Raw genomic sequence first — 57,671 nt, 5'->3', positions numbered from 1 at the left:
GTGCAACCACCGGCAACGATGTTAAGCACATCGTTGAGCCCGCGACATAAATTTATACCAGTTTCAATTTAAATCAAGCTGGTCAATAAGAATTGGCTGAAATCAGGTTTTTTCTTATATTCCCAATATGACCACCATGACAGATGACACTCAACGAGCGCGGTCTGTCATGGTTACTTCAGTTCTTTTAAATCTGATGGGCATTCGGTATACCCCTCATCCGCGAGAGTACGACCAAGTAATGGAGGATGATGATCGGCGCTGGAAAGAGATAATGGAAAAAGGGTGCTAATGTTCATTGCCCTGTTTCTGTGCTCTGCTACCATGTAATGAGTTGTTACTTGTCTATGGGAAGGGATGAAATGAAAAAGATTTTTGCCGCTGTACTGCTAGCATCGCTACTGACTGGTTGCGTGTCTTCAGCTGGTAACGAAAACCTACATAAAGAAACCCAAACGAGCATAAAAAGTAAGATTAAAGAGGGTGTAACAACGAAGACCGAAATCAAAGGAATGCTGGGTACTCCGGATAACGTTAGTTTTACCGATAGCAAGAATGAAATCTGGATATATGAATATGTTGAGGCTACGGTCACTGGGGAGTCGTACATTCCATTCTATGGTTTATTCCATAACGGGATGAAAGGCACCCAAAAAGATCTTACTATTACTTTTAATGGTGACGTGGTTGAGAAGTATACCATCGTTGAGTCACCTCTCGAAACCAAGACAGGATGGGCTGATTAAAGGTTATAGATCCTGCCATCTCAATCACTGTATCCAAGCCCAGTTATTGTGGGCTTTTTGTTGTCTGTGTAGCATTGATTCTCTATTAGTTGACAGTGTGCATTTTTTATTTTATCTAGGAGGGAATGAGGTAATTAATACTTTAAACTGATTACCGGATTATTTCCAAAGTTAGATCACAATAATTCCAGCTCCGCTTCAATCTCTACTGGGACATTCCATGGGAGACCTGCGACACCAATAGCAATTCGAGAATGAGAACCTATCTCCGTTCCAAAAACATCTTCAATGAGTTGAGATGCAGGGTTGATTACTTTCGAAAAATCTACAAAGTTTTGTGAGGAATTCACCATGCCAGAGACCCTGACCCAAGCGGCAATACGATCCAAGTAAGGTAAGAGTACGCTAACGTGTTGCCTTAAACTGGCGTCTAGCAGAGCTAAATTATGTAGCATGAAATGGAAATCCGAATCAATATTGCTGAGCTTGACTATTAATAGTGAAGTTATCGTAATCAGCAGGGAATGCTACAGATAAACGCCTTCACTTACTCAATTCCCTGCAAACAGCTCTGTTCAAGTATCCACTGACGAAAAGCGACAATGCGCCAATCCTCGTGGTTTTTTTCCGGGTAAACCAGGTAATAGGCAAACTCTTGCCCAATGTTGATGCCAATATCAAACAAGCGTACCAAACGCCCTTGCGCAATTTCGCTGTTGACCATGGCCAGTTCAATAAGCCCGATGGCTCCGCTTTCAATCACCGCTTGCGCCACATGGCTGGATTCGGAAAATGCCAGGCATCGGCTGTCGTCGAAGTCTTCAATACCTGCTGCCGCCATCCATATCCGCCAGTTTGGCCAGACCACGTTCTCAACTTTGCAATCGACATAGCAGAGCGTTTGCGAGAGCAAGTCGCGAGGCTCTTTCAGCCTGATACCGGTTGCTAATAGCTCAGGACTGCACACCGGCACCACCATCGTATCAAAAAGACGTTCTGCGCAGGCATGCTTGTAATTCCCTGAGCCAAACCGAATGGCAATATCGACATCGTCAGCATCAAAGTCTCGTATTCGATCGGTGATATCGAACGTGAGCTCTAAATTCGGATTTGCGGCTCTGAATTCAGGCAGTCTCGGCAACAGCCAGTTAGTGGCGAATCTTGCTCCCAGAGAGATATGCAGATGCGAAGTTCCTCGAGCCGCTCTTTTGGCGCTGCTGGTTGCTCGCTGTAATGCATCCAATGCTGTGGCCGCAGCCTCAAACAGTATTGCCCCTGCGGGCGTGAGTTGGATACTGCGACTGGTGCGGAAGAACAACTTGATATCCAGTTGCACTTCGATTTCTTTGATTTGATAACTGACCGCCGCCGGGGTAAGCCCCAATTCATCCGCTGCACGGGTGAAATTCAAGTGGCGCGCTGCGGCGGAAAATGTTCTCAGTGCGCGGGTTCCAGGGAATGTCCGATTCATTAATCATCAAGCCAATTTTGATAATAAGAGGGAAATTACTCGTTTTTAAGTGGGCTTGCTATAGCAGATGATAGAAAAACTTAATCATCTAGCTTTGGGGGTAATGATGTCTACGGGTTCCACATCTTTTGTTGTTCAGCGCAATGGTCAGAAAGTAACAGCGGGTGAACTGACTCCGCTGGCTTTTGCGGGTTTTGCACATTTCACTGCTATGCAAGTGCGGGGAGGCAAACTCCGCGGTCTCGATCTGCACCTTGCGCGGTTACGGCAGGCTTCGGAAATTATGTTCGGCGTGGTTTTACCCGATGAGCAAGTGTGCGGTTATCTGCGTGCGGCACTGGATCACGGCCCACAGGACCTTTCACTGACGGTGACACAGTACTTATCCGCCGGGGAGTTTACCGTTGCGGCATCGGATGCAAAACCGGAAGTGCTGATCCGTACTGGGCCAGCAGCTTGTGGCCCGACAGGGCCGTTGGCATTAGGAATAATGGAATACGAGCGAATCCTTCCAGAGATAAAGCACGTAGGTGAGGTAGGCAAAACCTATTTTCTTCGTCAGGCGGTGGTAAATGGAGATGATGACGCGGTTTTTGTCGATCGTTTTGGGCGCTTGAGTGAGGGAACGATCTGGAACCTGGCTTTCTGGGATGGTCACTCGGTGATCTGGCCTGATGCACAAATGTTGGAGGGGACCACGATGAGCATTGTTCGGCGGCAGTTGGTTCACCTTAACGTTCCTCAGCAGGTGCGGGAAATTACATTTGCCGATCTGCCCAACATGGCCGGATGCGTTGTGATGAACTCATGGTCACCAGGAGTTGCCGTCAATCGTATTGGTCCAGTAATAATGCCTGAAGCCCCTTTATTCTTAGCGTTACTTCACCGTGCCTATCAAGCTGAGGCACTTACCCGGCCATAAGAAGAAGGTGTGCGCCGGTGAAATTCTGCGCACACCCATTCAATGCATCAACCCTGTCGATAGATCTCCAATGCCTGCTTGCCGCTGGCACCTTGATGGACGATCGCCATCAGCGCGCTGACTACCAGTGACGGATTGCTGTGCTGATAAACATTGCGGCCATATACCATCCCGCTGGCACCTTGGGCCATCAGTGCGGCGGATTTTTCCAGCACCGCGCTCAATTCCCCTTTGCCGCCACCGCGTACCAGCGTTGGGCAGCGCGCCGCCTCTACAATGCGGTGGAAATCTTGCACTCGCTCGGTGGGATCGGCTTTGATGATATCCGCCCCCAACTCTCGCGCCAACCGGACCAGCGGCACCATTTTCTCGACATCTCCCAGTGAACTGTAGGCGGCACCCAGCCCCGCGGGGGCCATCACCAGCGGTTCGATCATCAGCGGCATGGCGTAGTGCTCGCAGGCGTGGCGCAGGCGACCGATATTCTCTACGCACTGGCGGAAAATGCCGGGCTCATCGGGGATCATGTACAAGTTCACCACCACGGCGGCGGCGTCCATCTGCAATGCGGCCAGAATGGGTGCTTCCAGGTTGTGTAACACCGCCCACATTTCACGGTGGCGTGCGGCGTTATAGGCGTTGCCAACGTCGGTGCGCATTACTAGCGCCGGTTTGTTACGCAAAGGGATATTCTGCAACAGATCGGCCTGACCATAGTTGACCTGAATGGCGTCCGGTTGGGCCGCAATCAAGTTGTGCATCACCTGTTCAATATCTTCCAGCCCAATCAAGAAATCAGGCTCGTTAGCAATGCCGTGGTCGATCGCCACATCCAGACATTTTCCCTGATTAAACAGGCGGTTCATCCGTACTTTACTGCTCAATTGCATGCCAATACCTCCTGATGCTGTGGTTATTTCAGTATTGCCGAGCGGTGGCGATTACGACAACTGGGATGCGTTAATTGCGCTCAGGTTCGCATATTTAACGCAAAAAACAGGCGGCACCTATCAAGCGAGCGCAGGGAATAGGATGCGTTTGTCGTCATTTGTTAGATCCGTGTCATGTTTTTGTTACCCGCCGATACCAAAATGCATGTTTCGCTTGTTTGGGTTAAAAAATTTCAATAATCTAAATTATGAAATAAATATTTGATTTTCGTGTTGAGCACTAACACCAGATCGGGGAGTAAACTTCAATATATTGTTTTTAATCTATTTTAATCTGTCACTTAAGCGTTCGATTTCCTCCTTTTTACGGTGAGAAATGCAGTGATTTACCGTTTAAAAAAGAGGGGTATGGGTAGATTGTTGTTTGAATGTAAAAAATATTTTTCATTGACTGCTAAATCAGCAGGCCTCTCATTCTAACGATTAAAGGGTACAGAACATGAAGCTGAAGAAATGGATCGTCACCTCGGTGTTGATGTGTATGTTGCCAGTCAGCGTGTTGGCTAAAGACATCAAAATCGGCGTATCGATGGCGCACTTTGATGACAACTTCCTCACCATTTTGCGCCAGGCAATGCAAAGCAAAATGAAAGAAACCGGTAACGTCAGCGGCCAGTTTGAAGATGCCAAAGGGGATATCGCTCAGCAGATCCAGCAGGTGGAGAACTTTGTCAGCCAGGGGGTGGATGCCATCATCCTTAACCCGGTGGATACCCAAGGGGTGAAACCGATGATCAAGCTGGCGGAAAACGCCAAAATCCCGTTGGTGTTTATTAACCGACGCCCCGAAGCCACATTGCCTGCCGGTATGGCCTATGTGGGATCAGATTCCAAGCTGGCCGGAAAGTTGCAGATGGAAGAACTGGCCAAGCTGATGAACGGCAAAGGCAATGTGATGATCCTGCTGGGGGAGCTTTCCAGCGAAGCCACCCGCGATCGGACTCGCGGGGTTGAGGAAGTGGTAGCTCAATATCCAGGCATTCATATCGTCGATAAACAGACGGCCAAGTTCTTCCGTAAAGAAGCGGTGGACGTGACCACGGATTGGATCCTTTCCGGTCAGCAGATTGATGCCATTGCTTCCAACAACGATGAAATGGCGATTGGGGCGATTCTGGCGCTGAAACAGGCGAAAAAAAGCGGCGTACTGGTGGCCGGTATTGATGGCACACCGGATGCGCTGGAGTTTATCAAGAAAGGCGATCTCAGCCTCAGCATCTTCCAGGATGCCAAAGGCCAGGGTGAGGGTGCGGTACAAACCGCCATCCAATTGGTGAACGGCGAAAAGGTCGAAAGCAGCGTGATGATCCCTTATCAACTGATTACCGAAGCTAATTATCAGCAATTTGCTGGTAAAAACAACAAATAAAGGTTAGCTCCTGAATTCTCCCTTCGTACCTGATTTCAACGGTAAATCAGGTACGGATGTGTTGGGTATAAAGGCGGAGGTGAGCGGTATGCATCCCTATGTACTTGAGGCTGAGGGCATCAGTAAACAGTTCCCCGGTGTTAAAGCGTTGGATAACGTTTCCATTAAAATCAAACCGGGCAGCGTACATGCGTTAATGGGCGAAAACGGTGCCGGTAAATCGACGCTGATGAAATGCCTGATTGGTATTTATCGTCCTGACGCTGGCATTATCAAAATCAAAGGCCAGCCGATCACTTTCAGCGATACGCTGGAGGCGCTGCACTCGGGGATTTCGATGATCCACCAGGAACTCAATTTGGTGCCGCATATGACGGTGGCAGAAAATATTTGGCTGGGGCGCGAGCCCGCCCGATGGGGTTTTGTGAATCACGGCGAGCTTAATCAAAAAACCCGCGAACTGCTGCTGCGGCTGAATATTAAGTTAGCGCCGGAAACCATGGTGGGGGATTTGAGCATTGCCAGCCAGCAGATGGTGGAAATTGCTAAAGCGGTTTCTTATAACGCCGACGTATTGATTATGGATGAACCGACATCGGCATTAACCGAAGGTGAAGTGGTACATCTGTTTGCGATTATTCGCGAACTGCGAGAGCAGGGCAAAGGGATTATTTACATCAGTCACAAGATGGATGAAATCTTTGCGATTACCGATGAAGTCAGCATCTTTCGTGACGGCACCTTTATCACCAGCGATAAAACGGAAAACCTGACCAAACAGTCGCTGATCACCATGATGGTCGGCCGCGAATTAACCCAGATGTTCCCCAAATTCAATAACAACATCGGCGAAGAGGTGCTGCGCGTTAAAGGCTTGCGCCGTGCCGGGTGGTTCCAGGATATCTCTTTTAACCTCAAACGCGGGGAGATTCTAGGGGTTGCCGGGCTGGTGGGGGCAGGCCGCAGCGAAGTGATGGAAAGCCTGTTCGGTATGCACCCGACAGAGGCAGGCCAAATCTTGATTGAAGGCCAGCCGGTGACAATAGATTCGCCGTCAAAAGCCATCGAACAGGGGTTGGCTTTTCTCACTGAGGATCGTAAAAAGTCTGGGCTGTTTCTGGTGCTGTCGGTGGTAGAGAACATGAGTATTGTCAACCTCTCCGAATATATTGGAAAAAACGGTTTTGTCAGCCACGTGCAAATGGCGCAAGACTGTATGGACCAGATTAAGAAACTCAATATTAAAACCCCGACCATGGATCAGATTATTAATAATCTCAGCGGCGGCAATCAGCAGAAGGTATTAATTGCCCGCTGGCTGTTGGCACAGCCAAAAATATTGATCCTCGATGAGCCCACGCGCGGTATTGATGTGGGGGCAAAGGCAGAAATATATCGGCTGATCAGTGAACTGGCGAACCGTGGCGTAGCCATTATTTTGGTTTCATCGGAGTTGCCGGAAATTCTTGGCATGAGCGATCGTGTCATGGTGATGCACGCTGGGCGAATCACCGGGATTTTGGATAAAGATGAAGCCGACCAGGAAAAAATCATGGCGCTGGCCTCGGAATAACCTAAAGGTGGACCACTATGAGTAACGCAAATCTGGAAAAAACGTTCACGGCGGCACCGCCGCATAAAGCCACTTTGCTTTCCGGTTTGAGCGGCAAGATGCCGAAAGACACCGGCATTTTCGTCGTGATGATCGGCATTGCGCTGATTTTTGAAATTCTGGGTTGGACCGTGCGCGACCAATCCTTTCTGATGAACCCCAACCGGTTGCTGCTGATTGTGTTGCAGGTGGCGATCATCGGTATTATTGCGGTGGGGGTGACCCAGGTCATTATTACTACCGGTATCGATCTGTCTTCTGGCTCGCTGATTGCCCTGACGGCGGTGGTAGCCGCCAGCCTGGCGCAAACCTCAGACAGTATTTCCCCGATGTATCCCGCTTTGCTCGATCTGCCAGCCGCCATCCCGATGGGTGCCGGGATCGGCGTCGGTATTCTCTGCGGGTTTATCAACGGTTTCCTGATCACTCGCACTGGCATTCCGCCGTTTATCGCCACGTTGGGGATGATGGTGTCGGCACGCGGTCTGGCGCAGTATTACACCAAGGGTAATCCGGTCAGTTTTCTGTCGGATGGTTTCACGGCAATCGGTCAGGGTGCCATGCCGGTGATTATTTTCCTGGTGATCGCGGTGATCTTCCATATTGCGCTGAAGCATACCCGCTACGGTAAATATGTTTATGCCATCGGCGGCAACATGACGTCGGCTAAAGTCTCGGGCATCAACGTCAATAAATACCTGGTGACGGTCTATACCATTGCGGGTGGGTTGGCAGGATTGGCTGGCGTGGTGCTGGCGGCACGCGTCAGCAGCGGGCAGTCTAGCATGGGGGTTTCTTATGAGCTGGATGCCATTGCGGCGGCGGTGATTGGCGGTAGCAGCCTGATGGGCGGCGTGGGGCGTATTACTGGCACCCTGATTGGAGCGGTGATCCTCGGCCTGATCAAAAGCGGCTTCACCTTTATCGGCGTGGATTCCTACATTCAGGACATCATCAAAGGCATCATCATTGTGGCCGCAGTCGCTATTGATATGCGCCGTAACCGCAAGAAAGCGTAACCCCTATCTGGCCGCCGGTTTAACCGGCGGCAGAGTGAACTCAGGCTTCGGCATGGTTGATGCGCCGTGCCTGAACGTATTTTGTCTTCCAGTACTGATTGTCCAATTCTGAAACCGTAACGCCCACTTTGGTGGAGGCATGAAGGAACTTGCCGTCCCCGATGTACACGCCAACATGGCGTTCGCGTGCAGAGGTTTTAAAAAACACTAAATCGCCAGTAGCAAGATCGTCTTTGGCAACGTGTGAACCTAACTTGCTCTGCTCGTGCGAGCTTCTTGGCAAGCTGAGTGAAAATTCATCTGCAAAAATGCGCTGCATATAGGCAGAGCAATCAATCCCTTTGCGTGAGTTGCCGCCGAACTTGTAGCTTACGCCTTCCCATTCATCATAATGAGTCAGGATTTTTTTAAGTCGTTGTGTGTCGTTATACCCTGATTTTGCAGGGTTGTTTTCACGAGCAAGCGATGAATTAAAAAAATCCGACTTGGTGCTGGTACTTGCTGTGGCAGAGAAAGTGAATAACGAAGTCAAAACAAAAAATAACGGAGTAAAAATCTTTAGCATGGTTACATCTGAAGTTAAGTAGTTGTTTGTAGGGCTAACTCCCGTTAGGGAACCTGTGAATGGGGAGACTTTACACAAAAACAGAGCAAAAATAAACCAAAAATTGGTTATTTTTTAATCTTTAAGTTTCAACTAATTGTTATTATTGTATTTTCAGGGTTTTTACCAACATCGTCTTTTAGCATCAACGGTTTTTCAGCTAAGGGGCGCAAAGAATATTCAGGAAAATCGTACTTATATTATTGACCAGGAATATATATTGGGAAAAAGAGCCCACTCGCGTAGTAAAGGAAGTTTCTTGGCTTATGGTGGGAATAATTCTACTGCTAGAGTGAAATAATGTTTTTTGTTTATTTAATACATTAAATATAAGGTTAATCCTAAGTCATTTTCTTAAGTGGTAATGCAATGATAAATTATGGTTTTGGTGTGGCTATTTGGCGTTGAATGGCAGATGTATACAATATAAAAATTAGTTAACAATATAAATTAAAATCGTATATTGACACGGGAAGTTAATGTTTTAATATATTGAAATTAGTCTTTTCTTATTATAAAAATCTGTCATTAATTGTCAGATCGGAGAGTTTTCTCTGTTTTTAATTTAAACTACATGGAGCTGTATGATATGAAGCTAAAATTAGTGTTGACGTTGATTGCTGCTGGTTTTGCTATGAACGCGGAGGCTAAAAAAGCCGTGGCTGGCTATGAATGGGCTGATTACAACCTGAATAGTTGTGTTAATCTGCTGACATCTGCCTCTGTGTCGGAAAAGGAGAGACAAATGTATGTCGTACAGAACCATGGCTGCATTCTTACTGTTAATGCAATAGAAAAAGCACTGGTTATCGATAATGCATCAATTCAATCTAACGAGAAAGAGTTGGCGGTACTGATGAAAAAAGTTCAGCCTTATCTTGATAAAGGATTTGATAACAAAGGGATGGATTTGTGGGTTAGTTACTCCGGGCTTGATCGAGATAATAAAGCGATTATCCAAATCAACCAGGTTCGCAATACTAAGCTTCCTATTCTTAAAACCTACATCAAATAAATTTTTGGTATAATTTAATGGCAAGAGAACGAAGGGTTTAACGAAGCTTCGTTCTCTTTTATTACTCTGCTATTCAATGATAACATTTAGACCGATGGCGAAAAGGTAATTTCGTGCATTCAAAAGGGATTTAGGGTGAAGGCTTTACTTATCACGCTCGTATTCTGTAGTCTTCCGGCATCTGCAACTTCTTCACAAATTATTAATCTGATCTTTGAGTTGGAGCCTCAGGGGAAAACGACTCTCACCACGCTCGAGGGTGATGGCTGTATTGCCAACACCGCGCTGCAAAAAATTACCAGCCTGAAAAACCTGGTTGCCAAGGACCGTAGTTGTACCACATTCACCGAATTGAGTGACGCAGGGTTTAGCATTGATCAATTCAGCCAGTTAAATTTGGTGGTGATCAGAAAAATCCAGGAGGAACATCAGCACAACGAAATTGATCAAGGCATTGATGCTGCATTTATCAACTATGAACTCGACCGGTCACAGGAGCAGAGCAATAATCAGAATCGTATCAGCCAGAATTACCAGCTCGACTCAGGGGCAAACCTAAGTGGCTGGATGTTGCGGCACAGCGGTCACTATAGTCAGCAAAACGGAGAACGGGGTTGGCTTAATGATTCTCTCTCTATGAGCCGCAATCTTTTGTCAGCAAGATCGGTTCTGAAACTGGGTGATGGCAATGGCAGTAGCGATATCTTTAGCAGCAATTCACGTACAGGAGTGGCTATTTATAGCGACGATCGCCTGTTGCCGACAGGTAAGCGCCCGGTGATGGGCAATATTCAGGGCGTGGCGCGTACTTCTGCCGAGGTCACTATTCAGCAAGGCGATCGCATTATACTGCGGAAACGTGTGAAACCTGGCAATTTCAGCTTTAAAGATGTTGAAGTGGCTGACTCTGAAAATGCATTGATGCTGATGGTGCGTGAATCCGATGGTACAGTCACGGTGACGACAATTCCATTATTGGTATTACCTACTACCACGGCAGCGGGTAATATCAAATATGACTTTTTTGTCGGGCAAACACGGCCTGAAGCTTGGGATACTGCTGCAAGCAAACCTTATTCACAATTGACCAGCGTTTATGGGATTAACAAAACAGTCTCTGCTTATGGCGGCTATATCTATGGCAATAACTATTTTGCCAGCGCGTTAGGGGCAGGCTTTAACTTTCGTAAGGCCGGGCTGTTCTCTGTTGATTATAAAGGGGTGCGCTACCGAACCAACAGTGAGGAGATCAAATACGGTGATGCGATTAAAACGCGTTATGCCATAGGGATGCTGGGCGGGCAACTGACTACGAATATTCAGGCTACTTATTACCCAAACAGTAAATATCTTTCGCTCACCGAGTTCGTCGATACGCAAGCGGAAGATCCAGAATATCCTTTTATGTCAAAGATGTATGCTAATCGCAAATATCAGTTGGAAGCCAGTTTGCAGTATAACCTGCAACAAGGTTCGCTATTCAGCTCTCTTTCGAACAGTTGGGATCGCACTGGGCAGAGAACCACGATGCTCAATACTGGCCTCACGGTCTTGCACAAAAGCATCAGCTATTCGGCATTTATGACCTACATGAAGAGCAGTAACTACAGTGAAGATCGGATCATTAATTTCAGCGTAGGTATTCCGCTCAGCATTTTTGAAAATAACAATATCAGGCTACAGCCTGGGCTGAATGCTAACAATGGCAAGATCAGCAAATCGTTGATGGTCTCTGGTTCGGCACTGCGCGATTCAAGCTTCAGTTACAGCGGCAGCGTTGATGAGCAATATCATCAAACCTCGGCTTTCGCCAACTACCAATACAGCGCGGGTGATACAACGTTACGTTACACGCAGGCTCCCGATCGAGAGAGGGTCACTTACAACCAAACAGGCAGCGTGGTTCTGCATTCTCAAGGCGTGACCCTGGGGCAACGAGTGGGGGATACCTTCGGTATTGCCTGCATTGAGCAAACGCCCGGCATTGGCATCATTAATCAGATTGGCTTGACCACCAACAGTCAAGGATGTGCGGTGGTAAGCAATTTAGCTGCCTATAGCGATAACCGAATTGCCGTTGATCAAACGACATTACCAGCGGGGAAAATCGTTGCTAATGATGACAGTATCTATCCGGCTGAAGGGGCCATTGTGCTGAGAAACTATCAGATCAAGGCGATGCCGTAGCTTGAAGTTGCAGCGCTATTGGCCTGCAACTTCAAATACCGGGCTTGTTCTCTGCCCGGTACGACCACGGTGTTTTCTAGGCGCAAGCTAGGCAGTAAAAAAATCGGTCACCTGCTGGTTGAACAGCGCTGGGCAAGCCACGTTGGAGATGTGCGAGGCGGGCAAGGTGGCCAGTTTCGCATTGGGAGCATTAGCCACCAGCCACTCGGCATCTGCCACGGTGGTGACCGGATCGTGCTCCCCGGCAATCACCAGCATTGGGGCGGCCATGCGCGGCGCTTCAGCCCGTAGATCGGCCTGTGCCAGCGCTTGGCAGCAGGCGGCGTAGCCTGCCGCATTTCCCTGTGCCAAGGTTTTTACCAAGCTGGCGACCCGTTGCGGTTGTTCGCGCTGGAAATCCTCGGTAAACCAACGGGCGGGAGAGGCTGCGGCGATAGGTGCCAGCCCATCTTGCTGCACCTGTTGTGCGCGCTGTTGCCAACCTTCCGCGTTGCCGATCCGCGCGGCGGTGTTGGCCACCGCCAGCTTATGGAAACGCTGTGGGTGGTAACGGTTGAGCCACAGGCCGGTCAGCCCGCCCATAGAAATACCGCAGAAATAGGCGCGTTCCACATCCAGCGTATCGAGCAGGGCGATCACGTCCTGGCCCAAAATCTCAAGCGTTAACGGAGCCACTGGCAGCGGCGTAGCACCGTGTCCGCGCTGGTTATAGCGCAGCACGCGGAACTGTTGGGTCAACGCCGCCATTTGCGGTTGCCACAGTTCAAACGTGGTGCCCAGCGAATTAGACAGCACCAACAAGGGTGCTGTGCTTGGGCCATCCAGGCGATAGTCGATATTCATTTCATACCCTCTCGATAATCAGGGCAATGCCTTGGCCGACGCCGATGCACATGGCGCACAAACCATAGCGGCCGCCGGTTTTTTGCAGTTGCCAGGCCGCATTCATCACTAGCCTACCGCCGGAAGCTCCTAACGGATGGCCGAGGGCGATAGCACCGCCGTTCGGGTTCACCTGCGGCGCATCGTCTGCCAGCCCGAGTTCGCGCGTGACCGCCAGCGCCTGTGCGGCAAAAGCTTCGTTGAGTTCGAACACATCCATCTGATCCAGCTTTAACCCAGCGAGGTTCAACACTTTACGCACCGCTTGTACGGGGCCAAAGCCCATAATGCTGGGTTCAATGCCGGTTACGGCACTGGCGACGATGCGTGCCATGGGTTGCAACCCATGTTGCTGCACGCCGCGTTCGCTGGCTAACAGCAGGGCGCAAGCGCCGTCGTTAAGGCCGGAAGCATTGCCCGCGGTGACGGTTCCTTGTGGATTGACCACCGGTTTCAGTTTTTCTAACGCCTGGAGCGTGGTGGCTCTGGGATGCTCGTCCTGAGTAAACAGCAGCGGTTCACCTTTCTTTTGCGGGATGTTGACTTCGGTCAACTGACCGGCGAAGAATCCACTCTCCTGTGCGGCGGCGGTGCGCTGCTGGCTGCGTAAGGCAAAAGCATCCTGATCGCGGCGGTTAATGCCAAACTTCAGCGCGACGTTTTCCGCAGTCTGCGGCATGGATTCCACACCGTACAGCGCTTTCATCTGTGGATTGATAAAGCGCCAGCCCATGGTGGTGTCTTCCAGTTGCATGCTGCGGCTGAAGGCGCTTTCCGCTTTGCCCATTACAAACGGCGCACGCGACATACTCTCTACGCCACCGGCGATCAGCAAATCGCTTTCCCCAGTTTTGATTGCGCGCGCGGCCATCGCCACGGCATCCAGGCTGGAGCCGCACAGGCGATTAACGGTGCAACCGGGCACCGATGTCGGCAGGCCCGCCAGCAGCAGCGCCATACGCGCCACGTTACGGTTGTCCTCACCGGCCTGATTGGCACAGCCCAGCAGCACATCGTCCAGCGCACTCCAGTCCAGCGTCGGGTGGCGCTGTTGCAGTGCCTTCAGCGGCAGGGCGGCCAGATCGTCGGCGCGAATAGTGGCCAAGCTACCGTTAAGCTTGCCGAATGGGGTACGGACGGCATCACACAGATACGCTGGATTCATGCTGTTTCTCTCCATGCTGAAGGGCAAAAGTCAGTTCGACCGGGGTGATTTCCTGTAGTTGCTGCGGCGTCAGGCCACCAAAGATTTCACGCACCACCAAACCTTGCGGCGTAACGTCGATCACCGCCTGATCGCTGTAGATTCGTTCGATACAACCGATCCCGGTCAGGGGGTAAGTGCATTCTTTCACAATCTTGCATTCGCCTTTTTTGGTCAGGTGTTCGGTCATCACAAATACCTGACGTGCGCCGATAGCCAAATCCATCGCGCCGCCCACCGCCGGAATGGCACCCGGTGCGCCGGTGCTCCAGTTGGCCAGATCGCCACGTTCCGAGACCTGATAGGCCCCTAGTACACAAATATCCAGGTGTCCGCCGCGCATCATGGCGAAAGAGTCACCGTGGTGAAAAAAGCAACCGCCGGGCAGCAGGGTAACCGCCTGTTTGCCCGCGTTGATCAGCTCAGGATCTTCTTCACCAGCAGCAGGTGCCGGGCCCATGCCGAGAATACCGTTCTCGCTGTGCAGGAAGATCTCTTTGTCAGCGGGCAGGTAGTTGGCGATCTGAGTCGGAATGCCGATCCCCAAGTTCACGTAGGCCCCTTCCGGGATATCGCGCGCAATCCGCTCGGCCAACTGCGCATGAGTGAGTTTTGACATAACTATTCCTTAAGCTGAAAGCTGCTGGCTGTTAGCGGGAGAGGTAACCAGGCGCTGCACGAAGATCCCTGGGGTAATCACGGTTTCGGGATCCAGTTCACCCAGTGAAACCTGCTGATTAACTTCGGCGATGGTACAGGTGGCGGCCATCGCCATGATCGGGCCGAAGTTGCGCCCGGTTTTGTTGTACACCAGATTGCCCCAGCGATCGGCGCGTTCGGCCTTGATCAGCGCGAAGTCGGCCTTCAGTGGCAGTTCGAATACGTACTGGCGGCCATCGATCTCGCGTGTTTCTTTATTGGCGGCCAGCAGGGTGCCATACCCCGTCGGAGTATAGATCCCACCGAGCCCAGAACCCCCGGCTTGTATGCGTGCGGCCAGGTTGCCCTGTGGGATCAGTTCCAGCTCCAACTCGCCACGGCGGTAGAGATCGTCAAACACCCATGAGTCTGACTGGCGCGGAAACGAGCAAATCACCTTGCGCACGCAACCGGCCTTCAGCAGCGCCGCCAGGCCGAAATCGCCGTTGCCTGCATTGTTGCTGATTAATGTCAGCTCGCGCGGGCGGCGGCGGATCAGCGCATCCAGCAGAGCATAAGGTTGGCCTGCCGGGCCAAAGCCCCCCACCATCAGGGTAGCACCATCATGAATATCGGCCACGGCGGCGTCGGTGGAAGGCATGCTTTTGTTGATCATTTCTTCTCCTGAGTATGCGGTTGATTACGGTGCCAAGATGTTTGGCTTGCTTTAACTTAGGGGATGAAAAATTGACCGGCAAGTGCGATTATCAGCATATTGTGCGATTATCGGTGTGTTTGTTATTTTGATGTTAATTTTGTGACGCAGGTAGATAATTTGGCATTTGCCGCCGTCCATCACGCTGTTTCTGGCGGCTCGGCGTATAGTGTTCTGATTCGTATGGAAAATTGGAGTCAATGATGAATGATAAACCGGAGTTTGCTACCGAAGAGTTGCAGCGGCTACAGGAAATCAGCGAATTGGCCAACGACCAATACAAGGGCGATCCAAACTTTATGGCCTCGTTGGCTAGAGGGCTGGAGGTATTGCAGGCGTTCAAACCGCAATATTCGGAGATGTCGGTGTCTGAAATCAGCCAGATCACCGGCATTCCACGCGCTGCGGTGCGCCGCTGCCTGTATACGCTGAATGCGCTGGGGTTTGTGCATTGCCCGGATGGCCGTCATTATCGCCTGTTACCCCGGGTGTTGACCCTGGGCCATGCCTATCTTTCTTCTTCGGAGCTGGCGAAAGCGGCGCAGAACTCGCTGGATTACCTGAGCAAGCTGCTGAATGAGTCCTGCTCGGTAGCAACGCTGGACGGTGACAATATTCTGTATATCGCCCGCGCGTCGGTAAAACGTATCATGACCATCGATCTGGGGCGCGGCAGCCGGTTGCCAGCCTACGCCACGTCGATGGGAATGGTATTGCTCAGCGCGTTGAATGAGCCACAGCTGGAAGAGTACCTGTCGCGCGTGGCGATCGAACCGCTGACCGGTTTTACCGTCACCAGCGCCGAGGCGCTGCGCGCTGAACTGGAGCAGGTACGCCGCCAGGGTTATGCGATCAACGATCAGCAACTGGAGATCGGTCTGCGCTCTATCGCGGTACCGATGTACTCACGCAAAGGCGGGGTGGTGGCGGCGATGAACGTGGGGGTCAATGCATCGCAGGTTCCCGCCTCAGAACTGCGTGAAAAAGTTTTGCCCCAGTTGCAGCGTGCGGCGATGGAGCTGGCGCTGTTGCTGTAGCTCACCTCAGGGCTTGATATAGCTGATGCCTTCTTCTTCATACAGGCCGTAGATCATTTGCAGCAGTGTCTTGATGTCTTCCGATTCATCCAGCAAGCGGGTGCTCATGATGATCGGCGAAACCAGATACTGCTCATTTAACGCTTTATAGATCACATCCTGGCGCTTGAGGCTGTGCAGGCACTGCGGCACCAGCGTAATGCCTTCGCCTGCCGCCACCAGGCCTAAAGCCACCTGAAGTTCGCGTACCTCCATGATTTTACGCGGTTCAAGTGCGCGATCGCGGAAGGTGGCCAGCACCTGATCGGCAAAGCTTGGCCGCGGAGTTTGCGGATAAACGATCAGGGTTTCGGCTTGCAGGTGGCGCAGCGTCAGCTCGGGTGCGTTCGCCAATGGGTGATCGGCCGCTAACGCCGCCATCAGGGTTTCATCGCGCAGGATAATGCGGCGCACGTTGGCATCTTCGTAGCGGATGCGGCCAAAACCCACATCGATTCTGCCCTCTTTCAGCGCCTGGATCTGCTCCATGGTGGTCATCTCTTGCAGGCTCATCGCCACTTGCGGGTATTGCGTGCGAAAGCGGCGGATCAGCCGTGGCATGATCCCGTACAGCGTTGAGGCGACAAAGCCAATCGACAGCGAACGCTCCAACTGCCCAACGCGCTGGGTCATCGACTTCAGTTCGACGCTCTGGGCGAGAAATTGCCGCGCATGCCCGTAGAAAAAACGACCCGCTTCGGTGAGCTTGAGCGGGCGGGAACCGCGTTCAAACAGCAACACGCCTAAGTCTTCTTCCAGTTGCTGAATTTGCCGGCTGAGCGGTGGTTGGCTGATGTGTAGCCGTTCAGCCGCGCGGCTGAAGTTCTGTTCTTCCGCGACGGCGACAAAATAGCGTAAATGACGCAGTTCCATGTTCATACCTTTTAAGTATGGAGATGATGCTAAATCGGTGTTAGACGGCCAGCATATGTTGGATATAGGGTCATATACAACCTGAACCTGCCAAGTTTGATACCGGAAAAATATGATTAAAGCTATTGAAACTCTGCTGCTGGATGTTCCGGCAATCCGCCCCCACCGCCTGTCGGTGGCCACGGTGAATGTGCAAACCCTGGTGCTGGTGCGCGTGCTGTGTGACGACGGGATCGAAGGCTGGGGCGAAGCGACCACCATCGGTGGCCTGAGCTACGGCGAAGAGAGCCCGGAAAGCGTGAAGGTAAATATTGATACCTATCTGGCACCGCTGCTGATCGGTATGGACGCCAGCCAGGTGGCACCGGCTATGGCCAGGCTGCGTAAGTCGATCCAAGGCAACCGCTTTGCCAAATGCGCGCTGGAGACGGCGCTGCTGGATGCACAGGCGCGGCGGTTGAATATCCCGCTGAGTGAACTGCTGGGTGGCCGCGTGCGTGACGCGCTGCCGGTGGCCTGGACGCTGGCTAGCGGCGATACGCAAAAAGATATTGCGGAAGCAGAAAAAATGCTGGAGCTGCGCCGCCACCGTATTTTCAAGCTCAAGATTGGCCTGCGGGCGGTCGATGCCGATGTGGCACACGTGTTAGCCATCAAGCGGGCGTTGGGGGATGACGTCAGCGTGCGCGTCGACGTCAACCAGGCCTGGAGCGAACTGGATGCGGAACGCGGCATCGCCGCACTGGAAGCGGGCGGGATCGATCTGATCGAACAACCGATCCGCGCAGAAAACCGCGCCGGTCTGGCCCGTCTCGCCAGGCGTTTTACCGTGCCGATTATGGCGGACGAAGTGCTGAAAGGGCCATTGGACGCCTTCGATCTGGCTACCCATGCCGGGGCTGATGTGTTCTCGGTGAAAATCAGCCAGTCCGGCGGCTTGACTCAGGCGCGGCAGGTGGCCGATATCGCCACGCTGGCGGGGATCGGCCTGTATGGCGGCACCATGCTGGAAGGGGCGGTCGGCACGGCGGCTTCTGCCCACGTGTTTTCCACCTTCAGCGATCTCAGCCAGGGCACCGAACTGTTCGGCCCGTTGCTGCTGACCGAAGACATTCTGACCGAACCCTTGGTTTATCGCGATTTTATGTTGCAGGTACCCACCGGGCCGGGGTTGGGGATTGAGATCGACCGCGACAAAGTCGCCACCCTGCGCCGTTGCTGACAGAACATCACGCTTAAGGACTGATCGCTATGTTGTTTCACGTAAGAATGGACGTCAATTTACCCGCCTCAATGCCGGAAGCTGAGGCTGCCGCACTGAAGGCCACCGAAAAAGCCCAGTCGCAGGCGCTACAGGCCAGCGGCCAATGGCGCCATTTGTGGCGCATTGCGGGGCAGTATTCCAACATCAGCCTGTTTGACGTCAGCAGTATTGATGAACTGCATCAACTGCTGTCGCAACTGCCGCTGTTCCCTTACATGAAGATTCAGGTGATGCCATTGTGCCGTCATCCTTCCTCTATCAGGGAGGACGACCGCTGAGTCCGGCCGCTGGTTGTATCATCTGCCAATGTTTATGTCGCTGTTCCCTGCCGGGTGAATACCCACAGGGAGAATAAAAAAAGAAAGCCGTTAAAACCAAAAATAGCCGCAGGACTGTACCCCCTCGGCCCAGTAATTGTTTACTGCCAATATGAATACGGAGCAATGACATGACTCATAACGATATCGACACCCTGGTCAACAGCTTTATTGTTGACACCGCCAAAGGCGAAGTTAACCCACGCGTTCAGCAGGTTACCGTGCGCTTATTAGGCGATCTGTTTAAAGCGATTGAGGATCTGGATCTTCAGCCGAGTGAAATCTGGAAAGGGCTGGAATATCTGGCAGAAACCGGTGCCAGCCATGAAATGGGGCTGCTGGCCGCCGGGCTTGGGCTGGAGCGTTTCATTGATATCCGCGCCGACGAAGCCGAAGCCAGAGCAGGTTTGACCGGCGGTACGCCACGCACTATCGAAGGGCCGCTGTACGTGGCCGGTGCGCCGGTATGTCAAGGGTTTGCCCGCCTGGATGACGGCACAGAAAGTGCCAAAGGCGAAGTGCTGTTTATGCAGGGCACGGTAATGGACGCTAACGGCAAACCGCTGCCGGGTGCCACCGTCGAAGTCTGGCACGCTAACCTGATGGGCAACTATTCGTTCTTCGACAAGAGCCAGCCCGCGTTCCACCTGCGCCGCACCATTGTGACCGACAGCAAGGGTAACTATCAGTTCCGCAGCATCGTGCCGTCTGGCTACGGTTGCCCACCGGAAGGTTCCACCCAGCAGTTGCTGAACCTGTTGGGCCGCCATGGCCGCCGCCCGGCGCATATCCACTTCTTCGTCTATGCCGACGGTTATCGCAAACTGACCACGCAGATCAACATCGACGGTGACGAGTACCTGTGGGATGACTTCGCCTTCGCTAGCCGTGAAGGGCTGGTGCCGCAGGTGAACAAGATTTCTGCACCGGACCAGTTGGACAGCAAGCAACTCAACAAACCTTTCTCTTCGATCGACTTTAACTTCACGCTGCATAAAGAACGCACTGCTGCGCCAGAAGCCGAAGTGGAACGCAAACGCGCTCAAGCGTAGCCCGGCCTATCACTGCCTCTATTCAGGGGCAGTGAGTCTCTCTTGAATACCGTCCGCTGGGGCGAACGCCTGCCTTCATTATTTTAATATATTCAGCCGCTTGGCACTGCATGCTGCATATGCGGAACCGGGGGCCAAGGGTATAACAGGAGCATTAATGTGAGCACGCCACAAGAACTACAAAACTGGCAGCATGTTATTGAAAACAGCCTCGACTTTCGGCCGCAGGAGGGGGTTTATCGCATCGCCCGCTCAATGTTTACCAACCAGGAACTGTTTGACCTGGAAATGGAGCTGATCTTCGAGAAGCAGTGGATTTTCGCCTGCCATGAAAGCCAGATCCCTAATCCGCACGATTTTATCACCGTCCAAGCGGGCCGCCAGCCGATGCTGGTCACCCGTGACGGCAAAGGGGAACTGCACGCGCTGGCCAATACCTGCCAGCACCGCGGCGCTACGCTGACCCGCGTCTGCCAGGGCAACCAGAGCACCTTTACCTGCCCGTTCCACGCCTGGTGCTACAAGTCCGACGGCGTGCTGGCGAAGGTCAAAGCCCCGACGGAATACGGCAGCGACTTCGATAAAAGCCAGCATGGTTTAAAAGCGGCACGCATCGCCAGCTATCGGGGTTTTGTGTTTATCAGCCTGGATACCACATCCGAACAGAGCCTGACCGAATTCCTGGGCGACACCACGCTGTTTTTCGACATGATGCTGGAGCAGTCCGAAAACGCCGAGCTGGAAGTGCTGCCCGGTATCTCGACCTATACCTATCCCGGTAACTGGAAGTTACAGAATGAGAATGGGCTGGACGGTTACCACGTCAGCACCGTTCACTATAACTACGTCTCAACGGCCAACCACCGCCGTGAGCTGAATATCCAACGCAACGGTGCCAGTGACAGCACGCTCGACTACAGCAAGCTGGGTGCCGGGGATAAAGACACCGACGACGGCTGGTTCTCATTCAAACATGGCCACGGTTTGCTGTTCAGCGACATGCCTAACGCCGCCGACGTGCGCCCCGGTTATGGCCGCATCATGCCGCGCCTGTTGGATAAATATCCGCAGGAGCGCGCACAGTGGACCATGCATCGTCTGCGTAACCTGAATATCTATCCCAGCCTGTTCTTTATGGATCAGATCAGCTCCCAACTGCGCATTATCCGCCCGGTCAGTTGGAATAAAACTGAAGTGATCAGCCTGTGCCTGGGGGTGAAAGGGGAGTCAGATCGGGATCGCGAAAGCCGCATCCGTCAGTTTGAAGATTTCTTCAACGTTTCTGGCATGGGAACGCCGGACGATCTGGTGGAGTTTCGCGAACAGCAGCGTGGCTTCGAAGCGCGCACCACGCCGTGGAGCGATATCTCCCGTGGGCATCAGCATTGGCAATATGGTGCAACGCGCAACAGCGACATTTTAAACATAACGCCTGCGATCACCGGTACCGAAATTACCCATGAAGGGCTGTATGTCAACCAGCACCGCGCATGGCAGCAGATGATGCTGGCAGGGCTGGCGAAAAAAATAGCGCAGGTAACGGCCTAGCGCCAGTCAGTTAAGACTAACCCATTCCCTCTCCTTCGGGAGGGTTAGGGTGAGGGGAGTATCACCGAACAACAAGTCCCTCAGCCCGGCCCTCTCCCACAGGGAGAGGGGGCCTCACCGTGAGTATTTGCTGCATGAATATGCAGTATTCGCTTAACTAACCAGCATTACAGGCGGCGGCCCGCTGAAATGACGGAGATAAATCATGCAAAACATTACGCCTGAGCAGCAGCAATATGCCGTTGAACAATTTTTATACCAGGTATCAGAGGCTTGCGATCACCAGGATTGGGATCGCTATCTTGGCTATTTCACCGAAGATGCCGAGTTTCATGTGCCGCAGTGGCGCAGTGAACATGACTACACGCAGGATCCGAAGCGCGAAATGTCGCTGATCTACTATGCCAACCGTTCTGGTCTGGAGGATCGGGTATTCCGTATTCGCACCGGTAAGTCAGCCGCCTGTACGCCGATGCCGCGTACGCTGCACCTGATTGATAACGTGCGCTGCCAGGCGGGTGACAGTAACCCACTGGATGTTAGCGTCAACTGGGTAACGCACTACTACCGCTTTGGCGAAAGCCGCCATTTCTTTGGTCGTGCCAACTATCGTCTGTGCTGGCAAGACGAACAGTTGAAAATTGCGGGGAAACACGTGCTGCTGCTGAATGACAAGATCGATTCAGTGCTCGATTTCTACCATCTCTGATTGGCTTTGGTACGGCGGTTGCGGCCGCCGTTGCTATGAACAGTAATGATACAGGAGTGACCATGACCCATCGCGCCGCCATTATTTTCCGGGACGGACTCACGCAGTTTATTCAGGTCGAGCAACATGAAAAACTGTTGGATGCGGCTTTTCGCCACGGGATCCAGCTGCCGCTGGACTGCCGTGAAGGGGTGTGCGCCACCTGCCGTGGACGCTGCGAGTCGGGAACCATCGAAATGGAGTATGTCGATGATGATGCGCTGAGCGCCAGCGATCTGGCGCAGGGCTATATGCTGGCCTGCCAGACCCGGCTGACGTCGCCAGGTTCTTTCTACTTTGATATCGACTCCAGCATTTGCAACATCAGCCAGCAGAACTATCGCGGGCGGGTGAGCGCGCTGAACCTGCTCTCCGATACCGTTGCCACCTTGGAAATCACGCTGGAAGCGGGGGAACCTGCGCTGCACTATCTGCCAGGGCAGTATGCGCGCATTCAAATCCCCGGCAGTGAGGAAAGCCGCGCCTATTCGTATGCCAGCGCCAGCGCGCAATCTTCGGTAGTGCGCTTTTTGATTCGTTTGTTGCCGAGCGGGTTGATGAGTGACTATTTACGCCAGCGTTGCCAAGTGGGGGACAGCATCAACTTTACCGCCCCGTTCGGTGCATTTTACCTGCGTGAAGTGAAGCGCCCGCTGCTGTTTGTCGCCGGGGGAACCGGGCTATCCGCATTTCTCAGCATGTTGGAAAGCCTGGCTGAGCAGGGGGATGGTGGGCAACCTATCGCACTGTATTACGGGGTAAACCGCGAGAGTGAGATCAGCGAGCTGGAGCGGCTCGACGCACTGACCCAACGGCTTGGTAATTTCAGCTATCAGGTGGTGGTGGTCGATCCCAGCGCTGAATGGCAGGGCAAAAAGGGCTGGGTGACCAATGCATTGGAAAGCCATTTGCTGCAACAACCGTTCGATGCCTACTTGTGCGGGCCACCGCCGATGATCGAGGCGACCTGTAACTGGCTGTCTGCCCAACCGGTAGCCGAACATCAGGTGTATTTTGAGCGCTTTGTTTCCAGCTAATTACCGATCAATAATTTTACGCCAAGGAGAGTTTCTATGGCTCAGATCGAGTTAAACGTCGTTAATATTACGCCAATAATCGACAATGCAAAGTTCCAGAATATCCACCGCCTGACTATTTTCTGGTGTGCTTATATTATTATATTCGACGGTTACGATCTCGCCGTATTGGGGGTTATTCTCCCCAAGTTAATGGCTGACTGGGGATTAACCGCTACTCAGGCTGGCTTATTGGGTAGCTATACGCTGATTGGCATGATGGTGGGCGCACTTTCACTGGGTTCACTCTCAGATAAAATAGGCAAAAAGAAGGTGATTGCCCTCTGCGTGATCACTTTCAGCTTATTTACCTTTCTCTGTGGGTTTACCGTTAATGCCAACCAGTTTGGCTGGTGCCGTTTTATTGCTGGCATAGGCTTAGGCGGCGTGATGCCTAATGTTACCGCGCTGACCAGTGAGTATTCGCCGAAAAACAGACGCAGCTTAATGGTCGGCTTAATGTTCAGCGGCTATTCCATTGGCGGGATGTGGGCCGCAATATTAGGCATCTACTTAATTCCGCTGCTGGGCTGGCAGTCTATATTCTATGTTGCCATTTTCCCCATCCTGTTTTTACCCTGGATGTTAAAACATCTGCCTGAGTCAGCGGCGTTCTTAATTAAAACCAAACAAAATGAACGTTTAAAGAGTGCGCTGGAAAAAATTGATCCGAATTATATTCATCAACCCGGGACCGAATTTGTCAGCCAATCGGCTCTCGGTGCCGGCCCGGTAAAAATGGCCATTGGGGATTTATTCGCCGGGGGGCGACTGTTAAGCACCCTGATGATCTGGCTGGTTTTCTTTATGTCGTTGTATGTGATCTATGGCATGACGTCCTGGTTACCTAAACTGATGCTTCAAGCTGGTTATCCTTTAGGTTCCAGCCTGATGTTCCTGTTTACCTTACACTTTGGCACCATTGCCGGTGCGTTAAGCAGTTGCTGGTTAATGGATAAAGTGAGCGGTAGAACCGTGCTGATCGGTTACTTCCTGTTGGGATCGGTGACGATTGCGCTTTTGGGCGTTCAAAGCTCAATGAGTCTCCTGTATTTGTTACTGCTTATCGCCGGAGCCAGCACGATCGGCACTCAGATCGCCATGACCTCTTATGTCGCCCGTTTTTACCCCAGCACCATGACGTCGACGGGGCTGGGTTGGGGATTGGGGATCGGGCGTATCGGTGCGATTCTCGGCCCTTTCGCGGGTGGATTGCTAATCGATATGGAATTAACGCTACAACAAAACTTTATGGCGTTTGCCTTGCCATCATTATTGGCAGCCGGAGCCATGTTTTTTGTTAATCCACGGCTAGCGGCCTCTTAACCCCCAGGTAGATGAACACCAATACCCGCAGGCTGCGGGTATTGGTTTATTGAGATCACAGGGTGATATTCTGCGGACCGAGCTTTTGGATCAGCGCTGCAATATCCACGTCATCGACTTTATCCGCCTGCAAATAGGCCACGCTGTAATCGCGCCAGACGCCCGATTGCAGAAACAGAATAAACAACTCACGATCCAGATGATTTTCGTTCACCATCGCCGTCATGATCTTCAGCGCTTCTGATAACATTTTTCCTGGCTTATAAGGGCGATCGGCGGCGGTCAGCGCTTCGAATACGTCGGCAATTGCCATCATCCTGACCGGAATGCTCATTTGCTGATAGTTCAACTGATAGGGGTAACCCTTACCGTCCATACGCTCATGATGGCCACCGGCAATGATCGGCACATTCGCCATGGTGCGTGGGAACGGCAACCTGTTCAGCATAATAATCGTCTGCATAATATGCTCGTTGATCTTATAACGCTCTTCGTCATTCAGCGTGCCGCGGCGAATTGAGAGGTTATAAATTTCCCCGTAGTTATAGAGATAAGTGGGTTCCTTGAGCTTGAACTGGTAGCTCTCTGGCAGGTGATTTTTGCTATCCCGATAGACAATATGCTCTTCTTTATCCGCCAGCATGGCTTCCTGCACCGGCAAGTCACGCGCTGGCTGGCGGGCTTTGCGTGCCCATTCGGCCTGAGAAACCCCGGCGCTATCGTCCAGCGTGCGGGTCCATTGATAGCTGGCAATCTGCCGAATACGTGCGAGCGCCTCGTCAGACAGAAACTCACCGCCGACATTACATTGGGCAATAAAATAGAAATCCTCATCCAACTGGCGCAGTTCCTCTGCCAGCTGTTGTTCCGCCGCCGCATCGTCGGTGGTGGGGTGCCGGTTACGCAGAGAGAGGATCTCTTTTTCTCTTTTCAATACTTCAAAGCGCATGCGTATTTCGTGAATGCGATCGTAAATCAGCTCCAGCTTGGTGGCTTTATCCACCACAAATTCCGGCGTGGTGATCTTGCCACAGTCGTGCAGCCAGCAGGCGATATGCAGTTCTTCCCACTCGTTCTCTGACAGGGTGAAATTCGCGAACGGGCCGTCTTGTACCTCAACGGCCGCTTTGGCTAACATTTTGGTAATTTCGGGCACGCGCTGACAGTGACCACCGGTATAGGCGCTTTTGGCGTCGATCGCCCCGGCGATCAGCTCAATAAAGGCATTCAGCAGATTTTTTTGCTCTTGCAACAAATACTGCGTTTCTATGGCGACAGATAAACTGCCGACCAGCGCGTTGACCAACTGTATTTTGGCGCTCTGGCGTTCGGCACTTAATTCGGTAACATTAAACAACAATAAGAATCCCAATAACTCTTCATCATGCGTTTGCATGGGGACGGCAATATAGTGCATAGGAAGATAAGTTTGGAAAAAGGCGCGCAGCGGGGAGGGAATATGCTCATGATCCAACACCCCAGAAACCGATAGGCCTTCTCGTATCTGCCAAAATGTGGCGAAATTGTCAGGATCGAACTGTATTGCATCAATCTCTGATATTGGGATGTCTTGATCGTTCCAGTGGAAAGCGATAGGGGTAAAGGTATCTTTGTTTTTATCAGCCAGGAAAATTACTCCGCCGTTCATGGCGGCGATATCCGCAGTTTCATTCAGCAGCCCCTGCATTTGCCGAGGGAAATTGTCTTTGGACGACAATATGCTGCCCATCGAGATAAATTGCTTCAGCGTCTTTTTCATTTTGGACATGGCGTGATGTAAATCGTCAACCTCTTCAATGACCGAGTGTTCACGTTCTTTATCATCAAAGATCAGATTGCTGATGGCTTCGGCATCTTTCCGTAAACTAATTAGCGGGCTGGAGATGCGTAACGAGAAATACCAGACAATCGGCAGGCTGAGCAGCAAGAGAATAAAAGCCACCAACGTTGAGCGGTTGCGAATAGAGTTTGCGCCTGCGGTGAGATAGCTGGATGGCGTGGCGATCGCCAGATGATAGTGATGGGTGTTATTTTTAATGTTAAGCACGGAACCGTACCAGTTTTGGTTCTGTGCCTTAAATTGAATACTGTTATTGGGGTTATCAGTGGCATTATCATGGTGAAAACCCAGTAGCGTTTTTAACACTGGAAAGTGCTCGATACTGTTGAAACTCTGGCCGTTTTGCAGCTTCTTATTCGGGATCATCGGCTGGCTGGCGATAACCTGATTGGCAAAGTTGATAATGGCCGCTTGGCTACCGGGGGGCAGATTCTGCTGCTGTAAAAATTGCGACAGCAAAGACAGCGTCACATCCAGGCCGATAACGGCCTGTCCATTATCCGCTTGGCGGCTATAGGTGAAGCCAACCAGCCCTGTTCCTTTGAAAGTATAAATCGGCGAGGTCACTAAACTGTGCTGTTTTGCTGCTTCAATAAACCAGCTGCGCGTACGTGGATCAAAAGGGGGATTGTCGAGGATCCTGTCGGCGACCACCTGTAGCTGACTGTCCAGATAAACCATGCGGTATTCTGGCTTATCGGTAATAAAGCGATTGCTTTGCACTAGCCACTGCACATGTTCTGGCACCTGGAAAATGGGGCGATTAGCCTCAGTGACACGCCGTAGCATAAAGAAATCGCCATTAGGGTAGGCGGCGTAGACCGAACTGGCATAATCGTTCTGCTTGAGTATTTCAATAAATTTGTCCACAGAAGCCATTCTTTGATCGAAAGTCGCGGCTTCGGTAATTGACATACCCGTCAGAATATTGACCGACATCATCATGGTGCGCGTCACCGCATCCAACTCAGCGGCAATGGCCTCGCTGGTTTTCTGATACTGCTGGTTGGTGCTGCTCTCAGCTAATTTGGTCAATTGGTTATGGCTGAAAATAACAATCGCGCTACCAATAGAAATAATCAGCAGCATAAACAACACAGCAATCTGGATATGCAAGGGGTAACGATTTTTTAGCCCGGATAAATGTCCTAGCATAGAAGCAACCTTGGATGAATGTTTTCCAACTGTTTTAATCATAGACGACGGAGGGCAAGCCGAGAGGTTTGCCTCGTTTCCTACGCGATCAATCCACCGCTAACCCTCCACTTTTCTGAGTAATTTTGTATAAATTTTTGCAGTACGCTTGTTTCATGCGAAATGTCATGGAATGTAATTAATTATAACCATTACATTTACATGGTTATAACCCTGAAGATACCTGCCTACGCCAGCGATATAAAAGGTCATAACGCTAACTATTTATTGATGCCTTTTTTAGCCAAATTGTTCGGAAAGGATACTATGAATCAATTTATCGTTGCAGAATCAGAGGCCTGCATAGGCTGCCGAAGCTGCGAAGTGGCTTGTGTGACAGCTCATCATCATGGGGATTACCCCAGCCAGCGGGAGTATTTCACCCCTCGGGTGAAAGTGATTCAGGGCCCGAATGCCAATACGGCGGTGTTCTGCCATCACTGCGAAAATGCCCCTTGCGCCAATGTTTGCCCGACCGGGGCCGTTGTGCAAAGTCATGACAGCATTCAGGTCAGCCAGGAGAAGTGCATCGGTTGCAAAGCCTGCGCCGTGGCCTGCCCGTTTGGCATGATGACGGTGGTGACCGAAACCGTGCAACCGGCCAATCATCGCTTGGCGGACAGTTATCAGAAAACCGAAGCGCAGAAATGCGATCTGTGTAGCGATCTGAACCAGGAACCGGCTTGCGTGCGCGCTTGCCCGACTCATGCGCTGAGCCTGGTGGATACCAAAACTCTGGTGGAACAGCAGAGGCAAAAGCGCCAGCGCAGTGCGGCGCGCGATCTGCATAGCCAACTGTTTGGCAGCGTGGCCAACCAGAAAACGGCGGTAAACCATCAGGCACAGCCAAAACCGATCCGTAATCTGCTGCAACAGCCGCGAGCGCCGCGCTTGGAGGCCGGCAAAATCCCGCTGGAATTACGTAAAACTACCTTTGCAGAAATCTACCAGCCATTCAACGAACAGCAGATCCACCAGCAGGCGGAACGCTGCCTGAACTGTGGGAAGCAGAGCATCTGTTCCTGGACCTGCCCGCTGCATAACCAGATCCCGCAATGGATCAAACTGGCCGATCAGGGGCGGATTTGGGAAGCCGCTGAACTGTCGCACCAGACCAGCAGCCTGCCGGAAGTCTGTGGCCGGGTCTGCCCGCAGGACAGGTTGTGCGAGCAATCCTGCACCCTGAACGGCCACGGTGGAGCGGTTACCATCGGTAATATTGAGCGCTATATCACCGAAACCGCGTTCTCGATGGGCTGGCGGCCGGATATGTCTGCGGTCAAAAACAGCGGCAAGCGGGTGGCGATTATCGGCGCTGGCCCGGCGGGGCTCGGCTGCGCCGATATTCTGGTGCGTAACGGCATCAAACCGGTGGTATTTGATCGTTACCCGGAGATCGGTGGCCTGCTGACCTTCGGCATTCCGGCCTTCAAGCTGGAAAAAGACGTGATGGCCAGAAGGCGTGAAATCTTCACTGATATGGGGGTTGAGTTCCGCCTGAATACCGAGATTGGCAAAGATGTTTCGATGGAAGCCCTGCTGAATGAATATGACGCGCTGTTCCTCGGCGTCGGCACCTATAAATCCATGAGTTCCGGCCTGGAAAACGAGGATGCACCGCAGGTTCACGCTGCGCTGCCGTTCCTGATTGCCAATACCCAACATCTGATGGGCTATCCCGATAACCCGAAAAGCCCCTACATCAATATGGCGGGCAAACGGGTGATTGTGCTGGGTGGCGGTGATACCGCGATGGACTGTGTGCGCACCTCGCTGCGGCATGGCGCGACGCAGGCGATCTGCGCCTATCGTCGTGATGAGAAAAGCATGCCGGGCTCCAAGCGGGAGGTAAAAAATGCCCGTGAAGAGGGCGCTGAATTTATGTTCAACCTGCAACCGCTGAGCATTGTGGTGGATAAACAGGGTAACGTCAGCGGCATTAAGATGCAGCGCACCGAAATGGGCGCGGCCGACAGCCAAGGGCGGCGGCAGGCGGTGGTAGTGGCGGGTTCCGAGCATATCGTGCCTGCCGATGCGGTGATCATGGCCTTTGGTTTCAGCCCGCACCGGATGGGCTGGCTGGCCGAGCACAATGTGGTATTAGACCGACAAGGACGGGTGGTGGCGCCCACCGTGGCGGGTTATCCCTATCAAACCAGCAACCGCAAGATTTTCGCCGGTGGCGATATCGTGCGCGGCGCCGATCTGATTGTGACTGCCATTGCTGAAGGGCGCAAAGCCGCAGAAAGCATTGCCTATTATCTCAATGTTCTATAACGCGGCCTAAGGAGAGAAATGATGAATCAATTTGTTATCGCCGACATGCAGCAGTGTATCGGTTGCCGCACCTGCGAGATCGCCTGTGCAATGGCGCACCTGGGGGAAAACCCACAGCCACTGACGCCGGAAAACTTTAACCCGCGCCTGAAGGTGATGAAAACCTTCAGCGTTAGCGCCCCGATGCTGTGCCGCCAGTGTGAGAATGCCCCTTGCCTGAATGCCTGCCCGAACGAGGCCATCTATAACCATAACGGCAGCGTGCAGGTAATGCAGTCACGCTGCATCGGCTGCAAAACCTGCGTGGTGGTGTGCCCTTATGGCGCGATGGAGGTGGTGGTTAATCACGCTAGCAACCGTGATGGCAGCACACACAGCCGCGCGCAGGCCAATAAATGCGATCTCTGCGATGGGCGCAGCGCCGGTCCGGCTTGTATTGAGGTGTGCCCGACAGCGGCGCTGAAGCTGATCAAACCCGCCGATCTGCAAGCCATGCAGCGCGAAAGACAGCAGCGTGCAGCACTGGGTTCCACGCCGAATCTGTTGCAATAATCAGAGCCATGCCCGTCATACTTCAAGTTGCATGCGCGTTGGCTGCGCTCACTCGCCCCAGTCACATAGTTATCTATGCTCCTGGGGACTCACGAGCTTGCCGCCTTCCTGCAACTCGAATTATTTAGGGTAATAGGGAGAAATATAATGGAAAAAATCACGACCGTTTGCCCGTACTGCGGCTCTGGCTGCAAACTGAATCTGCTGGTGGAGAATGGCAAAATTGTCAGTGCCCAACCGGCCAATGGCGTTACTAACCAAGGTGAACTGTGCCTGAAAGGCTATTACGGCTGGGATTTTTTGCAGGATACCAAACTGCTGACCCCGCGCCTGACTTCACCGCTGATCCGCCGCCAGCGCGGCGGCGAATTTGAACAAGTCAGTTGGGATGAAGCCATTGGCTACGTCAGCGAAAAGCTGTCTGCCATCAAGCAACAGCACGGCGCGGATGCGATCATGATGACCGGTTCCTCGCGCGGCCCGGGTAACGAAGCCAACTATGTGATGCAGAAATTTGCCCGTGCGGTGATCGGCACCAATAACGTCGACTGCTGTGCCCGCCTGTGCCATGGCCCGTCGGTGGCGGGGTTACAGCAAACGCTCGGTAACGGGGCGATGAGCAACTCGATTAATGAGCTGGAAAATACCGAATGCCTGCTGATATTTGGCTATAACGCCGCGGATTCGCACCCGATCGTGGCGCGGCGCATCCTGAAGGCCAAAGCTAAAGGGGCCAAAGTGATCGTCTGCGATCCGCGTTACATTGAAACCGCGCGTATTGCCGACCAATGGTTGCCGTTGAAGAACGGCAGCAATATGGCGCTGGTGAATGCCTTTATCCATGTGCTGATCGAAGAAGGCTTATACAACAAGAGCTATGTCGAATCCTACACCGAAGGCTTCGAGCAACTGCGCCAGACGGTGGCAAAATACACGCCGGAATACGTTGCTGATATCACCGGTTTAACGGCGCAGCAGATCCGCGAGGCCATCCGTACCTATGCTGCGGCTCCGACCGCCACCATTCTGTGGGGCATGGGCGTGACCCAGTGGGGGCAGGCGGTGGATGTGGTCAAGGGGCTATCTTCACTGGCGCTGCTGAGCGGCAACCTGGGGCGGCCTAACGTTGGGGTTGGCCCGGTGCGTGGGCAGAATAATGTGCAGGGTGCCTGCGATATGGGTGTGTTACCCAATACCTTCCCCGGTTATGAAAAAGTCGGCGATGCCGTTGCCAGCGCTAAATTTGCCAAAGCCTGGGGGGTAGACAGCCTGCCAATGGAGATTGGTTATGCCATCACCGACGTGCCGCACAAGGTGGCCGAAGGCAAGCTGAAAGCCTATTACATCTTTGGCGAGGATCCGATCCAGACTGAACCTGACTTGGCGGCAATGCGCACCGCCTTTGAACAGTTAGAACTGGTGATTGTGCAGGACATCTTCATGACCAAAACCGCCTATATGGCGGATGTGATCCTGCCCGCGACCTCCTGGGGGGAACATGAGGGCGTTTATACCTGTGCCGATCGCGGTTTTCAGCGTTTCAGCAAGGCGATTGAACCGGTTGGTGATGTGAAACCCGACTGGGAGATCGTCAGTCTGCTGGCCAGCGCCATGGGTTACCCGATGTCTTATCACAACACCAATGAAATCTGGGATGAATTGCGCCAGCTCTGCCCGAACTTCTACGGTGCAACCTACGAAAAAATGGCCGGTTTGGGTTATGTGGCCTGGCCTTGCCCGAGTGAAGATCACCCCGGTACACCTTATCTGTACAAAGGCAATAAATTCAGTACGCCGACGGGTAAAGGTTACCTGTGCAGCGCAGAGTGGATCCCGCCGCATGAGAAAACCGATAAAGCCTATCCGCTGGCGCTGTGTACGGTGCGTGAAGTGGGCCATTACAGCTGCCGCTCAATGACCGGTAACTGTTCGGCATTGCAGACGCTGGCGGATGAGCCGGGCTATGTGCAGATCCACCCTGATGACGCCGCTCAGCAGGGGATCGAAGACCAGGCGCTGGTGTGGATCGCCTCACGCCGTGGCAAGGTGATGGCGCGTGCCGAAGTCAGCGAGCGTGTGAATGCCGGTGCGGTGTATATGACCTATCAGTGGTGGATTGGTGCCTGCAATGAGCTGACGCTGGATCATGTTGATCCGGTATCTAAAACGCCGGAATTTAAACACTGTGCGGTACGGGTTGATGCTATTGCCGATCAGGCTTGGGCAGAGGCGGAAGTACAAAAGCAATACAACGCACTGAAAAAACAACTGCTGGAGGCGGCACCTAGCGCCTGATGTTGTTAGACCACCACGCCCGTTGGGCGTGGTGATTTAGCCGCCTGAACGGCGGAACCCCGCTACATAATCGATAAAGAAACGCATATTTCCTTCGTTGCTGTTTTCAAGATCATAAATATTGAGCATCAGCTGCATGTTATAATCCGGTGATTGATGGATAGTGCGTACTTTTCGCTGATTGATAAAAAAATCAATTTGGTTTTCCGTCCACTCAATGGCGTACGTATTGAATTCGGTGACATCAAGCTCAAAGGGTTCTTCATAGAATTCATCGACAATTTTCGCATCACCAAAAGGATGAACGCCGTAACCGATCAGGGCATGCCCGTTATGGATATTTTTGCCTTTGAGTTCGAAGAGGCAAATCTCAGCAGAACGCTCGGGCAGATCTTCATAACCGATCATCCATAAGGCAGCGACGTTGCTGGCAGCAATATCACACTTGGCTCTTAGTTCGAAATAGCCGTATTTAGGCAGATACTTTTTCTCCGCTACCTGTTCTTCACGTACTCTGCAATCAGGCGAAAACCGATGCTGCCCAAGCGCTGAACCCAGCGGGCCTGAGTAAACCCCGGTCTGTAAAGAGGACACTCTGACGGCACCGTTAAACTCCGGGCACCAGGGTTGCTGGTCCGGCTCAATATTCAGCGAGAACCCGTGTTCACCAAAGGTGAAACGGGGGGCGGATAACTCCCGGTTGCTCCACTGCGGCAGGTAATAAGGTAGCCAGTGGGTTTCATCAAGAAAACCCTGGTCAAAGCCATCATAAAATTCCAACTGGTACTTTTTGCCGTCAATGATTCTTTGGTGTGCAATTTTCATGGTTATCGGCCTGAATTAAAAGATCTTGCTACAGAAGTCATGTGTTTTACTGAAGATGTCTGGCCTGATAATGTTAAGGCAATCGTAAATGGCTTGATGCTTATCAGTATCAATAAATCGAACGGGTTGGTGAAAAAATGCACATCCCTTTACCATTTTTATCGCCCCTTCCATAAAGTAGAACCAACGAGCGTGTTATGACCAGAACAGTTGCTTTCAAGCAGGTTGATGTTTTTTCCCAATTGCCTTTTAGCGGTAATCCGTTGGCAGCCATTCTGGATGCTAACGCGTTAAGCGATGATGAGATGGCGGCCATCGCCCGCTGGACGCATTTATCTGAAACTGCCTTTGTGTTAACCCCAACGGATAAGCAGGCCGACTATCGGGTGCGTATTTTTACTGTCGAAGGTGAGTTGCCGTTTGCTGGCCACCCTACGCTGGGAACCGCACATGCGTTGCTGGAGGCCGGGCTGGTACCACAAATGCCGGGGCAAATCGTGCAGGAGTGTGGCGTTGGTTTGGTGACCATTAAGATTGATCCTCAGAGGGGGCTGGCGTTTGCGGCACCAGAAGCCGTTCTCACGCCATTTGATGATGCGTTGCTCAGTACCGTGTTTAGTCACGAGGAGTTGGATATTTCACAGACGATCACTATCGCTGATATGGGAATTCGCTGGCTGTTGGTGCCGATGATATCGGCTGAGGCCGTGTTAAATATTAAGCCCAACGTTAGCGCTTTAGAGCGCCTGCTGAAACGCGCACAGGTGACTGGCCTGATGCCTTTTGGCCCATGTAGCCATGGCGATGAACAATTCGAAGTTCGCGGTTTGATGGTTGAATATGGCTCCCTGACGGAAGATCCGGTTACCGGTAGTGCCAATGCTTGCTTGGCGCGTTATTTCGCTTCGCGGGGATCTCTGGAGGATTATCACGCTCGTCAGGGAACCGCAATCCAACGCAATGGCCGTGTAGCGGTTCAGTATCGTGAAAATGGCATTTGGATTGGTGGGCAGACGGTAACGGTGATTAACGGTACTATTGATCTTTAATGATTCAATTCTGGTAAAAGATCGCTTCAGGCAACCTCGATTGTTGTAAGTAATAAGTGGGGAAGCGATCTTTTACAGAGCTAAAGAGTTTCTTTATCCATTTACGCTCCCGCAAAATAAGCAGCTTTAAGCGCTATGCCCTTTTAATGCCTATAAAAAGCAAGCCATGTGTAAATAGTGAACGTGCCACATAATTTCTTGCGCGTCAGTGAAATAATTGAGCATAAGTAATACTGAATACTAATGCATTCATTAAGTGAATGCTTCGGCGTTATGTAATCATAATTTTATATTTTAAATCAGGTTTATTGAATTGATTTATAATGTTTTTCACCCATGGCAATGAGCGCTCGGTGAGTAGTTCTGCATACCTAATTTATAAGGAATATCCTAAATTTGAGTCGATTTATTACTCGAATTGATAAGGAGTGTGACCGATAACAAGAATATTAAATTCTTTTTTGTTTTATTCTAAGGAATTTATTATTTTTAAATCAGTCGGGGTAATGCAGAAGGGATACAGTGAAAAAAATTGGAGTAACGGCCATTGCAGCGTGCATGACCGGGTTAGCAGTCACCAGTGCTGATGCGCAGATGACGGTCAGCCAACAACAATCCTTGTGGGCCGCACCCAAAGAAAATGCGGAACAGATTACTCGTAAAGGACTCTGAATATGCACAATAACTCTCTTTCCATCACAGCAAAAATGATCGCAATGGTTCTTGCTACTGGGATGCTGTTTGGTTGTGACTCTGGCGTGACGACAACTAATAACGGCACTAACACGACGGATACTGGCAGTACCGATAATAGCAATACCGACGGCGGTAATACTGATGGCGGTAATACTGACGGTGGCAATACTGACGGTGGTAATACTGACGGCGGCAATACCGAGGGTGGTAATACCGATAACGGTAATACTGATAAGCCGGTACAAACTTTCTCTTCTTTGTATAAATACGTCAAAAACAGTGACGGGACGTATGGTTACGACATGAGTCTTCCTGTTGACCTTTATAAGGGAGCCAATCAGCTTATCAGTATCCCCGATAGTTATATTCCACCGAAGCAGGCTTTCAGAAGTGCTTGGGTAGCAACCATCGGTAATCTCAATATGCCGATGGTCAACAGTGAGCAAGCCTTTAAGAAGACCTATCTGGGCATACTGGACCGTTTCACTGCGCTGAACATGAATGCGATGATTTTCCAGATACGTCCGATGCTGGACGCCTATTACTCCTCCGAGATTAACCCTTGGTCGCAGTATCTGAGCGGTAAGCAGGGTAAAGATCCGGGCTATGATCCCCTGACATGGATGGTTGAAGAGACCCATCAGCGTGGGATGGAATATCATGCCTGGTTTAACCCGTACCGTGTGACAAATACCAAGATCAGCAGCTTGTTAAAAAATAATGAGCAGGGTTTATCTGCTGAAGACATTTTATCCTCGAGTACGGAACAGCAGATTGGCTATCTGGTCAGTGCCGGGATTATATCTGCAGATAATTTTGCAGCGAAAAACCCACAATGGGTGCTGAGCTTTGACGAGAAGCTGTTTTTAAATCCGGCCATCCCTGAAGTGATTGAGCATGTGGCCGACACGGTAGAAGAAGTAGTGCGTCGCTACGACGTTGATGCCATCCATTTTGATGATTACTTTTATCCATACCGCATCACGGTTAACGGTGCCACTGTGCAGTTTGGTGATAAGGGCGAGGATAGGGCAGCGTTTGAAGCCTATGGCCTGGTCAATAACCAGTATCCTGATACCCCACAAGGGATGGAAGATTGGCGGCGAGATAACGTTACTCGGTTGATTAGCCGCGTACAGAGCGTCATCACCCAGCATAACCAGCAGCAGGGTACGGCGGTGCAGTTCGGTATCAGTCCGTTTGGCATTTGGGAGCATAAGGGGCGCAACGAACTGGGATCCAATACGCCGCTCAGTTCTTCACAGTCATACAGTGGCAGTATTTTTGCCGATACCCGCAAGTGGGTTAAAGAGGAACTGGTTGACTATGTTGTGCCACAGATTTACTGGAGTTTTGACCAAGCGGCAGCCCCTTATGGCGAGTTGACCAATTGGTGGAATAGCCAGATGGAAGGTTCACATACGCAGCTTTATATCGGCCATGCCAACTATAAGCATGTTTCCAATGCCTCCTTTGATGCTGCCTGGATGAACCCCGAGGAGATCCCTAACCAGATGCGCTACAATCAGGAGCTTAGCCACGTTTCCGGTAGCGTTTTCTTCAGTTACAATGATCTGCTGGTTTCTAATGTTGCGGCACAACCTGTGGCACAGCAGGGGGCCTACGGCGCGAAAAACGCTTCTATCGAGCTGTTGTCGCAAACCTATCTCAGCACGCCGACACTGCCACCGAGCAAACCTTGGCTGGACCAGAAAGTGACCACGTTGCCGCAGCAGGCCCACTTTGTATCTGGCAGTAAAAACGCCTTTAACTGGTCGGACAGTTCGGATAACGATGCACGCTACTACGTGATCTATCGCGGTACCGGCAAACCAAGTGCGATCTTTGCCGATCCCAAGAATATCGTTGCCAAAGTATGGCGGGGGAAGGGCAATAACTTCAGCTACCAGGACAGCGACAGCCTGGATAAAAGTTATACGTACCTGATCAGTGCGATCGACGCCGCACAGAATGAAACCGCCCCAGTCACCGTAACGGCAGATTGATTGGTAATACCTGAGGCACAATAAAAAAATTCACGCAATTGCGTAATGCTTGTCAGTTAAGGCTCACCCTCACCCTCGGGGGAGGGTGAGGGGAATATCACTGAACTAAAGCCTCTCACCCCGGCCCTCCCATAGGGAGGCCACACCTTTAGCACCTACCTAACTGCTTTTGAAAATCTGTAGCGACCTAACATAGAAAACCGCCCGATTCGCAATCAACGGCGGTTCCTGAATGAAATTAGGCATCAATCAACTCCAAAAAAGCACGTTGCAGACGGGCAATGACGGCTGACCAGTCTTTCTCACTGTATTCCTGTGAAAATAATCGGGTATTGGAATACCATGATGTATCTTCCCTGTGTGCCTGCCAACGCCAATCTTTTGCAGTTGCAGCCAACATGACCCAGCAAGGTTTCCCCAGCGCCCCCGCCAGATGGATCACCGACGTATCTACACCGATAACCAGATCCAGTTGTTCAATAACCGATGCTGTATCAAGGTAGTCTTTAAACATGGCACCGAATGGGCGTAGTTGTGGCCATTCAGCCACTTCATCTTCGCCAGCCCCTTTTTGCAGGCTCACCCATTCTATATCAGGTAATTCTAACAGCGTGGCTAACGCAGATAGATGCGGCAGCGAGCGGTTGCGATCGTTGGCATGTCCAATAGCCCCTTTCCACACCAGCCCCACCTTCAGTTTGTTGCCAGCCAGTGTCCAACGGGCATCATGAGCCTTATCGCAGTAAAGATAACGGCCTTCTGGTGCAAAAGGTTGAGATGAAGCGATAAAATGTTGCGGCAGATCCAGCAACATACTCCAACAGTCAAAGGCTGGGAGCGGTTGTCCGTCCGCCACCACTATGTACTCGTCCAGGTTCGGAAGTTGACTGATTAAGGGACGCAGAGTGTTACGCCCTAGCATAATGACGCGCGCGGCCTGCTTTTCAACTTTTAGTCGTGTCAGATAACGGCAGAACTGGATTTCATCCCCCATCCCTTGTTCTGTTTTTACTAGAATCGTCTTGCCTGCTAGACTTTCGCCCTGCCAATAGGGCTGTTTTAATTCAGGTAAAGCAAAGAAGCGTTTCGGATTGTTAGCAGCATAGCGGGATTGATAGCGTCGCCAGCCCTCGGCATACTGGCCTTTCTGCAACAGCACCATACCTAATGAAGTATTACAACGCTGGTCGTCAGGTTGCATCTTCAGTACTTGACGCATCTCACGCTCGGCATCGTCCAGCCGGCCTATATACGCTAATACGGCACTCATACCGTAACGTGCTTCGGTATAATCGGGTGTTGCTTGCAAAGCGTATTGGTACTGCACTAATGACTCATCGTAACGCCGCGCTTTTTCCAGCAGAATGGCATAATTATTATGGCATGCATCGTAACCGGGATGCGCTTTCAGCGCGGCAAGGTAATACTGTTCCGCGTCGTCAAGGCGGCCTGCGTCGTAATGAGTAAGCCCTAGCCCATTCAGCATCCCAGCATCTTGTGGCACGAGACGCAGCCCGCGTTGATAATAACGCACCGCTTCTTCAAGCTGACCATTTCGCCGCGCCAGACGAGCAGCTTCATGAATAAACCAAACGTCATTAGGTGCAAACAGTAGCCGAGCACGAATTTTTCTCCAGGCTTCCTCTTTTTTTCCCTGTTGAATCAGCTGCGTCAATACCTGTTGCTGACGCAACGCATCGCTGCCGCCGTTATTTTTTACCCGCATAGTATTTTCCTGCATCCGTAAAGGAAAAATTTCTTAATCTCAAGTTTACATTATGCTTACGGTACTTAAAAGCTCCCCCTAGAGCGCCGTCCCAAAATCCTACTCCCGCTAAATCAGAATCTCAGTATAATAAACACTCGGAGTGTCAACCCAAGGACAAAATATCACTTTTATTCTTACTCCTGTGGAGGGGCGCTTCATGAGCTTAATTTTAATCTCTCATTTAACCTCACCATACTGATAGCTTAATTAACCCGAATACTAAAACCAACTATATAACAGCGTCTAAATTCAGTGGAGATATTCACCAATAATGGATGTATATGATAATGGAGGTGTTTTTCTCTGCATTATCCCTGCTAGAGCTTCAACCTGCTCTCTAAAGGTTACATAGGCAAAAGTGCTGAAATTGTCCAATGATTTCCTGATTAAATCATTATAAGGGTTGTCTACTGGCATCGGTATGTAACTCTTATAGTTAACCTAAATGTATTTGCCGCTAAGTTTAAACCGATAACGCCATGTTTTCTTGCCGTTGGGTTTAACTTCGAGGTATAGGCCGTTGAGTCGATAGAGTTTTTATTTCGGCTTGGCAGTGCGGCATTGTAGATCAGTGAGCATAACGTATCCTTGTATATTTCTTATACCGTTATTGTACTCACCGGTAATCACCCCATATTTAACGGAGGTAATAAGTAGAGTCAGGCCATGCGTTGTCTATGCTGCATCGGTGTGTAACGTATCCTTGTATATTTCTTATACCGTTATTGTACTCACCTGTGTGCTCATTTTTTACTGCGCTTTCATGAAATCACGTGAGACGACATAAAAACAAAAATCCACGCAATTGCGTGGATTTTATCAGGCTTAATGACTCGTCATGCGACGAGCAAAGCCATTTAGACGTTGAACAGGAAGTTCATCACGTCACCATCTTTAACGATGTAATCCTTACCTTCTGAGCGCATTTTTCCAGCCTCTTTGGCGCCTTGTTCACCTTTATAGGTGATAAAGTCTTCAAAAGCGATGGTCTGCGCGCGGATAAAGCCTTTTTCAAAATCGGTGTGGATTTTGCCTGCGGCCTGCGGTGCGGTCGCGCCAACGGGAATAGTCCAGGCACGCACTTCTTTTACGCCAGCGGTGAAGTAGGTTTGCAGATTCAACAATTCGTAGCCTGCGCGGATCACCCGGTTCAGACCGGGTTCTTCTAACCCTAGTTCTGCCATGAATTCGGCACGGTCTTCATCGTCCAGTTCGGCGATGTCAGACTCAACAGCGGCACAAACCGCCACCACGACTGAACCTTCCGCAGCCGCGATTTCACGCACTTTATCCAGGTATGGGTTATTCTCGAAACCGTCTTCGTTGACGTTAGCGATGTACATGGTGGGTTTCAGCGTCAGGAAACTCAGGTAGCGGATAGCGGCTTTATCTTCAGCGGTCAGATCCAGCGCGCGCAACATGCCGGCATTTTCCAGCTGTGGCAGGCATTTTTCCAAGGCGGCCAGTTCGGCTTTGGCATCTTTATCGCCGCCTTTAGCCTTCTTCTGCACGCGATGAATTGCGCGTTCGCAGGTCTCAAGGTCAGAGAGTGCCAGTTCAGTATTGATCACCTCAATATCGTCGGCAGGGTCAACCCGGTTATTCACATGGATAATGTTGTCGTTTTCGAAACAGCGCACCACATGGCCGATCGCTTCGGTTTCGCGGATGTTGGTCAGAAACTGGTTACCCAAACCTTCACCTTTGGATGCCCCTTTGACCAAACCTGCAATATCAACGAACTCCATGGTGGTTGGCAGAATGCGCTGAGGTTTGACGATCTCAGCCAACTGATCCAGACGCGAATCAGGCATCGGCACCACACCGGTGTTAGGCTCAATGGTACAGAACGGGAAGTTGGCTGCTTCAATACCCGCTTTGGTCAACGCATTGAACAGGGTGGATTTGCCAACGTTAGGCAGACCGACGATACCGCATTTGAATCCCATGTTTATATCACCTTAAATATCTTAACTATCAACAGGTTAGTTTTAACCTGCTGCATAAATGGCAAAGTTATCTCACTATTATACACGTAATGCGTGGTTATCTCGATCTGACAGTTGCCTTGTGTGTCGCCCAAGGTGGTCAAAACCGGGATGATGCTGTGTATAGAATGAGCAATTAAGGATCTTGGCAACAAGATATAGCGTGTTCAATAGAATAGTTTCATTTTAAATAGATGTTTTAATGTGCAGTATGGTTTCATTATTCTTAGGATGCATTGTGCTAATTCTGACCTGATATTATCAAGTAAGGATACTCTGTAATGAAACGTGCTGTTATCGGAACATTAATTAATATTTAAGCTAATAAGACTTTCGAGGTAATTGGCCGACATTGATTCTAATTTGCCGGGTAAGATGAGGTGATGTCTTTTGAAGTGGCGATAAGTTAATAAATTGTTGCGATTTTTCATCAGCTGAGCCATCTGGGTAGAACGGGAGTTGGCTATCTACAAGGCTTGCAGCCTCCTGAATGAAATCACAAAGGGTAATCTTTAACCGAAATTAAGAATTATCCTGTATAAGTATCAACTAATATTAAAACTAGCCTATACTTTAATCAGTGATAAGTAATTGCGCAGTTTTAAATTAAGATGTTTCTTGCTTGGCTGAGAAGTTTCTTAATTGCATTTGGTTGGAAAGCTTAATGATTGTAAATTTATGCGTTAGTGTTGTTGATATAATTTTTTTCAGATAATATCCGCGTATTATTTTTTGATATATTTAATATCCAAGGGAGAAAACTATTCAATGAACGGAGTCTACGCGTTTCTAGCACCGATACTCTTATTGCTATCAGTCATATCATTTGTTATCCACTTTCGTAACGAACGGAAAAAGACGTTGATTGAGCGGCCTTTTCATGCGGCAAGAGAAAGTGGGAAAGAGAGTTCCATCGCGGGTGTTACGGTACAAAGTGGTGGGCAGGTCGTACAGTCGTACTGTGAACAGCGTAAGTTGTGCCGTTTTTGCCCGATGAGAAAGTGAGCCAAACGAGTGAAAATGCCCCCATCTGGCCCAACTATCAATGACCTGCCTTAAAGGCATGCAGTCGGTTCATTGCTTTTGTCATGCCTTCCTGCAACAAAATCTCCGTACAACGCAGTGACTCATCGATAGCATCATCAATTAGCGTTTGCTCTGTTGCTGGCGGTTTGCCAAGCACGAATCCTACGACTCTGTTTCTGTCGCCAGGATGGCCGATACCAATGCGTAAACGGTAAAAGTTTGGAGTGTTGCCCAGCTTGCTCTGGATATCCTTCAGGCCGTTATGACCGCCATTGCTGCCACCCAGCTTGAGCTTAGCCACACCCGGTGGCAGATCCAGCTCATCGTGGGCGACCAGAATCTCCTCCGGTTGGATACGATAAAAGGTTGCGATGGCAGCGACGGCCTTACCGCTGAGATTCATAAAGGTGGTAGGGACCAGCAGTCGAACATCGTTGCCTGCTAAATTCAAGCGGGCGGTATAGCCGAAGAATTTGCTCTCTTCCTTCAACGGTTGGTTGTGGCGCTGGGCCAGTAGATCGACATACCACGCGCCGGCATTGTGCCGCGTCTGGGCATACTCTGCGCCCGGATTCGCCAGGCCAACAATCAGTTTGATACTGCTCACGAGAGATTCACTATGATCGAGATAATGGAAAGGGCGATAGTTTACCTGTCGGCACGCAGAATGACAAAAGCCCTGACCGTGCCGAAGCTGCATTGGCTGAAAAATGAATAATACATTAGAGAAATCATTCAGTTTGTTAGCTAATCTTTAGCATAACGTAAAGGATTGTCAGTATTTATTTGCCATTTGTGAGCACTAGCGCAATACCCTTTCTCTATGCATGCCTATACTTAACTTATCGAAGTGGGTTAACAGTTTGTGCGTTATCCCGAATTGGTACATGAAGCGATGGAGGTGGCATATGAAACGTAAAAACGCTGGCTTAATGGGCAACGTTTTAATGGGACTGGGAATGGTGGTGATGGTCGTTGGTGTCGGATACTCCATTCTGGCTGAAGTGTCACAACTCAATCTGCCGCAGTTCTTTGCTCACGGTGCCGTTATGAGTATTTTCATCGGTGCGCTGCTGTGGTTGGCCGGGGCACGCATTGGCGGACGTGAACAGGTTGCCGATCGTTACTGGTGGGTCAAACATTTTGATAAACGCTGCAAGAATAATAACCAGCATCGTTCATCACATTGATCAACCTTTTCCAATGAGGCAGACTTTAGGCTATGTTGCATAACAAGTAAAAAACCCGTTGTTGCGGATAGCTTCAACGGGTTTTTCTGTTTTCTGCCGTTCTGAATCGACTGATGCGGCGCAGTGGTTTGGCTGCGCCGTGCAGAGGATTAATGCTCAAACATGGCAGAAATTGACTCTTCATTACTGATACGGCGGATGGCTTCAGCCAACATGCCGGACAGAGTCAGAGTACGTACGTTTTTCAGCGCTTTGATTTCTGCCGACAACGGAATGGTGTCGCAGACGATCACTTCATCAATTACCGAGTGCTTGATGTTTTCCACGGCGTTACCGGAGAAGATCGGGTGCGTCGCGTAGGCAAATACGCGCTTGGCACCGCGTTCTTTCAACGCTTCAGCCGCTTTACACAAAGTACCACCGGTATCAATCATATCGTCTACCAGCACACAGTCACGGCCTGCAACGTCACCGATGATATGCATCACTTGAGAAACGTTGGCGCGCGGGCGGCGTTTATCAATGATAGCCATATCGGTATCGTTCAGCAGTTTGGCAATAGCGCGGGCGCGCACTACGCCACCGATATCTGGGGAAACCACAATCGGGTTCACCAGATTCTGTTGCAGCATGTCTTCCAGCAGGATCGGGCTACCGAATACGTTATCTACCGGGACATCGAAGAAGCCTTGGATCTGCTCAGCATGCAGATCCACTGTCAGTACGCGGTCAACCCCTACACTGGAGAGGAAATCAGCGACAACTTTGGCCGTGATTGGCACGCGGGCGGAACGCACACGGCGATCCTGGCGGGCATAACCGAAGTAAGGGATAACAGCAGTAATACGACCTGCGGAGGCGCGACGCAGGGCATCGACCATAACAACCAGTTCCATCAGGTTGTCGTTAGTCGGTGCACAGGTGGACTGGATGATGAAAATATCACCGCCGCGTACGTTTTCGTTGATTTGCACGCTCACTTCGCCGTCGCTAAAACGACCTACAGCGGCGTCACCAAGGCTGGTGTACAAACGGTTGGCAATACGTTGTGCTAGTTCCGGGGTGGCGTTACCAGCAAAAAGCTTCATATCAGGCACGAGAAGAACCTCAGGCTTGCGTCCAGAGAAGATATTGTCATACGGTCTTCACCAAGGGGCAGTTGGCGACACCGACGCAATAACCATACGGGTATGTAAAACTAAATTGAACCGCAGGCAGCGCCGAGATGGCAGGGTCAAATATAAACGACCTTGCGCAGCGAAACGTTGAGCTACGACTCAGACTGCCCTGAACGGATGCGATGTAGTGGCGATATGTTAACACCACGCGCTACAAATCCACGCAACCAGGCCGGGGCTTGATTTAACACCTGAAGGGCGGCGGGCTCGGAGTCGAATTCTGCAAACACACAAGCACCTGTGCCGGTCAGGCGTGACGGCGCGTATTGTAACAGCCATGAAAGAAGCTGTTCAACCTCGCGAAAACGTTTTCTTGCAATCGGTTCGCAATCATTTGCGTAAGGAGCCTGTAATAGGGCACTTAGCGGGCGAATCGGGGTGTTTCTTTTTAATTCCGGGTCAGCAAAAATAACCGGTGTGGGGATGCTGACGCCGGGATGAGCCACCAAATACCACTTTTCTGCCGGATCGGCCGGTTGCAACTGTTCGCCGATGCCTTCGGCAAACGCCGCATGCCCGCGTACAAACACCGGCACATCGGCACCGAGAGTCAACCCCAATTCTGCCAGCTGCTCGTCATGCAAACCGCATTGCCATAGTTCGTTCAGTGCGATCAGCACCGTGGCGGCGTTGGACGAACCGCCTCCTAGCCCACCGCCCATCGGCAGACGCTTTTCAATGCGGATATCAGCGCCACGCGGCGGGGTGCTAATTGCGTGAGCAGCGCAGTAGTCCTGCAACAAACGGGCGGCACGCACGATCAGGTTCTGTTCATCCGGCACCCCGGCAACCGGCGTCAGCAAGTGGATGCTGTCGTCCTGGCGCGGCTCGATGGTCAAGGTGTCGCCATAATCCAAGAACTGGAACAGCGTTTGCAACTGATGGTAGCCGTCAGTACGACGGCCAGTGATATAGAGAAACAGATTAAGCTTTGCCGGAGAGGGCCATTGGCGAATCATTTCAGCGTCCAATTATCCATTTTCAGCTTGATGCGCTGGTCGCCTTGTTGCAGTTCGAGGCGGCTTGGCAACGGCGGTTGCTGGTCGGTGTTGTAATCCTGATACGTTACCACCCAAGTGAGAGCACCCTGCTGATAGGTCAGCTTGCTCAGGCGATATTGATCGTCGAGGGTGAAATCGGTGGCTTCTCCCGGCAGACCTAGCATCCATTGGCGCAGGCTGTTCAAGGGAATGTCCATCCCGGTCAGTTTGTGGATCATCTCCTCCGCATTGTTGCTGGTATAGCGTTTACCCTGGCTATCGCTCAGTTGGACCACTTCTTTCTGCACGTTAAGTTCCAGCTCCGTGCTGCCCAGCGGATTGGTCAGCAATAAACGGTAGCGATCGGGGGAATATTGTTGCCAGAAGAAGCGGGCGTAGACTTTTTTCTGATCGGACAGATAGGCGAAAGCACCACGGGTCTGATATTGGCTGAGTTGCTGCACGGCCTGTTCGTGGGCACGCCACTGTGGTGAAGTGGGGCTGGTTGCCGGGCCGCTGGGCTTGGTGAGGGTACAGGCGGTCAGCAGCAGGCTGGCCAATGGGAGCAGGCGAAGCAAATTAACTTTGCGGATAGGCATAACTTTTTGTTGTCCTTTTGTCCTTACGGGCACGTACGACGAAACCTTTTATTTGCTACTCACGTTCACGGGGAACCCCCGACGCCGACTAATGTTACTCAACATCTGGCAGCAAGGAAATAACTATACCAGCGATTAGGGGGAAGATGCGGTTGTTACTTTTATTGATGTCGTGCATCAAGTAGAATGCCAATCAACGAAAACCCGTACCAACAGAAGTATTACTCGAAGCAATGACCCTGCTTGCGTTAGGTATTAATCACAAAACCGCACCGGTTTCTCTGCGAGAACGGGTAACCTTCTCTCCAGAGTCAATCGAACAAGCGCTTAATAGCTTGCTCCAACAGCCGTTGGTGCGAGGCGGTGTTGTATTGTCTACCTGCAACCGTACCGAGCTGTATCTCAGCGTGGAACAGCAGGAACACCTGCACGAGCAGTTGGTTAACTGGCTATGTGAATATCACCATCTGCGCCCTGAGGACGTCACTAAAAGCCTGTATTGGCACCAGGGTAACGAGGCCGTCAGCCATTTGATGCGCGTCGCCAGCGGGTTGGATTCACTGGTATTGGGTGAACCGCAAATTCTGGGGCAGGTCAAAAAAGCCTTTGCTGAGTCACAACGTGGCCAGTCGCTGTCTGGCGAGCTTGAACGCCTGTTCCAAAAAACCTTCTCCGTTGCCAAACGCGTCCGTACTGAAACCGACATCGGTGCCAGTGCCGTCTCGGTTGCTTTTGCCGCCTGTAGCTTGGCGCGTCAGATTTTCGAATCTCTAGCGGAACTGAATGTGTTGCTGGTTGGGGCGGGTGAAACCATCGAACTGGTGGCACGCCATCTGCGTGAGCACAACGTAAAGCACATGATTATCGCCAACCGTACCCGCGAACGCGCTCAATTGTTGGCGAAAGAGGTGGGCGCGGAAGTGATCACCTTGCCGGAAATCGACGAACGCCTGGCGGATGCGGACATCATTATCAGCTCTACCGCCAGCCCGCTGCCGATAATTGGCAAAGGCATGGTGGAGCGCGCATTGAAAGCACGCCGCAATCAGCCAATGCTGCTGGTGGATATTGCGGTACCTCGCGATATCGAGCCGGAAGTCGGCAAGCTGGCGAACGCCTATCTGTACAGTGTGGACGATCTGCACGCCATCATTCAGAACAACCTGGCGCAGCGCCAGGCGGCAGCGGTGCAGGCTGAGTCGATCGTTCAGCAGGAAAGCATCAATTTTATGGCTTGGCTGCGCTCGCAGGGCGCGACAGAAACCATTCGCGACTACCGTTCGCAGGCCGAACAGGTCCGGGTAGAAATGGAATCGAAAGCGCTGGCTGCCATTGCGCAGGGTGCTGATGTTGAGCAGGTTATTCAGGAACTGGCTCGCAAGCTGACCAATCGTCTTATTCATGCCCCTACCAAATCCCTCCAACAGGCCGCCAGCGATGGCGACATGGAGCGGTTGCAAATTTTACGCGACAGCCTCGGGCTGGATTAGCTTAGTTCTCTCTTATTAACAGGGTTTAAAACCACGCATGAAGCCTTCTATTGTTGCCAAACTGGAAGCGTTACAAGAGCGCCATGAAGAAGTACAGGCGCTGCTCGGCGATGCCGGGGTTATTGCCGATCAGGATCGGTTTCGCGGCCTGTCGCGCGAGTACGCACAGTTGACCGATGTTAGCCGCTGTTTCTTGGAATGGCGTCAGGTGCAGGACGATCTCGAAGCAGCAGAAATGATGCTGGACGATCCTGAAATGCGCGAAATGGCGCAGGAAGAACTGAAACAGGCCAAAGCGGCGACGGAAGCGTTGGAACAGCAGTTGCAAGTATTGCTGCTGCCGAAAGATCCTGACGACGAGCGCGGTTGCTTCCTCGAAGTGCGCGCCGGAACCGGTGGCGACGAAGCGGCCATTTTCGCCGGCGATCTGTTCCGCATGTACAGCCGTTACGCTGAAATGCGCCGTTGGCGGGTGGAGATCATGAGTGCCAACGAAGGTGAACACGGTGGTTACAAAGAGGTGATCGCCAAAGTTTCCGGCGACGGGGTTTACGGCCAGTTGAAGTTTGAATCGGGTGGGCATCGCGTGCAACGCGTGCCGGAAACCGAGTCGCAGGGCCGTATTCATACCTCTGCCTGCACCGTGGCAGTGATGCCAGAAATACCGGAGGCCGAGCTGCCGGAGATTAGCCCGAGCGATCTGCGTATTGATACTTTCCGTTCATCCGGTGCCGGTGGTCAGCACGTTAACACCACCGATTCGGCGATCCGTATTACCCACTTGCCGACCGGTATTGTCGTGGAGTGCCAGGACGAGCGTTCACAGCACAAGAACAAAGCCAAAGCGATGTCGGTGCTGGGTGCGCGCATCCGTGCCGCCGAAATGGCCAAGCGCCAGCAGGCAGAAGCCTCGACGCGCCGCAACCTGCTTGGCACTGGCGATCGTTCCGATCGCAACCGTACTTATAACTTCCCGCAGGGGCGCGTGACCGATCACCGCATCAACCTGACGCTTTATCGCCTGGATGAAGTGATGGAAGGCAAATTGGACATGCTGATTCAGCCGATCGTGCAGGAATATCAGGCCGATCAGTTGGCTGCACTGTCGGCAGAGCCTGAGTAATGGATTATCAAACCTGGCTGAAAACCGCGGTTGTCCGCTTGGCTGCGAGCGAAAGCGCCAGGCGTGATGCGGAAATCCTGTTGGGTTTTGTTACCGGCCGTGCCCGTACGTTCCTGATGGCGTTTGGCGAAACTTTGTTGACGCCACCGCAAACCGAACAATTAGCCACGCTGCTGGCCCGCCGCGAACGTGGCGAACCGGTGGCCTATCTGGTGGGCGAGCGTGAGTTCTGGTCGCTGCCGCTCTCGGTTTCGCCAGCTACCCTGATCCCGCGGCCAGACACCGAATGCTTGGTGGAACTGGCGTTGCAGCGTTTACCCGCTGAACCCTGCGCGATCCTCGATCTCGGTACCGGCACCGGTGCGATTGCGCTGGCGTTGGCCAGCGAACGTCCAGATTGCCAGATAACGGGTATCGATCTACAGCCCGATGCCGTTGCGCTGGCGCAGCATAATGCGCAGAAACTGGCGATCGGTAATGCACATTTCAGGCAGGGCAGTTGGTTTACGCCGGTTGCCGGGCAGCAGTTTGCGCTGATCGCCAGTAACCCGCCTTATATTGATGCCGCCGATCCCCACCTGGCGCAGGGCGATGTGCGTTTTGAGCCAAGCAGCGCGCTGGTTGCCGCCCAGCACGGGCTGGCCGATCTGGCGACGATTGTGCAGCATGCGCCGGGCTATTTGCAGCCGCAGGGCTGGTTATTGCTGGAGCATGGTTGGCAGCAGGGGGAAAGCGTGCGTGCGTTACTCAAGGAAGCAGGATTTAGGGCTATTGAAACCTGCCGCGATTATGGCGGCAACGATCGTGTGACTCTAGGCCAGAAATCACAATAAGAATAAGGAAGCACCATGGCAGCTTATATGGCGTTAAAACACCTGCATTTGTTGACGGTAGCCATCAGTATTATCTTGTTTGTACTGCGATTCTTCTGGAAATGGCGCGACTCGGCTATGATGCAGAAGCGTTGGGTGAAGATAACGCCCCATGTCAACGACACGCTGCTGTTCCTGACCGGGATTGCGTTGGTGGTAATGTTCAAATTTTACCCCCTGTTGAGCATGGTCTCATGGCTGACCGAGAAGCTGTTTGGCGTTATCATCTATATCCTGCTTGGCTACGTCGCATTGGGCAAGAAAACCAAGGGTTGGACTCAGCGCACGTTGGCGTTTGTTCTGGCACTGGGTTGTCTGTACCTGATAATTAAACTTGCCACGACGAAAATACCGTTTCTGATGGGATACCTATGAGTAGCATTGCTGATTTCGAATTTAACACCTCACCGTTGAGTGACGGGGTGATCCAGGTGTCACAGGCCATCCGGCGCGATTTCCCTGCTGCTGACGTGGCGCGCAGGTTGCAGCAGCTGGCCGATGAAGCGCGAGCGGCTATTCCGGACGATCTCAACCAGGAGCAGCAACTGGATGCGCTCATTGAGCTGTTTTTCAAAACCTGGGGCTTTGGTGGTGCCAGCGGCGTTTATCGTCTGTCCGATGCCATCTGGCTGGATAAAGTCTTGGATGCACGGCAGGGCACACCGGTTTCATTAGGCACGATTTTCCTGTACATCGCGCAACAAATTGACATCCCGCTGATGCCGGTGATTTTCCCTACGCAGTTAATCCTGCGCGCCGACTGGCTGGATGAAGAAATGTGGTTAATCAACCCGTTGAACGGTGAAACCCTGAACGAACACCAGCTGGAAGTGTGGCTCAAGGGCAACTTGGGCCTGGGCGCTGAGCTGGAAGATGACGATCTGGATGAGTCAGAAAACATCCAGGTGGTGCGCAAGATGCTGGATACGCTGAAAGCGGCCCTGATGGAAGAGAAGCAGATGGAACTGGCGCTGCGAGCCAGCGAAGCCGTGTTGAGCTTTGATCCGGACGACCCTTATGAAATCCGCGATCGCGGGCTGATCTACGCACAGTTGGAGTGCAACCATATCGCGATTTCCGATCTTAACTATTTTGTTGAACAGTGCCCTGAAGACCCGATCAGTGAAGTGATTAAAATCCAGATCCACGCGATTGAACTGAAGCAGGTTACGCTGCATTAATTAATTCCGAAATAAAGGCGCAAGCATGAAACAGAAAGTAATTAGCATTGGTGACATCAAGGTAGCGAACGACCTGCCGTTTGTGCTGTTTGGCGGTATGAATGTGCTCGAATCACGCGATTTGGCGATGCGTATCTGCGAACACTACGTCAGCGTGACGCAAAAACTGGGCATTCCTTACGTTTTCAAAGCGTCATTTGATAAAGCCAACCGTTCTTCCATCCACTCCTATCGTGGCCCCGGCTTGGAAGAGGGGATGAAAATCTTCCAGGAAATCAAAAGCACCTTCGGTGTGAAAGTGATCACCGATGTGCACGAAGTTGCGCAGGCGAAGCCGGTTGCTGAAGTGGTTGATGTGATTCAGTTACCTGCCTTCCTGGCGCGCCAAACCGATTTGGTTGAAGCCATGGCAAAAACCGGCGCGGTGATTAACGTCAAAAAACCCCAGTTCGTCAGCCCGGGCCAGATGGGCAATATCGTCGATAAGTTTAAAGAAGGCGGTAACGATCAGGTGATCCTGTGCGATCGTGGCAGCAACTTTGGTTACGACAATCTGGTGGTCGACATGCTGGGCATCAACGTGATGAAGAACGTGACCGGTGGCCACCCGGTGATCTTCGATGTGACCCACGCGTTGCAAACCCGCGATCCGTTCGGTGCCGCTTCCGGCGGCCGCCGTGCGCAGGTGACCGAACTGGCGCGTGCCGGCATGGCGGTCGGTTTGGCGGGGCTGTTTATTGAAGCTCACCCAGAGCCGAACAGCGCCAAGTGTGATGGCCCGTCTGCGTTACCGCTGGATAAGCTGGAACCGTTCCTGATGCAGATGAAAGCCATCGACGATCTGGTGAAAAGTTTCCCAGAGCTGGATACCAGCAACTAAGTTGATGGTTGTCGCGCAAGAAAATAAGCCCGACGATGAGTCGGGCTCAGACTACTGACAAAGCCCGTTATTAGGGGGAGCGTGCCGAAGGGGTCGTAGCGGCGTAAGCCGCCGGAGTGCCCCTCGGTGCGCTAGACCCGGGTATCTCGGGTTCAAAAACCACTTTGTCATCAACCTCAGCCCGACGAAATGCCGGGCTTTTCTATTTAGTGAGTACCGAGCGCCGCCAGCGCTTCCGGCAGCGTGGGGTAGAAATGCAATTTCCCTTCAATGGGCTGCATGCGGGCGCGTGCTAATGTTTTCAGCGGCTGGAACGGAATATCGGTGATCGCCAACTGTTTACCGGTGGGCAGAGTATCAATATAGCGTTGCAGCGCGTGCAAACCGCCAGCATCCAGCACTGGCACCGCATCCCACTGCAACACGATGGTGTGATAGCTCTCGCTGCGTAGCAGCAATTCGCTGAAGATACGTTCGGCGGCGGCGAAGAATAGCGGGCCGTTGACGCGCATCACCAGAATGCCATTTTCTGCACTCAACTCACTCAAACGCGTCATGCGCGCAATGCGCCGCATAAACAACAGCGAAGCCAGCACAATACCGACGGTAATGGCGATCACCATATCGAACAGCACCGTCAGTGACATACACAGCATCATCACCAGAATGTCGTCTTTCGGTGCCCGGCGTAGCAGGTAAACCACTTTGTGCGCTTCACTCATATTCCACGCGACCATCAGCAGCAGCGCAGCCATCGCGGCAAGCGGCAGATAAGACAACCAAGGGGCGAGCACCAGCAACGCCAGCAGTACCAGCAACGAATGAATGATGGCAGAGATCGGCGATGTCGCCCCAGCACGCACGTTGGCGGCAGAGCGGGCAATGGCTGCCGTGGCGGTAATGCCGCCAAAGAACGGCGCGATAATGTTGCCCGCCCCCTGACCAATCAGCTCGGTATTGGAGTGGTGTTTTTTACCGGTCATGCCATCCAGCACCACGGCGCATAACAGCGACTCGATGGCACCGAGCATCGCCATGGAGAACGCTGCGGGCAGTAGAGCAGAGAGCAGATGCCAACTCAGCTCTATTTGTTTGCCACCGCTGGCAGGGAGATCCCAAGGTAATACCAACTGCGGAAGAATCGGCGGGATCCCTTGCCCTTGGCTACCATCAGCCAGTTGGAAGCTGAAACGGGAACCAATGGTGGCGACTTGGTGGTCAAACAGAGCCAGGATTGCCATCAGCGCGGTCCCCGCCAGCAGTGCGGGCAGGTGGCCGGGCACCCGCAACCCCAGTCTTGGCCAGAGGATCAAGATCAACAAGGTGACAACGCCAATCAGCGTATCGCCGAAATCGAAGCTGGGCAGCGCGTGTAGCAGTGCGTACACCTTGCCGACGTAAGTTTCCGGCATTTCCGCCACAGCCAAGCCAAAAAAGTCTTTCACCTGCATGGTGGCAATGGTGATGGCGATCCCGGAGGTGAAACCGAGCGTGACCGACAGTGGGATATATTCAATCAGCCGGCCAAGGCGCGCCAACCCCATCAGCAGCAGGAACAGGCCAGACATCATGGTGGCAATCAACAGGCCAGAAAGCCCGAACTGCTGCGAAACGGGGTATAAAATGACGACAAAAGCGGCGGTAGGGCCGGAGACGCTATAACGTGAACCACCGCCGACGGCAATCACGATCCCGGCAATCGCCGAAGTGTAAAGCCCGTACTGTGGCGGAACACCGCTGGCAATCGCCAGCGCCATCGCCAGCGGAATGGCGATAATACCGACGGTTACCCCGGCAATGGCATCTTTCAGTAAACGTTGAAGTGAGTAGGGTTCTCGCCAGCAGGCATCAATCAGCGCACTAAAGGGACGAATGCCGTTAATTTCGTGAGTTTTCATCTAAGTTGCAAACCAAATCTAGAAAAGAGAAAGGAATGGCGGGCCAGATGAGGTCCGTCTCGAATAACTGAGAGATATCATACTCCTTTCTGTGGAGGGATACTTAGACCTGTATCAATGCGCCATAATTGCGGTAATGGGCAACCCGCTCAGACCGGGGGTTACCGGCCTGAGTTGATAGGATAAGTGAGGTTTTTAGCGCTTAGTGCATCGCTGGCAGGGATAAGCCGAGAAACTGCGCCAGAGTGTCTACCAGCAGATTATGATCTTCGTGCTGCGGTGAGCCGGAGAGGGCGATCGTACCGATGCAGCCAACACCGGCCAACCGGATCGGGAATGCGCCGCCATGGGCCGCATAGTCACGAACACTGAGGCCATAGCGTTCCTCCAGCGTGACCTGGCGCTGTTGCAGGCGCAGGCCAACGGCATAGGAACTTTTATGGAAGTGGTTAACCACATTGCGTTTGCGGCGCACCCAGTCGGCATTATCCGGCGTGGTGCCTTGCATGGCGTAATAAAACAGCGTTTGCCCGGCAAGTTGGATCTCAATAGCGATAGCCAGATGGTGCTGTTCGGCTGCCGCTTTCAGTGCCATCCCTAATTCCCACGTGGCAGCGTGATCGAAATGATGAAAGGTCAATGCCGTTTCCTGCATGGCTAACGCGTGTAAATCGTCTTCAATACTCATGACATTTCCCCTTAGCGAGATTAATAACAGCCTAGCCTGATCTGAGGGATTGTTATATACCCAAAATAATTCGAGTTGCTTGTAGGCGGCCACTGAGTGAAGCCCTAGGAGCATAGATAACTATGTGACTAGGGTGAACGACAAATCTGCTTGGCAGATTTGAACACCGCTTGCGGTGGCCCAGCATGGGCCGAGTCACGCAGCCAACACCCAAGCGACTTGAAGTATGACGGGTATAGACAGCCGTACCATAACTTAGCACCGCTGAGCTATTATTATCCTGAGCATGATGTCAGTGACCGGAGTGGGTGAGGCAAGGATCTGTTGATACGAATCACCCTGCTGAATCTCTGGGGGGTATGCTGAATGTTTATGACCTATATCGCGTCAATTTCCTCTTTCTATAGTGATGTTTGTATCACCTATGCCACCTTGTCGCTGAGCTACTTTGCCCTGAGCAAGAATGCACCGTTTTCTTACCAGTCTGAGTGGTGGAAACGCATACTGTTTGGGTTAATTGCCGGTTTGGCGGTACTTTATCTTAATCAGCAGCGGCTCCAGCTTGCTGCTGGTGTTTATTATAGTTTTGGCATGATCCCGATGATTCTTGCCATCTTTTTTGGCGGCGGTGTGAGTGGGTTGGCATGCTTTCTGGTCAGCTTCATTTCTACCGGCGGTTTTACGCTCGATAATCTGTTTATTGCTTCGGTGATCTTGCCCCTGTTGTTCTCTGCCGCATGGCGAAAAAAATCGCATCGGATTTTTTATCTCACCATCGGCATGATTGCGCTATATCGCATTGCCGTGGTCAGCACGCAAACCCATTTCCGCGAAATATGGTCAGATATTCTGCTTTATCAGGCGGCTTCAGCGCTCTGCCTAGCCATTTGTTACCATGCCTTGACGTTTAAAGAACGCCATATCCAGGCGTTCTTTTCAATGCGTAATAAAGCGACCATAGATAGCCTTACTCGCATTAATAACCGTGCCAGCATCGACCAAAAAATGATGATGCTACAGACGCAGCACCAACCTTGTGGCTTGATGATGCTGGATTTGGATAACTTTAAGAAGGTGAATGATACCTACGGCCATCTGGCGGGGGACCAGGTATTGAGCGGCATTGGTCGTATTCTGCAAGACAGTGTCCGCAACGAGGATTTCGTTGGGCGCTATGGCGGTGAAGAGTTTATCGTTATCACTTCCAGCTATGAACCGTTGCAGGTTAATGCAGTGGCGGAGCGTATTCGCAGCAAGGTTGACAATGCCTGCTTCAAAACAGCCGAGGGTAAGGAGATCCACCTGACTATTTCTATTGGTACGTCGCTGTTTTTGCCTGGCACGACGATTGAAAAAGCCATAGAAATGGCCGACGAAGCACTATACGCCGCCAAGCGTGGCGGCAAGAATCGTGTGATGAGTAGCAGGTTAACGTCGTTGGCCGCGGTGAACGGTAGTTTAAGGCAGTGACGGGGGGATGCTTTATGCCGCTTGGTGAGATGTATTCGTTCATGCTGCTACTACAGCCTTAAAAATTACAGGTATAATCCCACACATTATTCAACGGGTTTAGAAACGAAGATGACAAAACTTACCTTGCAAGAACAGATGCTGAAAGCTGGATTAGTGAGCAGCAAGAAAATGGCCAAAGTCCAAAGAACGGCTAAAAAATCACGGGTTCAGGCTCGTGAGGCAAAAGAGGCCGTGGAAGAAAATAAAAAAGCACAGCTTGAGCGTGATAAACAGCTCAATGAGCAACAAAAGCAAGCTGCTTTATCTAAAGAATATAAAGCTCAGGTGAAGCAGCTTATTGAAATGAACAGAGTTGTCATTTCAAGGGGGGATATTGATTTTAACTTCACCGATAATAATTTAATTAAAAAAATCGTTGTCGATAAGCCTACTCAAGCTCAGCTGATTAGTGGCCGTCTCGCCATTGCTCGTTTGGTTGTTGATAACAGTGGCATGAACCAATATGCCATCATCCCCGCGAGCGTCGCCGATAAAATTGCACAGCGAGATGCGAACAGTATTGTATTAAATAGTGCGCTTAGTCAGGAAGAGCAAGATGAAGAAGATCCGTATGCCGACTTTAAAGTGCCTGATGATTTGATGTGGTAACAAATGCTTTCAGATGCCCGATTTTACGATCAAAGGCATCTGATTAAGCGTTTGCGTATGCACTTTGGCACCACGCCGGGCACCTGCACGGCGGTATTATTGATGTTTGCGCTTTCAGAATAGGCTGGGATTACGTGCTCTGATTTGTTCTCCGCTGATGGGATGAACAAAATGCAGCTCACTGGCGTGCAGCATCAGCCGCGGCATCTGTTCGGTGCCTGGCAACAGCCGACCGCCATACAGATCACAGCCCAAAATAGGGTGGCCCAACTGCTGACAGTGAATGCGGAGTTGGTGGGTGCGCCCGGTTTCTGGGGTTAGCTGTACCCGCGTCAACGGCAGTAACGCTCCATCTTCCAACTCACGGTAAAAGCGCTCCACCACCCGATAGCCGGAGCGAGCGGGCTTGCCGTGGATTGCGCAAATCGACATCAGCGGGAACAGCGCCGGGTCTTTGGCAATTGCTGCATCTTTCACGCCTTCGTTGTCGCCCAGATGCCCGCAGAGCAGTGCGCTGTAAACTTTGGTCACAGTGCGTTGGCTGAACTGTTGGCAGAGGGCGGCATTGATAGCCTTATTGCGGGCAATCACCATCAGCCCGGAAGTACCAAAATCCAGGCGATGGACCAGAGTGCAGCCGGGGAATATCTGTACCAGCCGATGATGCACCGAATCCAGATTTTGCGGGTTTTTCCCCGAAAGGCTGAGCAACCCGGCGGGTTTATTGATAAGTACCAGGTGATCGTCCTGATAGAGCGTTTCTATCTCGTCATGGCACGGCGGGGCAATAAAGGTATCGAAAATCGTAGACATCAGGCTGCCCGGATAAAGAGTGGGGGCGGATGATAACGAATTTTCAGCCATCGGGTGCTATTTTCTTCTGATATCAGGTTATGGATGCAGCAAAATGTCCGTTGCTCGCTTATGGCTGTTTGGTGATGCTGTTGTGGGTGGCTTTGTGCCAGTAGTGGACTTTATCTCTCCGGGTCCACCCGACTATCCATCAAGATATACTGCGCCGCTTTACGCGCGTATTGATCAATCAAAGGAACTAGCCGAGTGAAATGCTCACTGGCACAATGTGCATCGAGTGCTGCCCGGTCAGTCCACTCTTCAATAAAAATAAAATGCCCCGGATCCTTTTCATCTCGGTACAAATCATAAGCAATGCACAGGGGCTCTTTCTTCGTTGCCGCGATGAGTTCCCGGTAGAAAGGGAGAACGGTGTCGACGCACTCGGGTTTGATAAAATCTTCAGCGATGACCTTTAGCATGCGAACTCCTTCATTAAAAATGGTACAAGGTTTTCTAGGGGTAATGCCAGCCTGAAGGGCTGTTCA

The 57,671-nt window shown here is 51.7% G+C and carries 51 protein-coding genes and 1 pseudogene; 30 read left to right on the top strand and 22 right to left on the bottom strand.

The genetic code is table 11. From position 1 onward, the window contains the following. Nucleotides 1–362: 362 nt before the first annotated feature. Nucleotides 363–746 (top strand): hypothetical protein, encoded by a 384-nt coding sequence (locus AC2A1E_RS04800; RefSeq protein WP_459402389.1) that lies wholly within the window; start codon nucleotides 363–365, stop codon nucleotides 744–746. A gap of 176 nt (nucleotides 747–922) precedes the next feature. On the opposite strand, the gene AC2A1E_RS04795 is transcribed toward AC2A1E_RS04800, so the two are convergent. Further along, the gene (locus AC2A1E_RS04795) at nucleotides 923–1,099 is read right to left on the bottom strand and encodes a RidA family protein (protein ID WP_484382804.1); all 177 of its coding nucleotides are present in this window, start codon (nucleotides 1,097–1,099) and stop codon (nucleotides 923–925) included. A 194-nt stretch (nucleotides 1,100–1,293) separates the two neighbouring features. After that, entirely contained in the window at nucleotides 1,294–2,217 is a 924-nt protein-coding gene (locus tag AC2A1E_RS04790) for a LysR substrate-binding domain-containing protein (RefSeq protein ID WP_484382803.1), read from the bottom strand. A 67-nt stretch (nucleotides 2,218–2,284) separates the two neighbouring features. On the opposite strand from AC2A1E_RS04790, the gene AC2A1E_RS04785 reads away from it, so the two are divergent. After that, nucleotides 2,285–3,139: an aminotransferase class IV family protein gene (locus AC2A1E_RS04785; protein ID WP_484382802.1), complete on the top strand. Its 855-nt coding sequence runs from the start codon at nucleotides 2,285–2,287 to the stop codon at nucleotides 3,137–3,139. A gap of 47 nt (nucleotides 3,140–3,186) precedes the next feature. On the opposite strand, the gene AC2A1E_RS04780 is transcribed toward AC2A1E_RS04785, so the two are convergent. Beyond that, a complete protein-coding gene (locus tag AC2A1E_RS04780; RefSeq protein WP_484382801.1) occupies nucleotides 3,187–4,029 on the bottom strand; it encodes a class I fructose-bisphosphate aldolase in 843 nt (280 codons plus the stop codon). Between the two features lie 499 nt (nucleotides 4,030–4,528). Between AC2A1E_RS04780 and AC2A1E_RS04775 the strand changes: the two genes are divergently transcribed. The 3 genes from AC2A1E_RS04775 (at nucleotide 4,529) to AC2A1E_RS04765 (ending at nucleotide 8,089) form a co-directional block, all read left to right on the top strand. After that, nucleotides 4,529–5,458: a sugar ABC transporter substrate-binding protein gene (locus AC2A1E_RS04775; protein ID WP_484382800.1), complete on the top strand. Its 930-nt coding sequence runs from the start codon at nucleotides 4,529–4,531 to the stop codon at nucleotides 5,456–5,458. A gap of 88 nt (nucleotides 5,459–5,546) precedes the next feature. Then, a complete protein-coding gene (locus AC2A1E_RS04770) occupies nucleotides 5,547–7,031 on the top strand; it encodes a sugar ABC transporter ATP-binding protein (protein WP_484382899.1) in 1,485 nt (494 codons plus the stop codon). 17 nt (nucleotides 7,032–7,048) lie between these two features. Then, nucleotides 7,049–8,089 carry an ABC transporter permease gene (locus AC2A1E_RS04765; RefSeq protein WP_484382799.1) on the top strand — a complete coding sequence of 347 codons (1,041 nt, stop codon included), beginning with the start codon at nucleotides 7,049–7,051 and terminating at the stop codon, nucleotides 8,087–8,089. 40 nt (nucleotides 8,090–8,129) lie between these two features. On the opposite strand, the gene AC2A1E_RS04760 is transcribed toward AC2A1E_RS04765, so the two are convergent. Next, nucleotides 8,130–8,654 carry an NlpC/P60 family protein gene (locus AC2A1E_RS04760; protein WP_484382798.1) on the bottom strand — a complete coding sequence of 175 codons (525 nt, stop codon included), beginning with the start codon at nucleotides 8,652–8,654 and terminating at the stop codon, nucleotides 8,130–8,132. Nucleotides 8,655–9,282: 628 nt separating this feature from the next. On the opposite strand from AC2A1E_RS04760, the gene AC2A1E_RS04755 reads away from it, so the two are divergent. Beyond that, nucleotides 9,283–9,708, top strand: coding sequence for a hypothetical protein (locus AC2A1E_RS04755; RefSeq protein WP_484382797.1), 426 nt, complete (start codon nucleotides 9,283–9,285; stop codon nucleotides 9,706–9,708). A 135-nt stretch (nucleotides 9,709–9,843) separates the two neighbouring features. Next, nucleotides 9,844–11,895, top strand: coding sequence for a fimbria/pilus outer membrane usher protein (locus AC2A1E_RS04750; protein ID WP_484382796.1), 2,052 nt, complete (start codon nucleotides 9,844–9,846; stop codon nucleotides 11,893–11,895). A gap of 87 nt (nucleotides 11,896–11,982) precedes the next feature. Here AC2A1E_RS04750 and pcaD read toward each other — a convergent pair whose 3' ends face one another. From pcaD to AC2A1E_RS04730, 4 genes are read right to left on the bottom strand one after another with little or no spacing between them, the layout of a single operon-like run. Next, nucleotides 11,983–12,738, bottom strand: a complete 756-nt coding sequence (gene pcaD, locus AC2A1E_RS04745; protein WP_484382795.1) for a 3-oxoadipate enol-lactonase — start codon at nucleotides 12,736–12,738, stop codon at nucleotides 11,983–11,985. 1 nt (nucleotide 12,739) lies between these two features. Beyond that, nucleotides 12,740–13,942 (bottom strand): 3-oxoadipyl-CoA thiolase, encoded by a 1,203-nt coding sequence (gene pcaF, locus AC2A1E_RS04740; RefSeq protein WP_484382794.1) that lies wholly within the window; start codon nucleotides 13,940–13,942, stop codon nucleotides 12,740–12,742. Further along, the gene (locus AC2A1E_RS04735) at nucleotides 13,920–14,600 is read right to left on the bottom strand and encodes a 3-oxoacid CoA-transferase subunit B (RefSeq protein ID WP_459402400.1); all 681 of its coding nucleotides are present in this window, start codon (nucleotides 14,598–14,600) and stop codon (nucleotides 13,920–13,922) included. Before AC2A1E_RS04735 ends, pcaF begins: the two co-directional genes overlap by 23 nt. 9 nt (nucleotides 14,601–14,609) lie before the next feature. Further along, nucleotides 14,610–15,296, bottom strand: coding sequence for a 3-oxoacid CoA-transferase subunit A (locus AC2A1E_RS04730; RefSeq protein WP_484382793.1), 687 nt, complete (start codon nucleotides 15,294–15,296; stop codon nucleotides 14,610–14,612). Nucleotides 15,297–15,538: 242 nt separating this feature from the next. Here AC2A1E_RS04730 and AC2A1E_RS04725 point away from each other — a divergent pair, with 242 nt between their 5' ends. Beyond that, nucleotides 15,539–16,372: an IclR family transcriptional regulator domain-containing protein gene (locus tag AC2A1E_RS04725; protein WP_484382898.1), complete on the top strand. Its 834-nt coding sequence runs from the start codon at nucleotides 15,539–15,541 to the stop codon at nucleotides 16,370–16,372. 6 nt (nucleotides 16,373–16,378) lie between these two features. Here the strand turns inward: AC2A1E_RS04725 and AC2A1E_RS04720 are convergent, their stop codons facing one another. Next, entirely contained in the window at nucleotides 16,379–17,284 is a 906-nt protein-coding gene (locus AC2A1E_RS04720) for a LysR family transcriptional regulator (protein ID WP_484382792.1), read from the bottom strand. A 112-nt stretch (nucleotides 17,285–17,396) separates the two neighbouring features. Between AC2A1E_RS04720 and AC2A1E_RS04715 the strand changes: the two genes are divergently transcribed. The 7 genes from AC2A1E_RS04715 to AC2A1E_RS04685 all read left to right on the top strand — a co-directional run bounded on the left by AC2A1E_RS04715 (nucleotide 17,397) and on the right by AC2A1E_RS04685 (nucleotide 24,615). Next, the gene (locus AC2A1E_RS04715) at nucleotides 17,397–18,506 is read left to right on the top strand and encodes a muconate/chloromuconate family cycloisomerase (RefSeq protein ID WP_484382791.1); all 1,110 of its coding nucleotides are present in this window, start codon (nucleotides 17,397–17,399) and stop codon (nucleotides 18,504–18,506) included. A gap of 29 nt (nucleotides 18,507–18,535) precedes the next feature. Beyond that, entirely contained in the window at nucleotides 18,536–18,826 is a 291-nt protein-coding gene (gene catC / locus AC2A1E_RS04710) for a muconolactone Delta-isomerase (RefSeq protein WP_076941261.1), read from the top strand. Between the two features lie 170 nt (nucleotides 18,827–18,996). Next, a complete protein-coding gene (gene catA, locus AC2A1E_RS04705; protein ID WP_484382790.1) occupies nucleotides 18,997–19,917 on the top strand; it encodes a catechol 1,2-dioxygenase in 921 nt (306 codons plus the stop codon). A 159-nt stretch (nucleotides 19,918–20,076) separates the two neighbouring features. After that, the gene (gene antA / locus AC2A1E_RS04700; RefSeq protein WP_484382789.1) at nucleotides 20,077–21,465 is read left to right on the top strand and encodes an anthranilate 1,2-dioxygenase large subunit; all 1,389 of its coding nucleotides are present in this window, start codon (nucleotides 20,077–20,079) and stop codon (nucleotides 21,463–21,465) included. Nucleotides 21,466–21,670: 205 nt separating this feature from the next. After that, nucleotides 21,671–22,174, top strand: coding sequence for an anthranilate 1,2-dioxygenase small subunit (gene antB / locus AC2A1E_RS04695; protein ID WP_484382788.1), 504 nt, complete (start codon nucleotides 21,671–21,673; stop codon nucleotides 22,172–22,174). A 62-nt stretch (nucleotides 22,175–22,236) separates the two neighbouring features. Further along, a complete protein-coding gene (antC, locus tag AC2A1E_RS04690) occupies nucleotides 22,237–23,250 on the top strand; it encodes an anthranilate 1,2-dioxygenase electron transfer component AntC (protein ID WP_484382787.1) in 1,014 nt (337 codons plus the stop codon). A 36-nt stretch (nucleotides 23,251–23,286) separates the two neighbouring features. Then, entirely contained in the window at nucleotides 23,287–24,615 is a 1,329-nt protein-coding gene (locus AC2A1E_RS04685; RefSeq protein ID WP_484382786.1) for an MFS transporter, read from the top strand. A 55-nt stretch (nucleotides 24,616–24,670) separates the two neighbouring features. On the opposite strand, the gene AC2A1E_RS04680 is transcribed toward AC2A1E_RS04685, so the two are convergent. Beyond that, a complete protein-coding gene (locus AC2A1E_RS04680) occupies nucleotides 24,671–27,610 on the bottom strand; it encodes an HD domain-containing phosphohydrolase (RefSeq protein WP_484382785.1) in 2,940 nt (979 codons plus the stop codon). Nucleotides 27,611–27,916: 306 nt separating this feature from the next. On the opposite strand from AC2A1E_RS04680, the gene aegA reads away from it, so the two are divergent. The 3 genes from aegA to fdhF all read left to right on the top strand — a co-directional run bounded on the left by aegA (nucleotide 27,917) and on the right by fdhF (nucleotide 32,773). Beyond that, nucleotides 27,917–29,926: a formate-dependent uric acid utilization protein AegA gene (gene aegA / locus AC2A1E_RS04675; RefSeq protein ID WP_484382784.1), complete on the top strand. Its 2,010-nt coding sequence runs from the start codon at nucleotides 27,917–27,919 to the stop codon at nucleotides 29,924–29,926. A gap of 21 nt (nucleotides 29,927–29,947) precedes the next feature. Next, entirely contained in the window at nucleotides 29,948–30,478 is a 531-nt protein-coding gene (locus AC2A1E_RS04670) for a 4Fe-4S dicluster domain-containing protein (protein WP_459402771.1), read from the top strand. A 147-nt stretch (nucleotides 30,479–30,625) separates the two neighbouring features. Next, a complete protein-coding gene (gene fdhF / locus AC2A1E_RS04665) occupies nucleotides 30,626–32,773 on the top strand; it encodes a formate dehydrogenase subunit alpha (protein ID WP_484382783.1) in 2,148 nt (715 codons plus the stop codon). Nucleotides 32,774–32,809: 36 nt separating this feature from the next. On the opposite strand, the gene AC2A1E_RS04660 is transcribed toward fdhF, so the two are convergent. Further along, nucleotides 32,810–33,598 (bottom strand): glycoside hydrolase family 16 protein, encoded by a 789-nt coding sequence (locus AC2A1E_RS04660; RefSeq protein ID WP_484382782.1) that lies wholly within the window; start codon nucleotides 33,596–33,598, stop codon nucleotides 32,810–32,812. Between the two features lie 197 nt (nucleotides 33,599–33,795). Here AC2A1E_RS04660 and AC2A1E_RS04655 point away from each other — a divergent pair, with 197 nt between their 5' ends. The 3 genes from AC2A1E_RS04655 (at nucleotide 33,796) to AC2A1E_RS04645 (ending at nucleotide 37,349) form a co-directional block, all read left to right on the top strand. Next, nucleotides 33,796–34,647, top strand: coding sequence for a PhzF family phenazine biosynthesis protein (locus AC2A1E_RS04655; RefSeq protein WP_484382781.1), 852 nt, complete (start codon nucleotides 33,796–33,798; stop codon nucleotides 34,645–34,647). A gap of 522 nt (nucleotides 34,648–35,169) precedes the next feature. Continuing rightward, complete coding sequence (locus tag AC2A1E_RS04650) at nucleotides 35,170–35,319, top strand: hypothetical protein (RefSeq protein ID WP_484382780.1); 150 nt, start codon at nucleotides 35,170–35,172, stop codon at nucleotides 35,317–35,319. A 2-nt stretch (nucleotides 35,320–35,321) separates the two neighbouring features. Continuing rightward, a complete protein-coding gene (locus tag AC2A1E_RS04645; RefSeq protein WP_484382779.1) occupies nucleotides 35,322–37,349 on the top strand; it encodes a glycoside hydrolase family 10-like protein in 2,028 nt (675 codons plus the stop codon). Between the two features lie 238 nt (nucleotides 37,350–37,587). Here the strand turns inward: AC2A1E_RS04645 and AC2A1E_RS04640 are convergent, their stop codons facing one another. The 4 genes and pseudogenes from AC2A1E_RS04640 to pth all read right to left on the bottom strand — a co-directional run bounded on the left by AC2A1E_RS04640 (nucleotide 37,588) and on the right by pth (nucleotide 42,738). Beyond that, nucleotides 37,588–39,075 carry a tetratricopeptide repeat protein gene (locus AC2A1E_RS04640; protein ID WP_484382778.1) on the bottom strand — a complete coding sequence of 496 codons (1,488 nt, stop codon included), beginning with the start codon at nucleotides 39,073–39,075 and terminating at the stop codon, nucleotides 37,588–37,590. 492 nt (nucleotides 39,076–39,567) lie between these two features. Next, nucleotides 39,568–39,696, bottom strand: a pseudogene (locus AC2A1E_RS04635) (Arm DNA-binding domain-containing protein); the annotation flags it as partial. A 278-nt stretch (nucleotides 39,697–39,974) separates the two neighbouring features. Further along, entirely contained in the window at nucleotides 39,975–41,066 is a 1,092-nt protein-coding gene (gene ychF / locus AC2A1E_RS04630) for a redox-regulated ATPase YchF (protein ID WP_484382777.1), read from the bottom strand. 1,081 nt (nucleotides 41,067–42,147) lie between these two features. Beyond that, nucleotides 42,148–42,738: an aminoacyl-tRNA hydrolase gene (pth, locus tag AC2A1E_RS04625; protein ID WP_484382776.1), complete on the bottom strand. Its 591-nt coding sequence runs from the start codon at nucleotides 42,736–42,738 to the stop codon at nucleotides 42,148–42,150. 301 nt (nucleotides 42,739–43,039) lie between these two features. Here pth and ychH point away from each other — a divergent pair, with 301 nt between their 5' ends. Further along, nucleotides 43,040–43,321, top strand: coding sequence for a stress-induced protein YchH (gene ychH, locus AC2A1E_RS04620; RefSeq protein WP_459402425.1), 282 nt, complete (start codon nucleotides 43,040–43,042; stop codon nucleotides 43,319–43,321). A 149-nt stretch (nucleotides 43,322–43,470) separates the two neighbouring features. Here the strand turns inward: ychH and prs are convergent, their stop codons facing one another. The 3 genes from prs to lolB form a co-directional block, all read right to left on the bottom strand. Continuing rightward, nucleotides 43,471–44,418 (bottom strand): ribose-phosphate diphosphokinase, encoded by a 948-nt coding sequence (prs, locus tag AC2A1E_RS04615; protein ID WP_095996084.1) that lies wholly within the window; start codon nucleotides 44,416–44,418, stop codon nucleotides 43,471–43,473. Nucleotides 44,419–44,591: 173 nt separating this feature from the next. Continuing rightward, on the bottom strand, nucleotides 44,592–45,458 hold the full coding sequence (gene ispE, locus AC2A1E_RS04610) for a 4-(cytidine 5'-diphospho)-2-C-methyl-D-erythritol kinase (protein ID WP_484382775.1): 867 nt from the start codon (nucleotides 45,456–45,458) through the stop codon (nucleotides 44,592–44,594). Further along, a complete protein-coding gene (lolB, locus tag AC2A1E_RS04605) occupies nucleotides 45,455–46,078 on the bottom strand; it encodes a lipoprotein insertase outer membrane protein LolB (RefSeq protein WP_484382774.1) in 624 nt (207 codons plus the stop codon). The genes ispE and lolB overlap by 4 nt, the downstream gene beginning before the upstream one ends. Before the next feature lie 233 nt (nucleotides 46,079–46,311). On the opposite strand from lolB, the gene hemA reads away from it, so the two are divergent. The 6 genes from hemA to kdsA are packed head-to-tail and all read left to right on the top strand — an operon-like array spanning nucleotide 46,312 to nucleotide 51,624. Beyond that, nucleotides 46,312–47,568 (top strand): glutamyl-tRNA reductase, encoded by a 1,257-nt coding sequence (gene hemA / locus AC2A1E_RS04600; protein WP_484382773.1) that lies wholly within the window; start codon nucleotides 46,312–46,314, stop codon nucleotides 47,566–47,568. Between the two features lie 37 nt (nucleotides 47,569–47,605). After that, nucleotides 47,606–48,691 (top strand): peptide chain release factor 1, encoded by a 1,086-nt coding sequence (gene prfA / locus AC2A1E_RS04595; RefSeq protein WP_484382772.1) that lies wholly within the window; start codon nucleotides 47,606–47,608, stop codon nucleotides 48,689–48,691. After that, nucleotides 48,691–49,524 carry a peptide chain release factor N(5)-glutamine methyltransferase gene (prmC, locus tag AC2A1E_RS04590; RefSeq protein WP_484382771.1) on the top strand — a complete coding sequence of 278 codons (834 nt, stop codon included), beginning with the start codon at nucleotides 48,691–48,693 and terminating at the stop codon, nucleotides 49,522–49,524. The genes prfA and prmC overlap by 1 nt, the downstream gene beginning before the upstream one ends. A 15-nt stretch (nucleotides 49,525–49,539) precedes the next feature. Then, nucleotides 49,540–49,938 (top strand): SirB2 family protein, encoded by a 399-nt coding sequence (locus AC2A1E_RS04585; protein WP_484382770.1) that lies wholly within the window; start codon nucleotides 49,540–49,542, stop codon nucleotides 49,936–49,938. Further along, on the top strand, nucleotides 49,935–50,744 hold the full coding sequence (sirB1, locus tag AC2A1E_RS04580; protein WP_484382769.1) for an invasion regulator SirB1: 810 nt from the start codon (nucleotides 49,935–49,937) through the stop codon (nucleotides 50,742–50,744). Before AC2A1E_RS04585 ends, sirB1 begins: the two co-directional genes overlap by 4 nt. Nucleotides 50,745–50,769: 25 nt before the next feature. After that, nucleotides 50,770–51,624 (top strand): 3-deoxy-8-phosphooctulonate synthase, encoded by an 855-nt coding sequence (kdsA, locus tag AC2A1E_RS04575; protein ID WP_484382768.1) that lies wholly within the window; start codon nucleotides 50,770–50,772, stop codon nucleotides 51,622–51,624. Between the two features lie 206 nt (nucleotides 51,625–51,830). Here the strand turns inward: kdsA and dauA are convergent, their stop codons facing one another. Both dauA and AC2A1E_RS04565 read right to left on the bottom strand, forming a co-directional pair. Then, nucleotides 51,831–53,522 (bottom strand): C4-dicarboxylic acid transporter DauA, encoded by a 1,692-nt coding sequence (dauA, locus tag AC2A1E_RS04570; protein ID WP_484382767.1) that lies wholly within the window; start codon nucleotides 53,520–53,522, stop codon nucleotides 51,831–51,833. Nucleotides 53,523–53,724: 202 nt separating this feature from the next. After that, nucleotides 53,725–54,210 (bottom strand): heme-degrading domain-containing protein, encoded by a 486-nt coding sequence (locus AC2A1E_RS04565; RefSeq protein WP_484382766.1) that lies wholly within the window; start codon nucleotides 54,208–54,210, stop codon nucleotides 53,725–53,727. Between the two features lie 372 nt (nucleotides 54,211–54,582). Between AC2A1E_RS04565 and AC2A1E_RS04560 the strand changes: the two genes are divergently transcribed. Together AC2A1E_RS04560 and AC2A1E_RS04555 are read left to right on the top strand one after the other, a co-directional pair. After that, nucleotides 54,583–55,680, top strand: coding sequence for a GGDEF domain-containing protein (locus tag AC2A1E_RS04560; protein WP_484382897.1), 1,098 nt, complete (start codon nucleotides 54,583–54,585; stop codon nucleotides 55,678–55,680). 111 nt (nucleotides 55,681–55,791) lie between these two features. After that, a complete protein-coding gene (locus AC2A1E_RS04555; RefSeq protein WP_484382765.1) occupies nucleotides 55,792–56,331 on the top strand; it encodes a DUF2058 domain-containing protein in 540 nt (179 codons plus the stop codon). Between the two features lie 114 nt (nucleotides 56,332–56,445). Here the strand turns inward: AC2A1E_RS04555 and AC2A1E_RS04550 are convergent, their stop codons facing one another. After that, nucleotides 56,446–57,144 (bottom strand): RluA family pseudouridine synthase, encoded by a 699-nt coding sequence (locus AC2A1E_RS04550; RefSeq protein ID WP_484382764.1) that lies wholly within the window; start codon nucleotides 57,142–57,144, stop codon nucleotides 56,446–56,448. Nucleotides 57,145–57,305: 161 nt separating this feature from the next. Then, entirely contained in the window at nucleotides 57,306–57,605 is a 300-nt protein-coding gene (locus AC2A1E_RS04545; RefSeq protein ID WP_484382763.1) for a putative quinol monooxygenase, read from the bottom strand. Nucleotides 57,606–57,671 lie beyond the last annotated feature (66 nt).

The organism is Serratia sp. HNCC26DJ206 (assembly GCF_057180605.1).
Note: the sequence above shows the minus strand (reverse complement) of the source record. Positions and strands in the feature narration are given on the sequence as shown.

Bases quoted from the DNA above. Each gene is read 5' to 3' on its own strand.
- AC2A1E_RS04800 (WP_459402389.1), top strand. From the start codon at position 363: ATGAAAAAGATTTTTGCCGCTGTACTGCTAGCATCGCTACTGACTGGT.
- AC2A1E_RS04795 (WP_484382804.1), bottom strand. From the start codon at position 1,099: ATGGTGAATTCCTCACAAAACTTTGTAGATTTTTCGAAAGTAATCAAC.
- AC2A1E_RS04790 (WP_484382803.1), bottom strand. From the start codon at position 2,217: ATGAATCGGACATTCCCTGGAACCCGCGCACTGAGAACATTTTCCGCC.
- AC2A1E_RS04785 (WP_484382802.1), top strand. From the start codon at position 2,285: ATGATAGAAAAACTTAATCATCTAGCTTTGGGGGTAATGATGTCTACG.
- AC2A1E_RS04780 (WP_484382801.1), bottom strand. From the start codon at position 4,029: ATGCAATTGAGCAGTAAAGTACGGATGAACCGCCTGTTTAATCAGGGA.
- AC2A1E_RS04775 (WP_484382800.1), top strand. From the start codon at position 4,529: ATGAAGCTGAAGAAATGGATCGTCACCTCGGTGTTGATGTGTATGTTG.
- AC2A1E_RS04770 (WP_484382899.1), top strand. From the start codon at position 5,547: ATGCATCCCTATGTACTTGAGGCTGAGGGCATCAGTAAACAGTTCCCC.
- AC2A1E_RS04765 (WP_484382799.1), top strand. From the start codon at position 7,049: ATGAGTAACGCAAATCTGGAAAAAACGTTCACGGCGGCACCGCCGCAT.
- AC2A1E_RS04760 (WP_484382798.1), bottom strand. From the start codon at position 8,654: ATGCTAAAGATTTTTACTCCGTTATTTTTTGTTTTGACTTCGTTATTC.
- AC2A1E_RS04755 (WP_484382797.1), top strand. From the start codon at position 9,283: ATGAAGCTAAAATTAGTGTTGACGTTGATTGCTGCTGGTTTTGCTATG.
- pcaD (WP_484382795.1), bottom strand. From the start codon at position 12,738: ATGAATATCGACTATCGCCTGGATGGCCCAAGCACAGCACCCTTGTTG.
- pcaF (WP_484382794.1), bottom strand. From the start codon at position 13,942: ATGAATCCAGCGTATCTGTGTGATGCCGTCCGTACCCCATTCGGCAAG.
- AC2A1E_RS04735 (WP_459402400.1), bottom strand. From the start codon at position 14,600: ATGTCAAAACTCACTCATGCGCAGTTGGCCGAGCGGATTGCGCGCGAT.
- AC2A1E_RS04730 (WP_484382793.1), bottom strand. From the start codon at position 15,296: ATGATCAACAAAAGCATGCCTTCCACCGACGCCGCCGTGGCCGATATT.
- AC2A1E_RS04725 (WP_484382898.1), top strand. From the start codon at position 15,539: ATGAATGATAAACCGGAGTTTGCTACCGAAGAGTTGCAGCGGCTACAG.
- AC2A1E_RS04720 (WP_484382792.1), bottom strand. From the start codon at position 17,284: ATGGAACTGCGTCATTTACGCTATTTTGTCGCCGTCGCGGAAGAACAG.
- AC2A1E_RS04715 (WP_484382791.1), top strand. From the start codon at position 17,397: ATGATTAAAGCTATTGAAACTCTGCTGCTGGATGTTCCGGCAATCCGC.
- catC (WP_076941261.1), top strand. From the start codon at position 18,536: ATGTTGTTTCACGTAAGAATGGACGTCAATTTACCCGCCTCAATGCCG.
- catA (WP_484382790.1), top strand. From the start codon at position 18,997: ATGACTCATAACGATATCGACACCCTGGTCAACAGCTTTATTGTTGAC.
- antB (WP_484382788.1), top strand. From the start codon at position 21,671: ATGCAAAACATTACGCCTGAGCAGCAGCAATATGCCGTTGAACAATTT.
- antC (WP_484382787.1), top strand. From the start codon at position 22,237: ATGACCCATCGCGCCGCCATTATTTTCCGGGACGGACTCACGCAGTTT.
- AC2A1E_RS04685 (WP_484382786.1), top strand. From the start codon at position 23,287: ATGGCTCAGATCGAGTTAAACGTCGTTAATATTACGCCAATAATCGAC.
- AC2A1E_RS04680 (WP_484382785.1), bottom strand. From the start codon at position 27,610: ATGCTAGGACATTTATCCGGGCTAAAAAATCGTTACCCCTTGCATATC.
- aegA (WP_484382784.1), top strand. From the start codon at position 27,917: ATGAATCAATTTATCGTTGCAGAATCAGAGGCCTGCATAGGCTGCCGA.
- AC2A1E_RS04670 (WP_459402771.1), top strand. From the start codon at position 29,948: ATGAATCAATTTGTTATCGCCGACATGCAGCAGTGTATCGGTTGCCGC.
- fdhF (WP_484382783.1), top strand. From the start codon at position 30,626: ATGGAAAAAATCACGACCGTTTGCCCGTACTGCGGCTCTGGCTGCAAA.
- AC2A1E_RS04660 (WP_484382782.1), bottom strand. From the start codon at position 33,598: ATGAAAATTGCACACCAAAGAATCATTGACGGCAAAAAGTACCAGTTG.
- AC2A1E_RS04655 (WP_484382781.1), top strand. From the start codon at position 33,796: ATGACCAGAACAGTTGCTTTCAAGCAGGTTGATGTTTTTTCCCAATTG.
- AC2A1E_RS04645 (WP_484382779.1), top strand. From the start codon at position 35,322: ATGCACAATAACTCTCTTTCCATCACAGCAAAAATGATCGCAATGGTT.
- AC2A1E_RS04640 (WP_484382778.1), bottom strand. From the start codon at position 39,075: ATGCGGGTAAAAAATAACGGCGGCAGCGATGCGTTGCGTCAGCAACAG.
- ychF (WP_484382777.1), bottom strand. From the start codon at position 41,066: ATGGGATTCAAATGCGGTATCGTCGGTCTGCCTAACGTTGGCAAATCC.
- ychH (WP_459402425.1), top strand. From the start codon at position 43,040: ATGAAACGTAAAAACGCTGGCTTAATGGGCAACGTTTTAATGGGACTG.
- ispE (WP_484382775.1), bottom strand. From the start codon at position 45,458: ATGATTCGCCAATGGCCCTCTCCGGCAAAGCTTAATCTGTTTCTCTAT.
- lolB (WP_484382774.1), bottom strand. From the start codon at position 46,078: ATGCCTATCCGCAAAGTTAATTTGCTTCGCCTGCTCCCATTGGCCAGC.
- hemA (WP_484382773.1), top strand. From the start codon at position 46,312: ATGACCCTGCTTGCGTTAGGTATTAATCACAAAACCGCACCGGTTTCT.
- prfA (WP_484382772.1), top strand. From the start codon at position 47,606: ATGAAGCCTTCTATTGTTGCCAAACTGGAAGCGTTACAAGAGCGCCAT.
- prmC (WP_484382771.1), top strand. From the start codon at position 48,691: ATGGATTATCAAACCTGGCTGAAAACCGCGGTTGTCCGCTTGGCTGCG.
- AC2A1E_RS04585 (WP_484382770.1), top strand. From the start codon at position 49,540: ATGGCAGCTTATATGGCGTTAAAACACCTGCATTTGTTGACGGTAGCC.
- sirB1 (WP_484382769.1), top strand. From the start codon at position 49,935: ATGAGTAGCATTGCTGATTTCGAATTTAACACCTCACCGTTGAGTGAC.
- kdsA (WP_484382768.1), top strand. From the start codon at position 50,770: ATGAAACAGAAAGTAATTAGCATTGGTGACATCAAGGTAGCGAACGAC.
- dauA (WP_484382767.1), bottom strand. From the start codon at position 53,522: ATGAAAACTCACGAAATTAACGGCATTCGTCCCTTTAGTGCGCTGATT.
- AC2A1E_RS04565 (WP_484382766.1), bottom strand. From the start codon at position 54,210: ATGAGTATTGAAGACGATTTACACGCGTTAGCCATGCAGGAAACGGCA.
- AC2A1E_RS04560 (WP_484382897.1), top strand. From the start codon at position 54,583: ATGACCTATATCGCGTCAATTTCCTCTTTCTATAGTGATGTTTGTATC.
- AC2A1E_RS04555 (WP_484382765.1), top strand. From the start codon at position 55,792: ATGACAAAACTTACCTTGCAAGAACAGATGCTGAAAGCTGGATTAGTG.
- AC2A1E_RS04550 (WP_484382764.1), bottom strand. From the start codon at position 57,144: ATGTCTACGATTTTCGATACCTTTATTGCCCCGCCGTGCCATGACGAG.
- AC2A1E_RS04545 (WP_484382763.1), bottom strand. From the start codon at position 57,605: ATGCTAAAGGTCATCGCTGAAGATTTTATCAAACCCGAGTGCGTCGAC.